Annotated in this window: 52 protein-coding genes and 1 pseudogene; 28 read left to right on the top strand and 25 right to left on the bottom strand. The window is 68.9% G+C overall.

Annotated elements, in window-relative coordinates; genetic code table 11:
- The coding region (locus tag C3E87_RS13110; RefSeq protein ID WP_076063649.1) for a carbohydrate kinase family protein at positions 1 to 879 on the bottom strand (879 nt) is incomplete at its 3' end.
- Between the two features lie 149 nt (positions 880 to 1,028).
- Between C3E87_RS13110 and C3E87_RS13105 the strand changes: the two genes are divergently transcribed.
- The 7 genes from C3E87_RS13105 (at position 1,029) to C3E87_RS13075 (ending at position 8,783) form a co-directional block, all read left to right on the top strand.
- A complete protein-coding gene (locus C3E87_RS13105; protein WP_255362929.1) occupies positions 1,029 to 1,652 on the top strand; it encodes an HAD family phosphatase in 624 nt (207 codons plus the stop codon).
- On the top strand, positions 1,649 to 3,187 hold the full coding sequence (locus C3E87_RS13100; protein ID WP_076063671.1) for a beta-N-acetylhexosaminidase: 1,539 nt from the start codon (positions 1,649 to 1,651) through the stop codon (positions 3,185 to 3,187). The genes C3E87_RS13105 and C3E87_RS13100 overlap by 4 nt, the downstream gene beginning before the upstream one ends.
- Before the next feature lie 10 nt (positions 3,188 to 3,197).
- Positions 3,198 to 4,472 carry a glycoside hydrolase family 125 protein gene (locus tag C3E87_RS13095; protein ID WP_076063646.1) on the top strand — a complete coding sequence of 425 codons (1,275 nt, stop codon included), beginning with the start codon at positions 3,198 to 3,200 and terminating at the stop codon, positions 4,470 to 4,472.
- The gene (locus C3E87_RS13090) at positions 4,459 to 5,169 is read left to right on the top strand and encodes an MgtC/SapB family protein (RefSeq protein WP_076063644.1); all 711 of its coding nucleotides are present in this window, start codon (positions 4,459 to 4,461) and stop codon (positions 5,167 to 5,169) included. Before C3E87_RS13095 ends, C3E87_RS13090 begins: the two co-directional genes overlap by 14 nt.
- A 176-nt stretch (positions 5,170 to 5,345) precedes the next feature.
- Positions 5,346 to 5,753 (top strand): hypothetical protein, encoded by a 408-nt coding sequence (locus C3E87_RS13085; protein ID WP_143571046.1) that lies wholly within the window; start codon positions 5,346 to 5,348, stop codon positions 5,751 to 5,753.
- Positions 5,750 to 7,990: an MMPL family transporter gene (locus tag C3E87_RS13080; RefSeq protein WP_076063639.1), complete on the top strand. Its 2,241-nt coding sequence runs from the start codon at positions 5,750 to 5,752 to the stop codon at positions 7,988 to 7,990. The genes C3E87_RS13085 and C3E87_RS13080 overlap by 4 nt, the downstream gene beginning before the upstream one ends.
- Positions 7,977 to 8,783 (top strand): LmeA family phospholipid-binding protein, encoded by an 807-nt coding sequence (locus tag C3E87_RS13075; protein WP_198928314.1) that lies wholly within the window; start codon positions 7,977 to 7,979, stop codon positions 8,781 to 8,783. The genes C3E87_RS13080 and C3E87_RS13075 overlap by 14 nt, the downstream gene beginning before the upstream one ends.
- A gap of 41 nt (positions 8,784 to 8,824) precedes the next feature.
- Here C3E87_RS13075 and C3E87_RS13070 read toward each other — a convergent pair whose 3' ends face one another.
- Positions 8,825 to 9,898, bottom strand: coding sequence for a LacI family DNA-binding transcriptional regulator (locus C3E87_RS13070; RefSeq protein ID WP_076063637.1), 1,074 nt, complete (start codon positions 9,896 to 9,898; stop codon positions 8,825 to 8,827).
- 187 nt (positions 9,899 to 10,085) lie between these two features.
- Here C3E87_RS13070 and C3E87_RS13065 point away from each other — a divergent pair, with 187 nt between their 5' ends.
- From C3E87_RS13065 to C3E87_RS13045, 5 genes are all read left to right on the top strand, one after another.
- Complete coding sequence (locus tag C3E87_RS13065) at positions 10,086 to 11,720, top strand: beta-xylosidase (RefSeq protein WP_083665664.1); 1,635 nt, start codon at positions 10,086 to 10,088, stop codon at positions 11,718 to 11,720.
- A gap of 31 nt (positions 11,721 to 11,751) precedes the next feature.
- Complete coding sequence (locus C3E87_RS13060) at positions 11,752 to 13,071, top strand: ABC transporter substrate-binding protein (RefSeq protein ID WP_076063634.1); 1,320 nt, start codon at positions 11,752 to 11,754, stop codon at positions 13,069 to 13,071.
- A gap of 123 nt (positions 13,072 to 13,194) precedes the next feature.
- Positions 13,195 to 14,304: a carbohydrate ABC transporter permease gene (locus C3E87_RS13055; RefSeq protein WP_083665663.1), complete on the top strand. Its 1,110-nt coding sequence runs from the start codon at positions 13,195 to 13,197 to the stop codon at positions 14,302 to 14,304.
- A complete protein-coding gene (locus C3E87_RS13050; RefSeq protein WP_076063630.1) occupies positions 14,301 to 15,230 on the top strand; it encodes a carbohydrate ABC transporter permease in 930 nt (309 codons plus the stop codon). Before C3E87_RS13055 ends, C3E87_RS13050 begins: the two co-directional genes overlap by 4 nt.
- A 120-nt stretch (positions 15,231 to 15,350) precedes the next feature.
- On the top strand, positions 15,351 to 17,036 hold the full coding sequence (locus tag C3E87_RS13045) for an Ig-like domain-containing protein (RefSeq protein ID WP_083665662.1): 1,686 nt from the start codon (positions 15,351 to 15,353) through the stop codon (positions 17,034 to 17,036).
- A 108-nt stretch (positions 17,037 to 17,144) separates the two neighbouring features.
- Here C3E87_RS13045 and C3E87_RS13040 read toward each other — a convergent pair whose 3' ends face one another.
- Entirely contained in the window at positions 17,145 to 17,660 is a 516-nt protein-coding gene (locus tag C3E87_RS13040) for a 4'-phosphopantetheinyl transferase superfamily protein (protein WP_076063625.1), read from the bottom strand.
- 61 nt (positions 17,661 to 17,721) lie between these two features.
- Here C3E87_RS13040 and C3E87_RS13035 point away from each other — a divergent pair, with 61 nt between their 5' ends.
- Genes C3E87_RS13035 through C3E87_RS13020 form a run of 4 tightly spaced genes read left to right on the top strand, consistent with a single transcriptional unit; the run spans position 17,722 to position 23,954 of the window.
- The gene (locus C3E87_RS13035; protein ID WP_083665661.1) at positions 17,722 to 20,334 is read left to right on the top strand and encodes an AMP-binding protein; all 2,613 of its coding nucleotides are present in this window, start codon (positions 17,722 to 17,724) and stop codon (positions 20,332 to 20,334) included.
- Positions 20,331 to 21,368: an extracellular solute-binding protein gene (locus C3E87_RS13030; protein ID WP_076063623.1), complete on the top strand. Its 1,038-nt coding sequence runs from the start codon at positions 20,331 to 20,333 to the stop codon at positions 21,366 to 21,368. Before C3E87_RS13035 ends, C3E87_RS13030 begins: the two co-directional genes overlap by 4 nt.
- Positions 21,352 to 22,887, top strand: coding sequence for an iron ABC transporter permease (locus C3E87_RS13025; RefSeq protein WP_076063620.1), 1,536 nt, complete (start codon positions 21,352 to 21,354; stop codon positions 22,885 to 22,887). The genes C3E87_RS13030 and C3E87_RS13025 overlap by 17 nt, the downstream gene beginning before the upstream one ends.
- Positions 22,884 to 23,954 carry an ABC transporter ATP-binding protein gene (locus tag C3E87_RS13020; RefSeq protein ID WP_076063617.1) on the top strand — a complete coding sequence of 357 codons (1,071 nt, stop codon included), beginning with the start codon at positions 22,884 to 22,886 and terminating at the stop codon, positions 23,952 to 23,954. The genes C3E87_RS13025 and C3E87_RS13020 overlap by 4 nt, the downstream gene beginning before the upstream one ends.
- Before the next feature lie 13 nt (positions 23,955 to 23,967).
- On the opposite strand, the gene C3E87_RS13015 is transcribed toward C3E87_RS13020, so the two are convergent.
- The 6 genes from C3E87_RS13015 to C3E87_RS15000 all read right to left on the bottom strand — a co-directional run bounded on the left by C3E87_RS13015 (position 23,968) and on the right by C3E87_RS15000 (position 28,956).
- Positions 23,968 to 24,954, bottom strand: coding sequence for an aldo/keto reductase (locus C3E87_RS13015; protein WP_076063615.1), 987 nt, complete (start codon positions 24,952 to 24,954; stop codon positions 23,968 to 23,970).
- A 69-nt stretch (positions 24,955 to 25,023) separates the two neighbouring features.
- The gene (locus C3E87_RS13010; protein ID WP_076063613.1) at positions 25,024 to 26,268 is read right to left on the bottom strand and encodes a hypothetical protein; all 1,245 of its coding nucleotides are present in this window, start codon (positions 26,266 to 26,268) and stop codon (positions 25,024 to 25,026) included.
- On the bottom strand, positions 26,265 to 27,239 hold the full coding sequence (locus C3E87_RS13005; protein ID WP_076063610.1) for an aldo/keto reductase: 975 nt from the start codon (positions 27,237 to 27,239) through the stop codon (positions 26,265 to 26,267). The genes C3E87_RS13010 and C3E87_RS13005 overlap by 4 nt, the downstream gene beginning before the upstream one ends.
- A 75-nt stretch (positions 27,240 to 27,314) precedes the next feature.
- Positions 27,315 to 27,941, bottom strand: coding sequence for a GNAT family N-acetyltransferase (locus C3E87_RS13000; protein ID WP_076063608.1), 627 nt, complete (start codon positions 27,939 to 27,941; stop codon positions 27,315 to 27,317).
- A gap of 24 nt (positions 27,942 to 27,965) precedes the next feature.
- Positions 27,966 to 28,745 (bottom strand): GNAT family N-acetyltransferase, encoded by a 780-nt coding sequence (locus tag C3E87_RS12995; RefSeq protein WP_076063606.1) that lies wholly within the window; start codon positions 28,743 to 28,745, stop codon positions 27,966 to 27,968.
- A gap of 73 nt (positions 28,746 to 28,818) precedes the next feature.
- The gene (locus C3E87_RS15000) at positions 28,819 to 28,956 is read right to left on the bottom strand and encodes an excalibur calcium-binding domain-containing protein (protein ID WP_083665660.1); all 138 of its coding nucleotides are present in this window, start codon (positions 28,954 to 28,956) and stop codon (positions 28,819 to 28,821) included.
- A gap of 57 nt (positions 28,957 to 29,013) precedes the next feature.
- Here C3E87_RS15000 and C3E87_RS12990 point away from each other — a divergent pair, with 57 nt between their 5' ends.
- The gene (locus C3E87_RS12990) at positions 29,014 to 30,270 is read left to right on the top strand and encodes an Nramp family divalent metal transporter (RefSeq protein ID WP_076063604.1); all 1,257 of its coding nucleotides are present in this window, start codon (positions 29,014 to 29,016) and stop codon (positions 30,268 to 30,270) included.
- 1 nt (position 30,271) lies between these two features.
- Here C3E87_RS12990 and C3E87_RS12985 read toward each other — a convergent pair whose 3' ends face one another.
- Entirely contained in the window at positions 30,272 to 30,943 is a 672-nt protein-coding gene (locus C3E87_RS12985) for a metal-dependent transcriptional regulator (protein WP_076063601.1), read from the bottom strand.
- Between the two features lie 261 nt (positions 30,944 to 31,204).
- Here C3E87_RS12985 and C3E87_RS12980 point away from each other — a divergent pair, with 261 nt between their 5' ends.
- Positions 31,205 to 32,119, top strand: a complete 915-nt coding sequence (locus C3E87_RS12980) for a MurR/RpiR family transcriptional regulator (RefSeq protein WP_083665659.1) — start codon at positions 31,205 to 31,207, stop codon at positions 32,117 to 32,119.
- Positions 32,120 to 32,126: 7 nt separating this feature from the next.
- On the opposite strand, the gene C3E87_RS12975 is transcribed toward C3E87_RS12980, so the two are convergent.
- Positions 32,127 to 32,438 carry a hypothetical protein gene (locus tag C3E87_RS12975; protein ID WP_076063597.1) on the bottom strand — a complete coding sequence of 104 codons (312 nt, stop codon included), beginning with the start codon at positions 32,436 to 32,438 and terminating at the stop codon, positions 32,127 to 32,129.
- Positions 32,439 to 32,593: 155 nt separating this feature from the next.
- On the opposite strand from C3E87_RS12975, the gene lgt reads away from it, so the two are divergent.
- Positions 32,594 to 33,556 carry a prolipoprotein diacylglyceryl transferase gene (lgt, locus tag C3E87_RS12970; protein ID WP_233120812.1) on the top strand — a complete coding sequence of 321 codons (963 nt, stop codon included), beginning with the start codon at positions 32,594 to 32,596 and terminating at the stop codon, positions 33,554 to 33,556.
- A 124-nt stretch (positions 33,557 to 33,680) separates the two neighbouring features.
- Positions 33,681 to 34,064 (top strand): thiol-disulfide oxidoreductase DCC family protein, encoded by a 384-nt coding sequence (locus C3E87_RS12965; RefSeq protein WP_158069089.1) that lies wholly within the window; start codon positions 33,681 to 33,683, stop codon positions 34,062 to 34,064.
- On the opposite strand, the gene C3E87_RS12960 is transcribed toward C3E87_RS12965, so the two are convergent.
- From C3E87_RS12960 to C3E87_RS12945, 4 genes are all read right to left on the bottom strand, one after another.
- A complete protein-coding gene (locus C3E87_RS12960) occupies positions 34,061 to 35,260 on the bottom strand; it encodes an ROK family transcriptional regulator (protein ID WP_158069088.1) in 1,200 nt (399 codons plus the stop codon). The two genes, C3E87_RS12965 and C3E87_RS12960, sit on opposite strands and share 4 nt — an antisense overlap.
- Positions 35,261 to 35,343: 83 nt before the next feature.
- The gene (locus C3E87_RS12955; RefSeq protein ID WP_076063595.1) at positions 35,344 to 35,541 is read right to left on the bottom strand and encodes a hypothetical protein; all 198 of its coding nucleotides are present in this window, start codon (positions 35,539 to 35,541) and stop codon (positions 35,344 to 35,346) included.
- 50 nt (positions 35,542 to 35,591) lie between these two features.
- Positions 35,592 to 35,933, bottom strand: coding sequence for an MGMT family protein (locus C3E87_RS12950; protein ID WP_076063592.1), 342 nt, complete (start codon positions 35,931 to 35,933; stop codon positions 35,592 to 35,594).
- Positions 35,934 to 35,986: 53 nt separating this feature from the next.
- A complete protein-coding gene (locus tag C3E87_RS12945) occupies positions 35,987 to 36,727 on the bottom strand; it encodes a Sir2 family NAD-dependent protein deacetylase (RefSeq protein WP_076063590.1) in 741 nt (246 codons plus the stop codon).
- 112 nt (positions 36,728 to 36,839) lie between these two features.
- On the opposite strand from C3E87_RS12945, the gene C3E87_RS12940 reads away from it, so the two are divergent.
- From C3E87_RS12940 to C3E87_RS12925, 4 genes are all read left to right on the top strand, one after another.
- Positions 36,840 to 37,130 carry a FeoA family protein gene (locus C3E87_RS12940; protein WP_083665666.1) on the top strand — a complete coding sequence of 97 codons (291 nt, stop codon included), beginning with the start codon at positions 36,840 to 36,842 and terminating at the stop codon, positions 37,128 to 37,130.
- Between the two features lie 71 nt (positions 37,131 to 37,201).
- Complete coding sequence (locus C3E87_RS12935) at positions 37,202 to 39,076, top strand: ferrous iron transporter B (protein WP_233120811.1); 1,875 nt, start codon at positions 37,202 to 37,204, stop codon at positions 39,074 to 39,076.
- On the top strand, positions 39,073 to 39,636 hold the full coding sequence (locus C3E87_RS12930) for a NifU family protein (protein WP_076063585.1): 564 nt from the start codon (positions 39,073 to 39,075) through the stop codon (positions 39,634 to 39,636). Before C3E87_RS12935 ends, C3E87_RS12930 begins: the two co-directional genes overlap by 4 nt.
- A gap of 37 nt (positions 39,637 to 39,673) precedes the next feature.
- Positions 39,674 to 41,035: a TIGR01777 family oxidoreductase gene (locus C3E87_RS12925; protein WP_076063584.1), complete on the top strand. Its 1,362-nt coding sequence runs from the start codon at positions 39,674 to 39,676 to the stop codon at positions 41,033 to 41,035.
- Between the two features lie 9 nt (positions 41,036 to 41,044).
- On the opposite strand, the gene C3E87_RS12920 is transcribed toward C3E87_RS12925, so the two are convergent.
- Both C3E87_RS12920 and C3E87_RS12915 read right to left on the bottom strand, forming a co-directional pair.
- Entirely contained in the window at positions 41,045 to 41,872 is an 828-nt protein-coding gene (locus C3E87_RS12920) for a rhomboid family intramembrane serine protease (protein WP_076063581.1), read from the bottom strand.
- 21 nt (positions 41,873 to 41,893) lie between these two features.
- Complete coding sequence (locus C3E87_RS12915) at positions 41,894 to 42,085, bottom strand: DUF6767 domain-containing protein (RefSeq protein ID WP_076063579.1); 192 nt, start codon at positions 42,083 to 42,085, stop codon at positions 41,894 to 41,896.
- 37 nt (positions 42,086 to 42,122) lie between these two features.
- On the opposite strand from C3E87_RS12915, the gene C3E87_RS12910 reads away from it, so the two are divergent.
- From C3E87_RS12910 to C3E87_RS12895, 4 genes are all read left to right on the top strand, one after another.
- Positions 42,123 to 43,337, top strand: coding sequence for a YibE/F family protein (locus C3E87_RS12910; protein ID WP_076063577.1), 1,215 nt, complete (start codon positions 42,123 to 42,125; stop codon positions 43,335 to 43,337).
- 117 nt (positions 43,338 to 43,454) lie between these two features.
- Entirely contained in the window at positions 43,455 to 44,531 is a 1,077-nt protein-coding gene (locus C3E87_RS12905) for a M23 family metallopeptidase (protein WP_143571045.1), read from the top strand.
- An 83-nt stretch (positions 44,532 to 44,614) separates the two neighbouring features.
- Complete coding sequence (locus tag C3E87_RS12900; protein ID WP_143571044.1) at positions 44,615 to 46,474, top strand: N,N-dimethylformamidase beta subunit family domain-containing protein; 1,860 nt, start codon at positions 44,615 to 44,617, stop codon at positions 46,472 to 46,474.
- A 48-nt stretch (positions 46,475 to 46,522) separates the two neighbouring features.
- Positions 46,523 to 47,548 carry a beta-propeller fold lactonase family protein gene (locus C3E87_RS12895; RefSeq protein WP_076063571.1) on the top strand — a complete coding sequence of 342 codons (1,026 nt, stop codon included), beginning with the start codon at positions 46,523 to 46,525 and terminating at the stop codon, positions 47,546 to 47,548.
- 60 nt (positions 47,549 to 47,608) lie between these two features.
- Here the strand turns inward: C3E87_RS12895 and C3E87_RS12890 are convergent, their stop codons facing one another.
- The 8 genes and pseudogenes from C3E87_RS12890 to C3E87_RS14995 all read right to left on the bottom strand — a co-directional run.
- A complete protein-coding gene (locus C3E87_RS12890) occupies positions 47,609 to 47,869 on the bottom strand; it encodes a hypothetical protein (protein ID WP_076063569.1) in 261 nt (86 codons plus the stop codon).
- A 341-nt stretch (positions 47,870 to 48,210) separates the two neighbouring features.
- Positions 48,211 to 48,456 carry a CopG family transcriptional regulator gene (locus tag C3E87_RS12885; protein ID WP_143571043.1) on the bottom strand — a complete coding sequence of 82 codons (246 nt, stop codon included), beginning with the start codon at positions 48,454 to 48,456 and terminating at the stop codon, positions 48,211 to 48,213.
- On the bottom strand, positions 48,440 to 48,763 hold the full coding sequence (locus tag C3E87_RS12880; protein WP_083665654.1) for a hypothetical protein: 324 nt from the start codon (positions 48,761 to 48,763) through the stop codon (positions 48,440 to 48,442). Before C3E87_RS12880 ends, C3E87_RS12885 begins: the two co-directional genes overlap by 17 nt.
- Before the next feature lie 58 nt (positions 48,764 to 48,821).
- Positions 48,822 to 49,742: a tyrosine-type recombinase/integrase gene (locus C3E87_RS12875; RefSeq protein ID WP_076063567.1), complete on the bottom strand. Its 921-nt coding sequence runs from the start codon at positions 49,740 to 49,742 to the stop codon at positions 48,822 to 48,824.
- 99 nt (positions 49,743 to 49,841) lie between these two features.
- The gene (locus tag C3E87_RS12870) at positions 49,842 to 50,093 is read right to left on the bottom strand and encodes a Txe/YoeB family addiction module toxin (protein ID WP_076063565.1); all 252 of its coding nucleotides are present in this window, start codon (positions 50,091 to 50,093) and stop codon (positions 49,842 to 49,844) included.
- Entirely contained in the window at positions 50,090 to 50,332 is a 243-nt protein-coding gene (locus tag C3E87_RS12865) for a type II toxin-antitoxin system Phd/YefM family antitoxin (RefSeq protein WP_076063562.1), read from the bottom strand. Before C3E87_RS12865 ends, C3E87_RS12870 begins: the two co-directional genes overlap by 4 nt.
- 182 nt (positions 50,333 to 50,514) lie before the next feature.
- Positions 50,515 to 50,862: a type II toxin-antitoxin system HicB family antitoxin gene (locus C3E87_RS12860; RefSeq protein WP_076063651.1), complete on the bottom strand. Its 348-nt coding sequence runs from the start codon at positions 50,860 to 50,862 to the stop codon at positions 50,515 to 50,517.
- Positions 50,862 to 51,005 (bottom strand): annotated as a pseudogene (locus tag C3E87_RS14995) (toxin-antitoxin system, toxin protein, HicA family); the annotation flags it as partial. The pseudogene C3E87_RS14995 and the gene C3E87_RS12860, both read right to left, overlap by 1 nt.
- Positions 51,006 to 51,338: the final 333 nt, after the last annotated feature.

Below are 51,338 nucleotides of genomic sequence, written 5' to 3'. Positions count from 1 at the left end.
GGGCGGGGTCGCGGCCCCCTCCGGGGAGGCGAGCACCGAACTGGTGATGAAGGCCGCGAGGTTCAGGTGGTCCTCCAGGTCGGCGCCGGGGAGGGTGTGCGCGAAGGCGAGGGCGGCCAACGTGGTGTCGCCGGCTCCGATGGTGCTGAGCGGGGTCACCGCGAACGCCGGCACGGATGCCTCGGCGCCGGTGCGGGCATCGACGGCCACCATGCCCGCCGCGCCCCGGGTGACCACCACGAGCGGCACGCGCCGGGAGAGGTGGCGCGCTGCCGCCATGGGGTCGGTCAGCCCGGTGAAGGCGGTGGCTTCCATGTCGTTGAGCATCCACACGTCGGTGCCGGCCAGGCCGCTGAGTTCGTCGTCGCCCCATTGCCCGGTGGCATCGAAGCCGCGGGAGGCGAACACCGTGGAGCCGGCGGCGCGGGACCGCTGCAGCCACGGGGCGGCGGGGTCGCGGAGGTCGACGATGATGGCCGGCACCCGGAAGGTCTCCGCCTCCAGATGAGCGGCCACGTCGGCGGGGGGCGCGTCCTCGACGGTGAGCATGGCCCGATCGTGGGGCAGCGACATGGCGACGGTCACAGGCAGCCGCCATCCGTCGTGCCGGGCCGTCAGGCTCGTGTCGATGCCGGCGGCCTGCGCGTCGCTGAGCAGCCGCACGCTGGCGTCGTCTGAGCCGGCGGCGGTCGCGAGTGCGGTCTTCATACCGAGCGCCGCGCCCACGCGGGCCATGGTGGCGATGCCGCCCCACATCTCGTGCAGGCCCTCCGCGTAGCGCTCCTCGCCCGGGGCGGGCAGGGTCTGGACGCCGGTGAAGATGAGGTCGCGGTACGACAGGCCGACGGTGAGCAGGTCGACGGTGGGAGAGGCCAGCATGGCAGGGAATCTACCCTTCGGTCGCCCGAATTGAGCAAACTCGCTCGAAATGTTCAAACATAATCATCTCTGGCTATGCTGGGGGATCCACGACTCCTGGAGGACCATTGAGCGCCACGACGACCACCGGAAAACGGCTGCCCCAACGCGTGGCTGCTGTCCTGTTCGACATGGACAACACACTGGTGGCTTCGGAGGACGCCTGGTTCGCCGCGACCCGGAAACTCTGGGAGGAGGTGGGCGGCGATGCCACGGGCAAGGGGGTCCTGGGCGGCACGGTGAGCGATGTCGTCGACGACTTCCTGCGCGAGTACCCCGACGCCGATCGAACCGAACTGTCGGAGCGGATGACGAATTTGATCATGGCCAACCTCGCGGGTGGCGTGCGCCCGACGCCCGGGGCCCTCGCGCTGATCGAGCGTCTGAGCGCGACGATGCCGATCACCATCGCGTCGAACTCGCCCACCGCCATCGTCGAACACGTGGTCTCGGCGCTCGGGTGGGGTGACCTGTTCACCGCGGCGCTGGGCACCGAGGACGTCGAGCGGCCCAAACCCGCCCCGGACCTCTACCTGGCGGCGGCCGCCCGTTGCGGCGTGTCGATCGAGGACTGCGTGGTGTTCGAGGACTCGCCCATGGGTGCCACGGCCGCGCGCGCCTCGGGCGCCTTCGTCGTCACCATCGGCCCCGAGACCCGGCACCTCGGCGACGTGAATGTGCCGGACCTCACCGACCCCAGGATCACGGCGTGGGAACCGGAGGTCCGCTCATGATCCTGCTGCCTACTCCCCGCCACCTGGCCGCGCACGACGGTGCCCTGCAACTCCCGGATCCGCTGCCCGTGCGGGGCGGCGGACCGGGTGCTCGCCTGCTCGCCGAGCGCCTCGGCACGGCGGCCGGCGTCTCCGTCATCACGGGCGACGGCATCGGCGTCGACTTCCACCGCGACGGGGAACTCGCCCCCGAGGCGTACCGCCTCGTCGTCACCTCCGACGGGGTGACGATCCATTCCGGCGATGACGCCGGCGAGGGGTGGGCGGTGCAGACCCTGCTGCAGCTGCTCCCACCCCAGGTGCACGGGCCCGGCCCCATGGAGCCTGGCGACCTCGTGGTGCCCTGCCTGGAGGTGGCGGACGAACCCGCCTTCGCGTGGCGCGGTTCGATGATCGACGTGGCGCGGCACTTCCTCCCGTTCGACGGGCTGCTCAAGCATCTGGAGGTGATGGCCGCCCACAAGCTGAACGTCCTCCACCTGCACCTCGCCGACGATCAGGGCTGGCGGGTGCCTGTGGCGAAGTATCCGCGCCTGACGGAGGAGGGCGCGTGGCGCCCCGGCACGTTGCCCGGACACCAACCGCCCCCGGACGCCGACGACCGCGACGACTTCCCCCAGCACGATGGTCGCCCGCACGGGGGCCACTACTCCGTGGAGGAGATCGGCCGCCTGGTGGCCAGGGCCGCCGAACTCGGCATCACCATCGTGCCGGAGATCGACATGCCGGGGCACATGGAGGCGGCCATCGCCGCCTATCCGGCCCTGGGCGCCTGCGACCACGTGAGCCACCCGCGGACATGCTTCGGAGTGTCGCACCACGTGCTGGCGCTGACCGAGGAGTCGGTGCGCTTCTGCTTCGACGTGTTGGACGCCGTGATGGAGTTGTTCCCGGGCTCGCCCATCCACATCGGTGGGGACGAGTGCCCCTCCGAGGAGTGGTTCACGCACCCCGCCTCCCTGTCGTTGATGGCCGAGCAGGGCATCACGACCGGGGCCGAGGCGCAGGCGTGGTTCGAGCGCCGGATCTGTGGGCACGTGCTGGCTGCCGGACGGCGGCCGGTGGCGTGGGACGAAGTGCTGGAGCTCGGCGCGCCCGAGGGAGTCACCGTCATGGTGTGGCGAGACCGGCAGGCGATCGCCGAGGCCGCCGCCCGAGGCTTCGACGTCATCGCCGCACCCAGTCAGTACACGTACCTGGACTACGGGCAGTACGAGGGCCCGGACCAGCCGCTGACCATCGCAGGACCCACCACGTTGGGGGACGTGGCGGGCTTCGCCGGGGAACTCCGGCTCGACGGACCCTCCCAGCGGCATCTGCTCGGCGGCCAGTTCCAACTGTGGACGGAGTACGTGCGCACCTGGGGTCGGGCCGAGAACCTGCTGTGGCCGCGTGGCAGCGCCCTGGCCCAACAGCTCTGGGCCGGCACCGCCGGGGATTCCGGGAGCCTCGAGGGTCTGGGTCGGCATCTCCAGCGGCTGACCGCCATGGAAGTCAACTGGTGCCGCGAACCCACCGTCACCACCTCACCCTGAACGGAAGATCATGCGTCCCATCACCAACCCACCAGGCGACCTCCTCGTCGCGGAGATCCGCGACTGGGCCAGCCGCATCGAGGGCTCCCTCGGCGCCGTTGCGGCGGAGCGCTTCCAGGCGATGATGCTCGACACCTGGGGCACCACCATGACGTGTGGCCCCCAAGGCGTCTTCGTGATCACCGGCGACATCCCCGCCATGTGGCTGCGCGACTCCTCGGCCCAGGTGCTGCCGTTCCTGCGCCTGGCGCACGTCCCGGAGGTGGCGGCCGTCCTGCGGGGGGTCGTCGCCCGTCAGTGGGCGTGCATCGCGCTCGACCCCTACGCCAACGCTTTCAACGACGGGCCGACGGGCGCGCACTTCGACGCCGAGGACCTGGAGCTCGACCCGGGGGTGTGGGAGCGCAAGTACGAGATCGACTCGCTCGCCTTCGCCGTCGACCTCGCCGCCCGCCTCTGGCGGGCCACCGGGGACGCGCGTCACCTGGACGAGGCCGTCGGCGCCGGGTGCCGGGCCATCGTCGCGCAGTGGCGCACCGAACAGCGGCACTTCGAGGAATCCACCTACCGCCACGTCCGCGACTCTGAGCCCGGCGACACCCTGGGGCCGGACGGGCGTGGCACGCCGGTCGCCTGGACCGGCATGACCTGGAGCGGGTTCCGCCCCTCTGACGATGCCTGCACCTTCGGCTACAACGTGCCCGCCCAGTTGATGGCCCTGAGGGCGTTGCGGCAGATCCGCGAGTTCGCGCGCCAGTGGGGCGACGGCCAACTGGACATCGATGCCGCCTCGCTCGCGGCTGAGATCGCCGGGGGAGTGGAGCAGCATGGCTGTGTCGACGGGCGCTTCGCCTACGAGGTCGACGGGCGGGGCGGGCAGCTGTTCATGGACGACGCCAACATGCCGTCGCTGCTGTCGCTGCCGTTGACCTCGGACGTCGCACGCGACGATGCCCGTTACCAGGCGACTCGGGCCTGGGTGCTCAGCGAAAGCAACCCGTTCTACTACTCGGGACGGCACGCGGCGGGCATCGGCAGTCCCCACACCCCCCCGCGCCACGTGTGGCACATCGCCCTGGCAGTTCAGGGCCTCACCGGAACTCCGGACGAGGCCCGGGCCTGCCTCGAGACCATCCTCGCGACCGACGGCGGCACGGGATGGACGCACGAGGGATTCGACGTCGACGACCCGAACCGGTTCACCCGTCCCTGGTTCAGCTGGTCGAATTCGATGGCCTGTGAGTTGATGATGACGCTCGTGGGCGGCAGCAATGTTGCCGCTTGAGGCGCTCTTCGACTGGGCGCAGGTGCCGCACCAGATGGGCCTGGTCGGGCTCGCCTTCGTGCTCTGCACCCTGATCGGGTGGGAACGGCAGTTCTTCCACAAGGCCGCCGGCATCCGCACCCACGCGCTGGTGGGCCTCGGCAGTTCCGTGTTCACCCTCATCTCGGTGGAGGGGTTCGTCTACATGGCGGAGTACCAGGTGACGCGCGACCCCTCCCGCATCGCGGCCCAGATCGTCTCCGGTGTCGGCTTTCTGGGCGCCGGCGTCATCTTCGTGAACCGCGACGTGGTGCGGGGTCTCACCACCGCGGCGTCGATCTGGCTGGCCGCTGCCATCGGGATGGCGTGCGGCGCCGGGCTGCTGCCGCTGGCCGCGTTCGCCACCCTGTTGCATTTCGTGGCCGTGCTCGTCGTGGCGCCCCTGGGGCGGCTTTTGCCCCGCTCGGGGGAACGCTCGATCATGGAACTGACCTACGAGGACGGGCGCGGGGTGATGCGCAGTGTGCTGGCCGAGGTGGCGGCGCTCGGCTGCGAGACCACCCTGGTGTCCACGCGGGGCAAGGAATCCGGAGGTCGCCGCCTCATCACCGCGCAGATGAGGTTCCGGGCCGGCCCCCCGCTGCGCGACGTGATGGCGCAACTCGCCGAGGTGCCCGGTGTGGTCGACATCGAGATGTACAACCCGCGCGATGGGTAGTGATGGCATGTCGCCACATCCTTCGCAAAAGCCTCATGCAACGCGCGTCTGACCCGTACCATCGCAGTACTGTGACGCCCCAAGGGCCGATGACGATCACACCACCAGGAGGATCGATGACAGTTGGCGAGCACCGGAGCGCGTCGCGCCGGAGTGGCAATCCATTGAGCGGTTGGGTGATGCTCCTGATCGGGCTCCTGGCAGGGATCGCGCTGGCCGCAGCCGCCGGCGTCGTCCTCCTGGGGATCGGTTGGGCCACCCCACTGGAGGCACAGTCCGTGATCAGCGCAAGCCCCACCCCGTCGGCATCTCCCACCGCGGATGCCTCCACCGGGTCGGGCGACGTCTCTGAGGCGTGCGTGCGGGCGGCCGAGTACAACGTCGAGGTCGACCAGGCCGTCGAAGACCTCGCCAAGGGCGCCGAGTCACAGGACGCCCGCGCCCTGCAGGAGGCCCTCGACCGTCTCCAGGACGCGCGCGACGTGGCCGACGGGGCGTCAGAGGAATGCCTTGAGCAGGCCGGGAAGTCGCCGCAGGCCAGCGAGTCCGGCTCTCCGTCGCCCAGCCCCAGCGAGACCCCATGAGCCAGGCACCTGCGCCGCTCGAGACGGAGCCCCACCGCGGCTTCATGGCCGCTGTCTGGTACGGCTACGCGCGCGTGATCGTCGCCCTGCGCTGGGTGATCGTCATCGGCTGGGTGGCGGCGGCTGCCGCGGCGACACTGCTCCTTCCACCGATGCAGGGCACCGCCAACGACATCGAGGCGCTCGGCGCTGACGACGACAGCTTCGCGGCCGAGCAGCGGTCCCTGGAGTTGTTCGAGTTCCCCCTTCTCGCGCGGGCGGCGATCGTGCAGCGCAACCCGGAGGGCCTGCCCCCCGTGGTCCAGGCCGAGGCCGTCATGCGTGGCATCGCCATCAACCAGGGCAAGTACGACACCCCGCTGCTGGGCGCGATCCCGGTCCCCAACGCCGAGGGAGCCTTCCCCGGTGCCGCCGAGAAGAACACGACAGTCCTCACCTACGTCTTCGCTGACCCCACGCTGAACTTCTTCGAGCAGACCCGGATCGTCGAGGACTTCGCGGCCGAGCAGCTGACGGACCCATCCGACGGGTATGTGGGCGTCACCGGTTCCATTCCGGCGCGCGCGGCACAGGGCCTCGTCCTGAACTCCTACGTCCACATCGTCGAGGCGGTGACCGTCCTCGCGGTGTTGACGATCGTGGCGCTGACGTTCGGCTCGCTGGCCGCGCCCGCCCTGACGCTGGTCTCTGTGGGTGCCGCGGTGTTCGTCACGCTCGGCGTCTCGGGCTGGGCTGCGACCATGATGGACGTGTCGATCCCGGCAGACCTGCGGCCGCTGATCGTCGCGCTGCTCCTCGGCATCGTCACCGACTACTGCATCTTCTACCTCTCCGGCCTGCGCAGCAGGCTGCGGGAGGGCCACGGCCGCCTCGAGGCGGCCCGCCTGGCCACCGCTTCGGTCACGCCCATCGTCGCTGTGGCCGGCATCACTGTCGCGGCGGGAACAGCCTCGCTCCTCGTCGCCCAGTCCCCCCTCTTCCGGGGGTTCGGGCCCGCGCTCGCGCTCACCGTGCTGACCGGGCTCGTGGTGGCCGTCACCCTCGTGCCCGCCCTGCTCGCCATCCTCGGTCGCGGCGCGTTCTGGCCGCGAACTCTGGCGGCCACACCCACGAAAACGCGCGATCGGCCCTCGCTCCTCACCCGGGCAGTCGCGCGCCGCGGCTCCGCGTTCGTCCTGGTGCTGGTGTGCGTGGCCGGCCTGGGTGCCGCCGCCTACCAGGCGCGCAACCTCGACCTCGGCCTCGGATTCGTCCAATCCCTGCCGGAGACCACCAGCGCGCAGCAGGCAGCAGACGCGGCCGGCAAGGGATTCGCCCCGGGCATCGTGTCCCCGACCGAGATCGTGGTCGAGTCACCGGGGGTGGGGGAGAAGCCCGACGAGGTGACCCAGTTCGGTGAGGCCCTCAAGGCCCAACCGGGAGTGGCCGGCGTGATCGGCCCCGGCGACCTCCCGGCCGCCGACGACGTCGGCGCCTTCACCGCGAAGTCGGGTGACGCCGTGCGCTTCCTGGTCATCCTCGACAGCACGCCACTGGAGGCGACGGCGATCGACACGCTGGGGCGCGTGGAAGCCGCCCTTCCGCAGCTCGCCGCTGGTGCGGGCTTGGGCGAGGTCACCACGCACGTCGGCGGCGACACCGCGCTGGCCTCAGGAGTCATCGCGGACACCACCAACGACCTCTTCCGGATCGCCATCGTCGCGCTCGCCGTCAACCTGCTCCTGCTGGTCATCTTCCTGCGTGCCCTGATCGCCCCGCTGTACCTCCTCGCCTCCAGCGTCCTGGCGCTCGGGGCGACGCTGGGCCTGTCAGTGCTGTTCTTCCAGGACTTCCTCGGGCACGACGACCTGACGTTCTACGTCCCCTTCGCCGCGTCGGTACTCCTGCTGTCGCTGGGGTCTGACTACAACATCTTCGCTGTGGGCCACATCTGGCAGGAGGCCCGCAACCGGTCGATGAGGGACGCCCTCCTCGTCGCCACCCCGGAATCGACCCGTGCGATCACCTCCGCGGGCCTCGCGCTCGCCGCCAGCTTCGGGCTCCTCGCGCTCGTCCCGCTGGGGCCCTTCCACGAGCTGGGCTTCCTGCTCGGGGTGGGGATCCTGATCGACGTGTTCATCGTCCGGGCGCTGCTCGTCCCGTCACTGATCACGCTGGTGGGGACCTTCAGCAGTTGGCCGTCGGACATCCTGCGCGAGAGGCGCCCGCGCGTCAGGAAAGCTCGTGCAGTTTCCTGACGGGCCGACACAGTCGCACGGCAGCCACGCCCACTCGCCCGGCGCGGGTGCCGATGAGCCGTTCGGGGCAGGGAGCCACCTGGTTCCCGCACCGCGACGACGGCTCCGATCACGCGTGCTCGACTGGGTCATCGGCGCCCTCGCCATGCTCGGCATTGTGCTGCTCGCACTCGTGTTGTTCTGGTTGTCGGTGACGCGACCGGTCGACCCCACCGGCGCCCCGCCGAGCGACGACACGTCGACGACGGCCGGACCAACCGGCGAAGTCACTCCGCCCGCGGACCTCGAGGAGAACGAGGTGTGGCTCGGTGACATCTCCCTGAACGCCGGTTCGGTCTTCGCCGCGGGCACACCGCTCCAGGACGTCGTCGGCACCGGCACCGACGTCACATCCGGGCCGGACGGACTCGTCGCGCGTCACCTCGACCTGACGGCAACGGTGCCGTTCCACGTGGTCGCCGCTCAGATCAACCCCAACACGACGGTGAGTGCCGCCGGCGGGGGTGAGGCGCGCGTCGACACCCGGGTGGAGGCCCTGGGGCGAAGCCTCCCCGTGGCGGCCACCGGCACCGTCGATGTCGTGGGCGGCAAGCTGGTGATGGTGCCGACCTCGATCGACCTCGGAGGTCCCCGGTTCATTTCCGAGCTCCTCGGAGAGGCGGTGCGGGAACTGATCACGTTCGAGTACGCCATCGAGGGCCTGCCCGACGGGGTGGTGCTGCGGAGCGTGAAGGTGGTCGACGGCGGCTTCCGCGCCAACCTCACCGGGGACGACGTGCGGCTCGTCCAGTGAGCCGGCCGCAGACCTGACGCCGTGGCGACCTACGCCACGGTTCAGGCCGGTCCCGCCCCGCTGGGCGCTGCGCCCGTGCTTTCGCGCACCGTCAGCGACGTGGCGAGTTCGATGTGCGACGACGCGGGCCGATGACCCTCCGCCATGGCGAGCACAGTCTCGACCGCGACGCGTCCCATGCCGCCGAGGTGCTGGTGGACCGTGGTGAGCGGCGGTGTGGTCCACGCCGCCTGAGCCGTGTCGTCGAAGCCCATGACGCTGAGCTGTTCGGGAACCTGGATGCCCAGGGAGCGGGCGGTGGCGAGGGCACCCATGGCGAGTTCGTCGTCGGCGGCCATGATGGCGGTGGGCGGATTGGGCGAAGTCAGCAACTCCCGGGCGTGCTGGGCGCCTTGCGCAGGGTCGAACTGCCCAGAGCGCTCGAGGTCGGGATCCACGTCCAGGCCGGCCCTGTCGAGGGCAGCCCGGTAACCGTAGAGCCGGTCGCGTGCCGCGTCTGAGGCTTCAGGGCCGCCGACCCACGCGATCCGCCGGTGGCCCAGGCCGATCAGGTACTCGGTGGCCGCCCGTGCGCCGGCCCAGTTGCTGGAACCGATCCGCAACACCCGGCGGGTGCTCGTGTCCACCGGGTCGACCATGACGAAGGGGATGTTCGCGTCACCGGCCGCGGCGATGAGGGCGCCGGGTTGAGACAGGGTGAGACCGATGATGCCGGCGACGCCTACCGCTCGCTGATCCTCGATCCATTCCCGGGCGACGGCATGTCGGCGCCGTGATTCCAGGGGCGGCGCCATGCGCATCAGGAGATCGGTTCCCCGCTCGGTGGCCCCGTCCAGGACGCCGTTGAGGACGCCCATGATGTACGACGAGGCGGGCAGGTCGAACACCACGACCAACGCCCGGTGGATCGAGGTCACGGCCGGTGCGGTCGTGGACCGGTAACCCAGCGCGGCGACGGCCGTCAGCACGCGTTCGCGCGTGGCCTCCGCTATGTCACCGCGGCCGTTGAGCGCCTTGGAGACCGTCGCCCTCGATACCCCAGCGGCCACAGCCACGTCCGCCAGCGTGGGCCTCCGGCCGCTGCCGTCCCTCGACCCCGTGTGTTCGCTCGACATATGCCGATGGTATCCGAAAAAGTTTCGGAGTGCGTTTGCCAGGCTGACGCCAAGCGACCGAATTTCTGAGAAGTGTGGACAGTGAACCGTTGGCGATATAGGGTTGCGACGAAACAAAAGCAGAAAAAGTTTCGAAATAGTTTCCATCCAGCGGCAGAGGCGCCGCGGATTCACAGAGGAAGTACCAATGCCGGTAGATGCCCCCGCCGCCACCGTCCTGATCGATGGACAGACGCCCCACGTTCGGACCCTTCGCCATATCTGGAATGAGTGCGTCGGAGCCGGGCGCGCCAACGAGGCGTTGCGGGTGGACTGGCAGGCGCACTTCCGTGAGGCGGTTGAGGTACTGGGCGCGCGCTACGTCCGGTTCCACGGCGTCTTCCACGACGACATGTTCGTCTACCGCGCATCGAACGGGGGTGGCTTCGGCCCGCCCACCCCTCTTGCTAAGCCGGTGTACACCTTCGCCTACGTCGACAAGGTCTTCGACGCCATCCTCGACACCGGTGCCCGTCCGTTCGTGGAGTTGGGCTTCATGCCCCGCGAACTCGCGACGCAGACGGAAACCCTGTTCTGGTGGAAGGCGCACTGCAGCCCGCCGAAGGACATGAGTGCCTGGGTGGAACTGGTCACCACGACCGTCAACCACTGGATCGAGCGCTACGGCATCGACGAGGTGCGCACCTGGCCGTTCGAGGTGTGGAACGAGCCGAACCTCGTGCCGCACTTCTGGACGGGTACGAAGACCGAGTACTTCCAGCTGTACGAGGCCACCGTCCGGGCGATCAAGGGGATCGACGCCCGGCTCAAGGTGGGGGGGCCGTCGTCGTCGGTGTTCGTCCCCGATGCCCGCTACGACGGCGAGTACCACGACAAGTCCGTCGAGGCCGCCACCGCGCAGGCCCCGGACCCGGATGTGTTGCCGTGGAAGCCCGTGTGGATCAATGAACTCATCGAGTACTGCGCTGAGCGGGGCCTGCCGATCGACTTCATCTCCACCCACCTGTACCCCACGGACTACGCGTTCGACACCCAGGGCGTGGGCCGCTCGATCAGCCGCAACCGGGACGCGACCCGCGACGACCTCTTCATGCTCCGCGACCTCATCGCCGCCAGCCCCTATCCGGAGGCGGAGGTGCACATCACCGAATGGTCGACGTCGCCGTCCAGCCGGGATTTCATGCACGACACTCTTTTCGCGGCGACCTACATCACACGTGCGTTCCTGCAGTCCCACGAGCTGGCCGAATCCATCTCCTACTGGACCTTCACCGATGTTTTCGAGGAGGGGGGCGGGGGCATCGGGCCCTTCCACGGTGGCTTCGGTTTCGTCAATGAACAGGGCATCCACAAGCCGACGTTCCATGCCATGCGGATGCTGAACCGATTGGGTTCCGAGTTGCTGCTGCAGACCGAGCACGGCGTCATCACCCAGACCGACGGAGGCGTCGCGGCGGTCTTCTTCAACTACCCGGACTCCATGGGTGCGAAGTCGGTGGGCGGTGCGAACAGCTACTCAGAAGCCCGTCGACACTGCGGGGAGGGTCCCGACCGTCGAATCTCCCACACCGTCTCCGGGCTCACCCCCGGAAGCGAATACGCGCTGGAGATCCTCGCGTGGGAGTACGGCAACGCCCCCGAGGCGTGGCACCACATGGGGGAACCCCTCAACCTCTCGCGCCAGGACGTCGCCCACCTGAAGACGGTCGCGGACGACGTGGACCGTCGCAGCCTGAAGGCCGACGCCGACGGTGTCCTGGCCATCGACATAGAACTCCCGGCCTGGGCGGTCGCCTCGATCGCCCCTGCCGGAACGCACTGATTCCATCCCTCACACAGACGAAAGGAACGAAATGATGCGGATCAAGAAGAAGCTCATCGGAGCAGTGACGCTCTCAGCCGTCGCTGCCCTCATGCTCACCAGTTGCGGGGGAGGTGGGAACGACGGCGGATCCGCCGGTGAGGCGAACGATGCCAACAAGCCGGAGGAAATCACGGTGGCGGCGTGGATGGACTTCCCGCAGGAACTCCTCGACTCCTTCGAGGAGGAGAACGGCATCAAGGTTGTCGTCAACTCCTTCCCCGACGGCGCGTCGGCGCAGGAAGTGCTGCGCAACGGCCTGTCCGCCGACGGTGCAGGACTCTCCGACGTCCACCTCATCGAACTCGACTGGTGGACCGAGATGATGTCGGTCCCCGAGGACTGGGTGGAACTGCCCGAGATCCCCGACCGCTGGGTGGACTGGAAGGTCAAGCAGGGCTCGGTCGACGGCAAGATCACCGGCTACGGCACGGACATCGGCCCGCTGGCGATCGCGTTCAACCAGAACATGACCGAAGCCGCCGGCGTGGCCACTGATCCCGAGTCGTTCGGCGAGTTCATCGGCGGAGACAGCGCCACCTGGGAGTCGTACCTCGACGCGGGCCGCGAATACGTCGCCACCAACGACAACTACTTCATCGACTCGCTGACCAACGCCTTCCAGGCGGCGATCAACCTGCTGCCGGCCGCCTTCGAGGACCCGGAATCCGGCAAGCCGTACAACCTCGCGGACAACGAGGAGGTCAAGGACCTCTTCATGATGTTCGCCGAAGCGGCCCAGGATGACATCTCCGCGGGCATCGCCATCGGTCACAACGACTGGGGCGCAGGCTTCCAGAACGAGCAGTGGGCCACCGTCGTCACCCCGGCCTGGATGGCCGGCATCATCGCCGAGAACGCCGATGGCATCGAAGGTTGGCGCATCGCCAGCTCGTTCCCCGACGGTGGGGGCAACTGGGGCGGGTCGTTCTTCGCCGTCCCCGCCACGGGCGAGAACACCGAGTGGGGCGTGAAACTGGCCGATTACCTGACCTCGGCTGATGCCGCCGTCGCATGGTTCAACACGACGGGCCAGTTCCCCTCGCAGCTCGAAGCGATGTCCAGCCCGGAGATCGCCGAGGCGGAGAACCCCTTCTTCGGCGGCCAGCGCATCGGCCAGGTCTACGGCGGGCTTGCCGAGAAGGCCGGCGACGCAGCCGCAGGTGGTTTCCGTGGCGAGAACTTCGCCGGTATCCAGACCCTGGTCACCGACGGGATCCGACTCGTCGAATCCAGTGACACTACGCCCGAGCAGGCCTGGGAGTCCGTGGTGAAGAACTTCGACGCGCTGGGCTTCGACACGGCCGGCTGATCGACCGCAACGCGGCCCTGCGGACTCAGGTCCGAGGGCCGTGCGATCGGGCCGGGACTCCGCGCGAGCTCCGGCCCGGCTGGCGGCACCTTGGACCATCACTTGTTTGAAAGGCCCTCAACAATGGCATCCACTCCTGCTTCAGCGCGGGTCATCAGACGCGTGGGGTGGGGACAGCAACTTTCCCGCTGGGACTTCAAGGTTGCGCCCTACCTCTACGTTTCCCCCTTTTTCATCCTCTTTGCGATCTTCGGGGTGTTCCCGCTCTTCTTCAACATCGTCGTCGCCCTCCACGACTGGCATCGTCGCGCCGGTATGGGTGATTTCGTCGGCATCGACAACTTCACGTGGGTGCTGCAGCAACCCCTGTTCTGGCGGTCGCTGGAGAACACGTTCTCCATCTTCCTGTGGGGCGGGATCCCGCAACTGGTGCTCGCCCTGCTCATCGCGGTGGTCCTCGATCAGAACCTGCGCGCCCGGACCTTCTGGCGCATGAGCGTGCTCGTGCCCTTCGTCGTGATGCCGGTCGCCACGGCGATGATCTTCGGACAGGTTTTCGGGCAGTTCGGCCTCCTCGTGCCCAACCTGCAGGACCTGGGGCTGTTCACTGACCTGAACTCCCCGTTCTTCCAGGACCGGCTGCTGTCGCACATCGCCATCGGCTCGATGGTGGTCTTCCGCTGGACCGGCTACAACGCCCTCATCTTCCTGGCCGCCATGCAGGCGGTGCCGCGCGAATTGTACGAGGCGGCAACGGTCGACGGCGCGAGCCGCTTCCGCCAGTTCTTCTCCGTCACCATCCCCGGCATCCGTCCCACGATGATCTTCGTCATCCTCACCATGACCATCGGCGGCCTCCAGATCTTCGACGAAGCCCGCATGTTCGATGGTTCCGGTACCGGCGGCGGCCAGGGTGGTGCCGACAACCAGTGGACCACCATCGTGCTCTACCTCTTCAACCTGGGTTTCGGCGACTGGCAGGACCGGCTGGGTCAGGCGGCGGCCGTCGGCTGGATCTTCGCCTTCATCATCGCCATCGTCTCCCTCATCAACTTCCTCTTCACCCGTTCCATCTCCTCATCGAAGGCGACGGTCGGTCGCGCGTCGAGGGCCCAGCACAAGGCAGTGGTGGCCCGGCTCCGCGCCGAAGCGGCCGCGTCGCAGGGCAATGCCCTGGGGATGGGCGTGGTTGCACCCGCCGAAATCGACACCATGGAACGAGGGGACCGATGAGCACGGCCTTCATTGAGAACACCGCGGGGCGCGGCGCCGCCAGGTACGCCCGCAAGCGTGCCGCGAAGGGCCGGCCCGTCCCGGCGCACACCTCGTCCGGCCGTGGCCCGGGCTGGATCACCTACGGGCTGCTGACGATCGTGCTCGTCGTGTCCGTCTTCCCGCTGTACGCCTCCGCGATGTACGGCTCGTCGACCACCCAGGAGATCTCGCGGGCAGTCGGCAAGCTCCCGAAGTGGCTGCCCACCCTCACGCTCCTGGACAACTTCGGCGAGGTCTTCAGCGCTTCCCAGTTCAGCTTCTGGATGGCCTTCGCCAACTCCGTACTCGTCGCGGTGTCGGTGACGTTGTCGACGGTGTTCTTCTCGACGCTCGCCGGGTTCGCCTTCTCGAAGCTGACGTTCCGGGGCCGGCAGGCGCTCTACGTCACCGTGATCGCCACCTTGGCGATCCCCTCCCAGATCGGCACCGTGCCCATGTTCATCATGATGAACGAGTTCGGGTGGATCGACTCGCTCATCGCACTGACGGTCCCCGTTCTGGTCAGCGCATTCGGCGTGTTCTGGATGACGCAGTATCTGCAGGAGGCGCTGCCGTTCGAACTCGTCGAGGCGGCTCGTGTCGACGGCGCGTCGATGTTCCGCACGTTCTGGTCGATCGCCATGCCCGCCGCGCGTCCGGCGGCGGCGACGCTGGGGTTGTTCACGTTCGTGGGCTCCTGGAACAGCTTCTTCTGGCCTGCCATCGTGATGCGCTCGAAGCTCACGATGCCGCTCGTCATCCCGCAGCTGCGTGGTGCGTTCACGACGGACACAGGTCTGGTCATGTCCGGCGTGTTCCTGGTCGCTGCACCGCTGCTCATCGTCTTTGCCCTGGCCGGCAGACACCTGGTCTCGGGCGTCATGGCCGGTGCCGTCAAGGGCTGACCGGCCCGCCGAGAACCTGGGACCCATCCATCCGAGTGAGGTGATCTATCGATATCTCGTGAAGAGTGCTCGTCCAATTGGTTACCGAAAAACACATCATTGAGAAGGAGTTGCTTGAACATGTCAAAGAAAAGACTGGGCATGTTGTCCCTGATTGGTGCATTACTGTTCGTCAACCTGTCCGTACTTTCCGCCGCGGGAGAAGAGGGCTCTGCCCTGCCCTTCATCCTCAGGAATGAGAACTTCGCTTTCGAGGAGCGCGTCGCTGCTGTCATCATCGACGCCGGCAAGCCGGTGGACGGTTCCTCGTTGTCCGCCGATGACTTCGATGTCCATGTGGTCTCCACCCGGAAGGTGGACCCGGAGGTTGTCATCTACGACGGCCCCCGCGAGGTGGCGGGCGTCTACACCAGCCAGGTCAACGACTGGGGCCAGCCGTCCGATTCCGGACAGTACATCGTGCTGGATTTCCCCCACGTCGGATGGGGTGACGGTGGAACCACGATCGACAACGGGTACACGCTCGACGCGTCGTACACGGTCACGTACCAGGGTGAAGCCATCGCCTACGTGGACGGAGCCACGCTCGTCCCCGAGGCGTTCGAGCAGGTCGGTGTCGTCAGCCCGGTGCTGGACCTGTACCAGTACGCCACCAGCGACGACGGGCTGGACTACGCCTACTTCCTCAACGAGGAAGCGGAAGGCCCCCTTCCGCTGGTCGTCTACTTCCACGGTGGTGGGCAGGGAAATGACAATTACACGCCTGCCAGATTCAGTAACGGTGGAACGGTGTGGGCCAATCCCGAGAACCGGACGGAGTTTCCCGCCCATGTTCTCGTGCCCCGCACCGCCGGCTTCGGTGGCACCGACGTCGCAGCCGTCAAGGAAGTCATCGATGAGTGGATCGCCGAGGGGAAGGTGGATCCGAACCGCATCTACATGACCGGGTATTCCATGGGTTCCTCCTCCACTTGGGCGTTCGTGCGGGCCTACCCCGAGTACGTCGCGGCTGCGGTGTACGGCGCAGGTACCGGACCCGGCACCCCGGAATTCGCCGACGCGGTGTCCCACATGCCGCTCTGGGAGTGGGTGGACATGGCTGACTTCGCCTACAACGGCGTGATCAACCGCTTCAACGCCGTCGGACACCTCCTGACGGACTACGAGCTGACGATCCTGCCCGAGGTGACCCTCCACGAGTACCCCTACAACGGCTGGACGTTCAGTGGGCACTCCTCATGGTTGGTCGCCTACAACGAATTCACGCACGAGGACCGCGGCACCGTGTTCGACTGGTTCTTCGGCATCAGCAGGATCCGGGGCATCGAGGCGGTGACGGTCGACACGGTCTCCGGCGTCGCGCCGGTGCTGCCTGCGACGGTGACGGTGGACGTCAACTACAACGCCACCGGTGTCGTCGCGGAGGAGCGTTCCGTCGTCTGGGACGCCATCGACCCCTCCAGCTACGGCAACGACGGGCCCGGTGTCTTCACAGTCGAAGGGACCATCGACGGCGTCGTCGAGAAGGCCGTCGCCACCGTGAGCGTCGAGTACAGGAACCGCATCGCGGACCTGAAGGACCTGGTGGCCGACGCCGATCTCAACAAGGGCAATGCCCATGCCCTGACGGTGAAGCTCGACAACGCTGCGAAGTTCATCGCCCAGGGAGACGCGGAGCAGGCCGGCGAGATGTTGACCGCCTTCATCAATCAGGTCGATGCACTCACCAACAACAAGTTGACCGAAGCCCAGGCCGCTGAACTGATCCATGCGGCAGGGGAGACGATGCGGAACATCCAGGAGTAGCTCCCCTGGAATCGAGGGGTTGGCGGCAGGTCACCGGTGACCTGCCGCCAACCCTTCTCGTTTGCGCCCCACCCGCGGCGGGCTCCGCGGCGGGCTCCGCGGCGGTGCTCACGGCCAGGGCCGGTGCTGGACGACCTGCGCCTCGTCCGCCGCGACCGCAAGGGCAGCCGTGTAGCCGGCGAGCGGGGGATCGAGCCGCAGCACGACGCCCGCCCCCTCGGGAAGGCCCGCCTTGAACCGCGCCTCCGCCACCACCCAGTCCCACGTCTTCCCGGCAGCCGCTGTGCGCTGCACGTCGACGCCGACAGCAGCCTGGTAGCTGGCGGCGACCGCGACGAGGAGCCCCGAGTGGCTGACGGAGAGGTAGGGTCCCATGCCGTCGGCGGCTCTCGGCCGCCCATGGGGACCGCCGCAGGTCTCACACGTCCTGTCGAGCTCCACGGTTGCCCCCGGCGGCAGGCCGCGCGTGGTCCGCAGCGCCTCCTGGAGCAGCAGTGCACCCAGCAGGCGCCGGCCCCTGTCCGCGGGCTCGTCCAGTTCCTCGAGGCGGGCGCGCTCGGCGTCCGGGAGGGCCGCTGCCCGACCCACGTCCGCAGAGCGGAGGTCGTCCCACCAGATGTCCACCGCAGCCAATTTCGATAGCCTCGTCTTGTCAATTAGATTTTGCTGAGGTTACCCTAACCCCGTGCAAGAAGCGTGGACGCTGACCAAGGGTCGGGGCCTGAGCCCTCTCCCGGCGATCGAGCGCGTCTCCGGCACGGCCCCGGCGCTCATCGCCGGCGACGGGGAAGTCGTCGACCACGCGACGCTGCGTCGGCGGGTGGATGAACTCGCGGCGCGCCTCCGGACCGGCGACCGGCGTCTCGCCCACGTCCACCTGCGCCCCACCGTCGACGACATCGTCGGCTACCTGGCCCTGCTCGAGGCCAACCATGTGGTGCTGCTCCTGCCCGAGGGCCACGCCGCAGAGGCCGTGCGCCGGGCCTGGCCGGCCGACCTGCACTTGGCTGACGGCGACATCGAGTTCCTCCACGAGGATCCGGAGCCGCGGCACCTCCTCCACCCGGATCTCGCGCTGCTGCTGAGCACCTCCGGCAGCACCGGTTCCCCCAAGCTCGTGCGGCTCTCGCACGCCAACCTCACCTCCAACGCCCACGCCATCGCGGCGGCGCTCGGCCTCACGGCGCACGACCGCGGTGCGACGAGCCTCCCGCTGCACTACTGCTTCGGGCTGTCCGTCCTGCACAGCCACCTCGCCGTCGGGGCGTCGGTCGCCCTGACCCGCGGCTCCGTGCTCGACGACGACTTCTGGGCGGCCGTCGACGCCGGCGTCTCTACGCTGGCCGTCGTCCCCCACATGGTGGAACTCATGGAGACCACCGCGGTCCTCGAGCGCCCGCACCCGTCGCTCCGGCTCATCACGCAGGCCGGCGGCCGCATGGGGGAGGACCGGGTGCGACGCACCGCACAGCTGGGGGCGCGCCACGGCTGGGGGGTCGCCGTCATGTACGGCCAGAGCGAGGCCACCGCGCGCATCGCCATCCAGTCGCCTGACGCCACGGCGAAATCGCCGGGCACCGTGGGCCGGCCTGTCCCCGGCACCGAGGTGCGGCTCGACCGTGCGGTCCCCGAATCTGACGGCGCCAGCGGCGAGATCGTCGTGACCGGGCCGGGCGTGATGCTCGGCTACGCGCAACACCCCGACGACCTCGCCCTCGGCCGCATGGTCACCGAGCTGCGGACGGGCGACCTCGGCGTGCTCGACGGCGGCCTGCTGCGCATCGTCGGGCGGCGCTCCGGGTTCGTGAAGGTGCTGGGGCTGCGCATCGACCTGGCCCGCGTCGAGGCCACCCTCGAGCACGACGGCCTGGTGGTGTGCGTCACCGGGGACGACACCGGCCTGCGTGTCGCCGTCGAACCCGTGCCCGGGGAGGTCGCGGGCGACACGGCCAGCCGGGTCCGTCGCCTCGCCGGCCACGCCGCCGGCGTCGGGGTGGGCCACATTCGGGTGGGCGTCCTCCCGCTGGCCCGCCTGACCAACGGCAAGGTGGACCGCGCCGGCTGCGACGCCCTCGTCCGGGCCACCGACCCGGAGGAGTGCGCGGATTCGCGGCAGCGGATCGACGCCCCCGGTGTCGCCGTCCGTGTCGCCGGGGTGTTGCGCGACGTGCTGGGCCTGCCCGACGTCGACCTGGACCGGTCCTTCGTCGCGCTGGGGGGCGACTCCCTCACCCACGTGCAGGCCTCTGCCCGGCTCAGTTCGCTGCTCGGCGACCTGCCCGCGGACTGGCACCACCGCCCCGTGCGCAGCCTCGTCGACTCCGCCGCCCCGGACGACGTCCGGCCCGCGCCGGACCGTCGCTGGCAGCGCGTCGAGATGTCGGTGGTCCTCAGGGCCGTGGCGGCCATCATCATCTGCGGCTCGCACGCCGAGCTGTTCCGGCTCCTCGGCGGTGCCCACACCCTCATGGCCGTCGCCGGTTACAGCACCGCGATGTTCGGCCTGTCGGCAGCCGGGGCCGTCGCCCGCTGGCGCGCCGGCGCCAGGCTGGTCATCGGCGTGGCAGTGCCCACCGTCGTCACCGCCCTCATCGGCATGGCCTACGGCCGCTACGGCTGGGGCAACGTCTTCCTGGTGAACTGGGCCACCGGCAACATCTCCACCGGCGGCCGCAACGAGTTGTGGTTCGTCGACGTCCTGGTGTTGGCGGTGCTGGTGGTGACCGCACTGCTGTCGTGGCCGGCCATCGCCCGGCGCTGGACCGACGACCCGTGGCGGGTGGCGATGGGGCTTCTCCTCGTCGGGCTGGTGGCGCGCTTCATCATCCTCAGCTTCGAGCACGACGGCCCGATGCGTGGCGTGCTGCCCACCGTCTTCTGGCTGTTCGCCGCCGGGATGGCGCTGGCCGTCGCCCGCACCCGCCGGCGCACGGAACTGACGCTGGCGATGGCGCTCCTGGGCACCCTCGGCTACTTCCCGGACGACACCGCGCGCAACCTGGTGATCGCGGGCGGCATCATCGCCCTGGCCCTGGTGCGCAGCGTCCCGCTGCCCCGGCTGGTCGTCCCCGTCGTCACGGTGCTGGCCGCCGCCAGCCTGCACATCTACCTCATCCAGTTCCACGTCCTGACCTTGGTCTCGCGGACCCTCACCGACCACGGGTTGGTGCGCACCGTCGCCGCCCTCGTCGTGGGCGTGCTGATCTGGCGCGTCACCGCCACGCCCATTGCCCGCCTCCAAGACCTCCTCGTCCCCCTCCGCCGTACTTCCCCCACCCCCGAGAGGACCACCTCGTGACCCCCCATCTCAGCCGACGCCTCCTCCTCACCGCGTTCGCCCTCACCCCGATCGCAGTTGCAGCGTGCAGCCGCGACGACGGCGGTGAGGAGTTCGTCGCAGACCCCGAGGCGCTCCTCATCTACTCCTCGCAGCACGAAAACGTGACGGCCGCGTGGGCCGAGGCCTTCACGGCGGCCACCGGGGTGAAGACGCAGGTGCGTCGAGGCTCCGATTCGTCCATGGGCCACCAGATCGTGCAGGAGGGGGACCGCAGCCCCGCCGACGTGTTCCTCACGGAGAACTCCCCGGCCATGACGGTGGTGCAGCGCGCCGGTCTCCTCGCGCCCGTCGTCGCCACCACGCTGGAGCAGGTGCCGAGCACCATGGCGCCGTCCAGCACCGACTGGATCGCGATCGCCGCCCGCTCGACGGTGCTGTGCTGGAACACCTCCGAGATCAGCGAGGCGGAGCTGCCGAAATCTATGATGGACCTGGCGGATCCCGTCTGGGACGGCCGCTGGGGCTGCGCGCCCGGCGGGGCCGACTTCCAGGCCATCGTCGCGGGCATGCTCGCCGACCGCGGCGAGGAGGAGACCGCCGCCTGGCTCGTCGCCCTGCAGAGGGGTGCCAACGCCTACCAGAACAACATCGCCACGATGAAGGCCGTCAACGCGGGCGAGGTGCCGGTGGGCGTGATGTACCACTACTACTGGTACCGCGACCAGGCCGGCAACAAGGAGGGCTCGGGCAACACCCAGCTGCACTACTTCGGCAACCAGGACCCGGGCGCCTTCGTCTCCCTGTCGGCCGGCGGCGTGCTCGCCAGCAGCGACAAGGCCGAGCAGGCCCAACAGTTCCTGGCCTACATCACCTCGCCCGAGGGCCAGAAGGTGCTCGTCGACTCCAAGTCGATGGAGTACGCGGTGGGCGTGGGCGTCGCCTCGGACCCTGCGCTCCCGCCGCTGGAGAGCCTGGACAATCCGCCCGTGGACCCGTTCACGTTGAACTCGGATGAGGTCACCAAGCTGATGACTGATGCCGGCATCCTCTAGCCGCCCCTGGCTCCAGGTGGCCGCCGCCCTCGTCGCGGCGGTCGTCCTGCTTCCCATCGTCGTGACGGTGGCCAGTGGGTTCGGGGTGGGCTGGTCGGAGGCGACCGCCTACCTCTTCCGGCCGCGGATCGGGATGCTGCTGACCAACACGGCCGCTCTCATGGCCATCACCCTGCCGCTCGCGGTCGTGATCGGCACCGGGGCGGCCTGGCTGGTGGAGCGCACCGACCTCCCCGGCGCCGGCGTCTGGCGCGCCCTGATGCTGGCGCCCCTCGCCGTGCCCGCCTTCGTGGCCAGCTACGCCTGGATCTCCTGGCAGCCGGCCCTCGTCGGCCTGGGCGGTGCCGCGCTGGTCACGACGCTGGCGTACTTCCCGTTCGTCTTCCTGCCGGTGGCCGCGCTGCTGCGGGCGCTCGACGAGGGAGAGGAGGAGGCTGCGCGCTCCCTCGGGTTGGGCCCCTTCGCGGCCTTCCGCCGGGCCGTCCTCCCTCGCCTCCGCCCCGCCCTGAGCGGCGGGGCCCTGCTGGTGGCCCTCCACCTCCTCGCCGAATACGGCGTGCTGGCCATGATGCGTTACCAGACCTTCACCACGGCGATCCTGCAGCAGTACGCCGTCGGCTTCAGCGACGCCCAGGGCTCGCTCCTGGCCTCCGTCCTCCTCCTGCTCTGCCTCGGCCTCCTGACGCTCGAGGTCGTCGGCCGCGGGTCGCGTCGCGTCGCCAGGATCGGGGCGGGTAGCATGCGGCCGCCGTCGCGGGTGCCGCTGGGCAGGTGGACGTGGCCGGCGCTCGCCGGGCTCACGCTCCTGACCGCACTCTCCACGGCGGTACCGGTCGTGCTGGTGCTGCGGTGGCTCTTCACCGGAACCAGCCAGTCCGGGGCCGTGGCCGACGACCTCCTCCGCGTCACCGCGTCGACGCTGGGGCTGGCCGTCCTGGGTGGCCTCACGGCCGTGGTGGTGGCTCTCCCCGGAGCGCTGCTCCTCAGCAGGGGCGGCGGCTGGGTCGCCACACTCCTCGAGCGCGCCACCTTCGTCGGTAGCGCGCTGCCCGGCGTCGTCGTGGCGCTGGCGCTCGTCGGTCTCGCCGTGACCTGGGCGCCCGGGCTCTACCAGACCGTGGCCCTGGTGGTGGTGGCCTACGCGGTGCTCTTCCTGCCCCGCGCGATGGTCTCCCTCCGCTCCGGGCTGGCGGCGGCCCCACCGGAACTGGCGGAGGCCGCGCGCTCGCTGGGCCAGGGCGGGGCGGGCGTTTTCCGGCGGGTGGTGCTGCCCCTGGCGGCACCGTCGGTGTTGGCCGGTTTCGTGCTGGTGGCGTTGGCGATCTCCACCGAACTCACCGCGACGCTGCTCCTCGCCCCCACCGGCGCCGACACGCTGGCGCTGTCGTTCTGGGCGGCCAGCGACGAACTCGACTATGCGGCCGCCGCGCCGTACGCGGCGGTGATGATCGTGCTGTCGGTGCCGCTGACGGTCGTGCTGCGGCGCCAGATCACCCACGACAGAAGGGCCACGAAATGAGCGAGGTGCTCGTGCGCGAACTGCGCGCCGGCTACGGGGCCAGCGAGATCCTCCACGGGGTGAGCCTGCGCGTCAAGGAAGGCGCGACCACCGCGATCCTCGGCGACTCCGGCTCCGGCAAGACGACGCTGCTGCGCGCCATCGCCGGCTTCCTCCGGCCGACGGCGGGGGAGATCTCAGTCGGTGGCCGCGTCGTCGCCGGACCGCGCACCTGGGTGGCACCCGAGCGACGCGGCGTCGGCTACGTCCGTCAGGAGGGGGCGCTGTTCCCGCACCTCAGCGTGGCGGGAAACGTCGCCTTCGGCCTGCCCCGTGCCGGCCTCCGGGGCCGCGAGCGGGCCAACCGGGAGCGGGTCGCCGAACTCCTGGAGCTCGTGGAACTGCCGCCGGAAATCGCCGGCCGTTACCCCGCGCAGCTTTCGGGTGGACAGCAGCAACGCGTCGCGTTGGCCAGGGCGCTGGCGCCGCAGCCCAGCGTCGTGCTGCTCGACGAGCCGTTCTCCTCCCTCGACACCACCCTGCGGCACGCGACGCGGGAAGCGACCGCGCGCGCCCTCCGTGCCGCCGGCGCCACGGTCATCCTCGTCACCCATGACCAGGGGGAGGCGCTGTCCTTCGCAGACGAGGTGGCGGTGCTCCGCGGGGGCCATGTGCTCCAGGTGGCAGCCCCCCGCATCGTCTACGGCGAGCCGATCGACCCCCAGGTGGCGTCATTCATGGGCGACGCCGTCATGGTGCGCGGTGAGGGCGTCGGCCCAGAGGTGCGTTCAGGCCTGGGAATGCTCTCGGTGGTCGGGTTCGTGCCGCGCGGACCCGTCGACGTGCTGCTGCGGCCGGAACAGATCCGGCTCACGCCCCCCGAGCAGGGAGCGGTCACCGGCGTCGTCACCACCGTGCGCTTCTTCGGCCACGACGCGGTCGTCGACCTCGATGTCGCTGGCGACGTGCAGGGCTGGGCCGGCGGGCCCATGTCGGTCCGGGCGCGCGTGCACGGGAACGAGACCCCGGTGCTGGGTGCGCGCGTTGGCCTGCGGGTGGTCGGGCCGGTGCGGGTGTTCAAGCACTGAGGCGTGCACGCCGTCACCAGCGGTCGTGGACGTGGCTCCTGATGTACTCGTCGTAGATCCGTTCGCAGGCGTCGAGCTGTTCCCGGGTCAGGGGCAGCAGGGAGCCGGCGGCGGCATTGGCCTTCGCCTGGTCCGGCCGGCTGGCGCCGGGAATCACGACGGAGACGCCGGGCTGGTCGATGATCCAGCGGAGCGCGAACTGGGCCGGGGTGACGCCCTGCGGCACGAGCGACACGAACTCGCGGGCGGCCGCGACCCCGACGTCGTAGGGCACGCCGCTGAACGTCTCGCCCTGGTCGAAGGATTCGCCGTGCCGGTTGTACGTCCGGTGGTCCTGCGGCGCGAAGGTGGTGGATTCGGTGAACCTGCCGGTCAGCAGGCCGCTGGCGAGCGGGACCCTGGCGATGATGCCGACGCCGGCCTCCATCGCCGCGGGCAGGACCTTCTCCAGTGGCTTGCGGCGGAAGACGTTGAGGATGATCTGGATGCTCGCCACGCCTGGGCGGGTGAGGGCCGTCATCGCCTCGTCGACCGTTTCGACGGACACGCCGTAATTGCGGATCCGCCCCTCCTCGACCATCTCGTCGAGCACGTCGAAGACCCGGTCGTCGGAATAGACGGGCGTCGGGGGGCAGTGCAGCTGCACAAGGTCGATGGTGTCCAGCCCGAGGAGTGCCCGGGAGCGGTCGTTCCAGGCGCGCAGGTTCTCTCGGGTGAACGACTCGGGTACGTGCGGATCGGCGCGGCGGCCGAACTTCGTCGCGACCATGATCGAGTCGTCGGTGCGCTCCTTCAGGAACCGGCCGACGAGTTCCTCGCTGTGGCCGTCGCCGTAGACGTCGGCGGTATCGAAGAAGGTGACGCCCTCGTCGGCCGCCGTGTGGAGGACGGCCATGGCCGCGTCGTCGCCGACGTCGCCCCAGTCGCCACCGAACTGCCAGCACCCCTGGCCGACGACACCGATGTCGCGGCCGGTCTTACCCAATGTTGACTTCTGCATGCCTCCACCTTGGCACAGCCGCCGACGGGGCGCCGACGTGGCCGCCCTTCGCTGACCGCGGAGACCTCCTCAGCCGGCCCAGACGTCCTCGACGTAGCGGCCGCTGATCATCAACTCGTGCAGCCACGCCTCGGCGTCCTCCTCGGACCCGTCGGTGTGGTCCCGGAACAGCTGCCGGAAGCCGGCGCGCACGTCGGGGGCCATGTATCGGCCGTCGCCGCAGACCCGCACGTGCGCGCCCTGCTCGAGCAGCCGCCACACCTCGTCGCCCTCGCGCGCGATCCGGTGCTGGACGTACCGCACGCCGTCCTCGGCCGCGCGGGAGAAGACGGGACGCAGGCTGATCACACCGGCCGCGTCAGCCGCCTCCAACTCCTCGCGGTGGAGGAAATCGACGTCCGGGTGCCGGCAGCCGAAGTAACACAGCAGGGTGCCGCCCGGGGCATGCCGGCGATCCGCGATGGCGGCGCGGAACGGGGCCAGCCCGGTGCCGGCGCTGATCAGGATGACGGGGACCGACGGGTCGTCGGGCAGCCGGAAGGCCTCCTGGCAGGAGACCGTCCTGGCGTGGAGCACGTCGCCGGCCTCCACGCCCCAGAGGAAGGCGGAGGCCACCCCGGTGTAGGTGCCGAGGCCCGCGCGATGCGGTTCGTCCAGGAAGGAGACCAGCAGTTCAGCCTCGTGCGGCCGGTCCAGGGGAGAGCTGGAGATCGAGTAGCTGCGGAGCCGGATGGGGCGCACGAGGTCCAGGTACCCGTCGAGGGTGAGGGCGCATGAGGGGAACTCCTCGAGGAGGTCCAGGACGGTCCGCTCCCGCTCGGTGACCTGCTCGCGGAACTCCTCGCGGCCCAGGGCCGCGAGAGCAGCGAGCCGGTGCCGCTCCCCGTCGTCTGACGCGTGGTCGGCGAGCTTCGCGACGCTGATGGCGCTGGGTGGGAAGCGCAGCTCGACAAATTCGGTGAGGAGTTGGTGCACCGTCAGCGGGACGCCGACGGGGAGCCCCCGTCGCCCCTTCTCCAGCGTGACGGTGTGCGTCAGCTCCAGGCCGAGGCGGGCGGCCACGCGCCTGACCAGGGCCTCGGGGTTGCGGGGGAGGATCGCGAGGTGGTCGCCGGTGCGGTAGGTCATGTCCGGTGGCAGCTGGACCCGCAGGAACCGTTTGGGTTCTCCGAGGGGGTGGCTGGTGTCCACCAGGTCGCGTGCCTCGAGCACCGGCATGGGCGCCACGTGGTAGCGCTGGGCAAGGACCTGGAACACCTCCTCAGACCGCGGGGGGTCCTGCAGCCGGGCGCTCTCCTCTTCCCGACCGGTCACCAGGCGTAGGCCTCCGGTGCCGGTCCGCCGGGGCCGGGGAAGATCTCGTCAAGGCGTGCCAGGGCCGACTCATCCAGGCTGATCTCCAGGGCGTGGAGCGCGCCGTCGAGCTGTTCCATGGTGCGGGGGCCGATGATCGGGCCCGTGACGCCGTCCTGGTGCAGCAGCCACGCGAGGGCCACGTCGGCGGGCTGCTCGCCCAGTTCGCGGCAGAACGACTCCCACGCCTCCAGTTGTTCGCGCATCTCCGCGACGCGCCGCAGCATCTGGTCGTCGGCGCGGCGGCCGGATTCGATCTTCTGCAGGACACCGCCCAGCAGGCCGCCCCCGAGCGGCGACCACGGGATGACGCCCAGACCGTAGTGCCGGGCGGCGGGCAACACCTCGAGCTCGACGGTGCGCGCGGCCAGGTTGTAGAGGGACTGCTCGCTCACCAGGCCCAGGCTGTGGCGCGCCTTCGCGGCCTCGACCGCGGCCGCGATGTGCCAGCCGGCGAAGTTCGAGGACCCGACGTAGACGATGTCGCCCGCTGCCACCAGACGGTCCATGGACTGCCAGATCTCCTCCCAGGACGTGGCGCGGTCCACGTGGTGCATCTGGTAGAGGTCGATGTGGTCCGTCTGCAGGCGCTGGAGCGACGCGATCGCCGAACGCCGGACGTTCACCGCCGAGAGCTTGGAGAAGTTGGGCCGGTCCTCGTCCAGGGTGGAGCCGTAGCACTTGGTGGCGAGGATCACCTCGTCGCGGCGGCCGGACTTCTTGAACCAGCGCCCGACGATCTCCTCGGTGCGTCCGCGGTGACCCTTGCCGCCGTAGCCGTTGGCGGTGTCGAAGAAGTTGATGCCTGCGTCGAGAGCGCGGTCCATGATGGCGTGCGCGTCCTCCTCGGACGTGTGAGGCCCGAAGTTCATGGTGCCGAGGACGAGACGTGAGACCTGGAGACCGGAGCGGCCGAGGTGCGTGGTGTGCATGGGTGATTCCCTTCAGCGATCGTGCTGACTGCGACTCTAGCCCTGTCATCCCTTGACCCCGATCTGGGCCGCGAGCTAGGCGCTCAGTCGCTTCTCCAACCCGGCCTTCACCGCCGGCCACTCGTCGCGGAGGATGGAATAGACGACGGTGTCGCGGAAGGTGCCGTCGGCGCGCACCTTGTGTCGCCTCAGCACTCCCTCCTTCGTCGCGCCCAGCTTCTCGATGGCCGCCTGGCTGCGGAGGTTGAGGGCGTCGGTCTGGAGCCGCACCCGGCCGAACCCCAGGTTCTCGAACGCCTCCCTGAGGAGCAGGTACTTCGTCTCCGCGTTGACCAGGGAGCCCCACCAGCGGCGGCCGTAGACCGTCCAGCCGAGATGCACCGCCTCATTCTCCGGCTCGGCCTCTCCCAGTGACGAGGCGCCGACGAGCGTTCCCGCCGGGCCGAGGTCGCCGTCGACCGTGAGGCGCACCACCCATGTCACGCGGGACGCATGTGCGGCGGGTGTCGCGGCCCATGCGGACCAGACCCGCCGGAGGGCCTCGGCGTAGCTCCTGGGCGGCGGGTACATGACGAAACCATGCTCGTGCAGGCGCGGATCAAGCACGAGTTCGGCCAACTCGTCTGCGTCTGAGGCGCGGAACGGCTCCAAGCGGACGAGCCGGCCGCTCAACGTTTTGGGCTCAGGGGGTGTCGCGACCATGGAAAAACGCTACACCGGACGCCATCAGGATTGGAGCCCCAATGACTCATGGGCCTGCTGGAGCACGGTGAGCTGGGCGGTGAGGTTGACCAGCGCATTGCGCACTTCGTCGGTTTTCGCTGCGGCCGGGAGGGCCGGGAGGTCGCTGGTGCCGTGGGCGTCGAGGACGGGGGTCCAGCCGCCGAGGCGGGCCTCAAGGCCTGCCTTCACGTGCGGCCAGTCCTCGGTGATGATCGAGTAGAAGACCGAATCCCTGGAGCTGCCATCGGCGCGCACCTTGTGCCGACGCAGCACGCCCTCACGCACGGCCCCCAGCTTCTCGATCGCGGCCTGGCTACGGACGTTGCGCACGTCGGTTTGGATCTGGACGCGGCTGTAGCCGAGGACCTCGAACGCCTGGCGCAGCAAGAGGTACTTGCCCTCGGGGTTCACCGGAGCACCCCACCAGCGGCGGCCGTAGATGGTGAAGCCGAGGAAGGTCGCCTGGTTGCCGGTGTCGAACGGACCCAGGGAGGTGGTGCCCACGAGGGTTCCCGGCGTGCCCAGCCCGCCGTCGCCGGTCAGCCGGACGGCGTAGCTGAGGCGGTCTGCGCTGCCCGAGCGGGTGCGGTTGGCCCACCACGTCCAGACCCGCTCGACCGCTTCATCGTGGGTCGACGGGGTGGGATACATGATGTATCCGTTGGTGTAGAGGGCCGGGTCGAGCAGGAGGGTGGCCAGCTCGTCGGCGTCGGATTCTGTGAACGGCTCAAGCCGGACGAACCGCCCGGTCAATGGCTCTGGAGAGGGCGGCAGCGCGACCATGAGAGAAGAGTAGGGCCGTCCCTCGGCAGGGGTGCAAATCGACGCGTGTCGAGGCTAGGGTTTCGCAGGGTGACTACGGGTTTAGCAGTCGCCTCTCGCAGGCTACCCCGTCGCCGTCACGGTCCATTGCCGTGCGATATCCGGGTACGGCGGCCCTCCGCGGCGCCACGTCGCCGGACCGTTCGGCCGAGCGCGCGGCCGACCCCCACATTCAGCGCATCCATGCCCTAAACTTCGGGTAGGCGAACTTATTCATTCGGGAGAACGCATGAGTGCTGAGGTTGATGAGAAGGTGGGCGCCACCGTCGCGCCGGCGAGGCCGCCCAAGGGCGCGTGGCTGCTCGGCCCGGCGCTCGTCGCGGGAGTGGCCTACCTCGACCCCGGCAACGTCGCCGTCAACATGTCGGCCGGCGCCCAATTCGGGTACCTGCTCGTGTGGGTCCTGGTGGTGGCCAACGTCGCGGCGTGGCTGGTGCAGTACATGTCGGCGAAACTCGGGCTCGCGACAGGCCGCAGCATGGCCGAACTCCTCGGCGAGCGGATGGGCACCCGCAGCGGCAGGCTCCTCTACGGCGCCCAGGCGCAGTTCGTCGCCGTGGCCACCGACATCGCGGAGATCATCGGTGGGGCAGTGGCGCTCTGGATCCTCTTCGACATCTCACTGGTGGCCGGGGCCATCATCACCGGAGCGGTCTCGACGGTGCTCCTCCTCGTCCAGTCGGAACGCGGGGCGAAGGCCTTCGAGTTCAGCATCATCTCTCTGATGGCCATCATCGTGATCGGCTTCTGCTACGGGTTGGTGATCGCGCCTCCCGAGCCTGCGGATGTCGCCGGCGGGCTGTTGCCGAGGTTCGACGGCACGCAGTCGGTCCTGCTGGCCGCCAGCATCATGGGCGCCACCGTCATGCCGCACGCGATCTACGCGCACTCGTCGCTGGCGCGTGACCGGTTCGCCCACACTGAGATCCCCGCACGCCGCCTGATCCGCGCCACCCGCCTCGACGTCACCATCGCGCTGAGCATCGCCGGTTCGGTCAATCTGGTGATGCTCCTGGTGGCCGCGACCGTGCTGCCGGGCGTCCCCGGCACCGACAGCTTGGAAGGCGCGCACCTCGCTATCCAGAACGCGCTGGGGGCCACTGCCGGTTTCATGTTCGCCATCGCGCTCCTGGCCTCAGGGTTGGCCTCGACGGCGGTGGGCTCGTACGCCGGAAGCGACATCCTCGGCGGCCTGTTCCGCACCAGGCTCAGCCTCCTCACCCGTCGGCTACTGACCATGATCCCGGCGGTTCTGGTGCTGGCGGCAGGTGTCGATCCCACGGCGGCGCTGGTGCTGAGCCAGGTGGTGCTGTCCTTCGGGATCCCCTTCGCCGTGGTGCCGCTGGTGTGGCTCACCTCGCGCAGGGAACTCATGGGCGCCTACCGCAATACGCAGGCCCTGACGGCTGCGGGCTGGTTGGTGGCTGGGGCCATCGTCGCGCTCAACGTGGCCCTGCTGGCGATGCAGATCGGGCTGGTCGGTTGACCTATGGCTTGACCCAGACGGAATCCGTCGCGGCCCGGCCGAGAGTCAGCGTCTCTTCGGCGCTGTCGACGATGATCTCGATGCCGCCCGAATACGGGAGGCCCGGCTTGGCTTCCAACACGGAGCCCACCCCAATGCCGTGCTCGGCGAAGAACTGCAGCAGGGCGGGGTCGTCGTCGGAGATCCGCTCCACCCGGGCGGGGCGACCGGTGCCGAGGTCGGTGAGGGTCACGGCGTCCAGTTGGAGGATGCTGCCGTCGGCGTTGGGGATGGGGTCTCCGTGCGGGTCACGGTCCGGGTGGCCGAGGTGCTCCGCGATGCGCTGCACCATGAAATCCGAGACCGCGTGCTCGAGGTGATCTGCCTCCTCGTGCACCTGGTCCCACCGGTAGTCGAGCACTTCGACGAGGAACGTCTCTATGAGGCGGTGTCGCCTGACCATGGCCACGGCATGCATGCGACCCTCGTCGGTCAGCGACATCGACCCGTAGGGAGTGTGCTCGACCAGCCCGAGTTCGCCGAGCCGACGCACCGCGTCGGAGGCCGTGGACATCCGCACGCCGACGCGAGCCGCTACGGCAGACGTGGTGACGGGGTCATCAGACCATTCGCCCAGGCTCCAGATGGCCTTGAGGTAGTTCTGATTGCTCGTCGAGAGAGTCGACACGGACATGCTGCGATGTTAACAAACTTGTATCTTCGCCCTGACGAACTTCAGTTTGGCATACCAGGAGCGTCTAAGTAAGGAGGCTCATCTTTCTCAGCGGGCCCGCGAGTCGTCACAAGAAGTTTCTTATCCGGGTGCCAGCCTTGCAGGTGGTGATGACTAGGTAATTGGCCTGAACGGAGGCCTCCCAGGGGCCGCGGGGGCCGTTGCAGAGCGTTGAAATGTGGTGGGCGGGCGGTAAATCCTGTCAGGCGCGCCCAGCTCGGTATGTACTTGACATATGCCCTTGAGGGTTACTATTGCGCCATGCCTTCCCCCGACGTGAACTCCCCTTCTGGGCTGGTGGCACGGATTGAGACAATGTTGCCCAATCTGCGCCCCGCCGAACGACGTGTCGCTGAGGCGGTGCTGACGAATCCGGCCGCTGTGGCGCGGGAGTCGATCTCCGCCCTCGCCGAACGCTGTGGTGTGTCCGCACCCACCGTCGTCCGCTTCTCCAAGCGCGTGGGCCTGGCCGGTTACCCCCAGCTCCGTGTCGGTCTGGCGATGGCTGCCGGCGCTGAGGCCGGCCGCACCGGCCGGCCCATGACCGCAGGCATCGTCGGCGAGGACGATTCCTTGTCCGATATTGCTTCGAAGGTGGCCCACGCCCACGCCAACTCAATCGAAGAGACGCTCTCCGCGCTGGACCTCAACGCGCTCAAGGCGGCCGTCCGCACTCTTTCCAGCGCCGAGAAGATCGACGTCGTGGGTATCGCCGGGAGCGGGCTGATCGGGGCTGACCTGGTGCACAAGCTGCAGCGATTCGGCTACAACGCCTGGGTGCAGCCAGACAGGCACGCGGCGGTGACCGCCCTGGCATTGCGTGGCCGCGGCGACGTCGTGGTGGGCATCTCGCACACCGGCCACACCGCAGACGTGGTGGAGCCGCTCCGGATGGCTTCTTCTCGGGGCGTGAAGGTGGTTGCGATCACCAGCGACGACCAGTCTCCGTTGGGTCTGCTCGCCGACACCGTGCTCACGTACCGATCCAAGGAGCCGGCCTTCCGCCTGGGTGCGATGGCCAGCCGGATCGCTCAGCTGAGTGTCATCGACTTCCTGCTGGGTGGCATCGCGATGCGTCAGGCTCAGCCCGTGCGCTCCGCGCTCGACAGCACCTTCAAGGCCGTCGGCGCCCTCTGAGCCCCGATCAGGCCGCTCGCGGTGCGCCGCTCCTGGCGCGTTCGTAGGACACGAGGGCTGCCGCGGACAACTCCGCCGGTGACGGGCGGGGAGACTTCACGCCGATGCCAGGGCCGCTGACGGTCCACGTACCGCCGCGGGTGCATTCGCTCTTCGCGACGACGACGGCGCCCCTGGGCGTCAGGAACGACAACCGTGGCCGGTCATCGTCGACGGCGATCTGGCCGTCCAGCTCAGGACGCATCGCGATGAGATGCGATGTGACGGAGAAGATCAGCAGCAGGTCTGAGATGCCGGTATCGGTGATCAATTCGTTCATGTGAACTACTCTGCCGCTCGCCTCCGACATTTCTCGCGCGCACGGGGGCGGAGGTTCCCCCGGTGCGCGGACCGCCCCGTGTGGGCACGCCATCCCGGCCTCGGGGCCGATCCCACTAGGCGGACTGATCTTGGCCGGTATGGGAAGCTTGGGGCGTGAACCCACTCGTGCTGACGTTCCCGGATTTCGATCCCGTGGCCCTCAACGTCTTCGGCCTCAAGATCCATTGGTACGCGATCATGTATCTGCTGGCGTTCGGCATGGCGTACGGGTTGATGCGGCGTCGTCTGGCGCACGAGCCCTACCGCTCCATCACGAAGCCCCAGCCGTGGTCGTCGGCCGACATCGAGGACATCCTCCTCGCGTCGATCATCGGTGTCATCGTGGGCGGCCGGCTGGGCTACTCCCTCTTCTACACCAATGGCTACCACCTGCAGAACCCGCTGGAGATCATCCGGGTCTGGGACGGCGGCATGAGCTTCCACGGCGGCGCGATCGGCGTCGTCCTGGGGTTGGCCTGGTACGCGTGGCGCAAGAAGCGACCCTTCCTCCAGGTGGGCGACTTCCTCGCGCCGTCGGTGCCCATCGGCCTCGCGGCGGGGCGTTTCGGCAACTTCATCAACGGTGAACTCTGGGGCCGGCCGGCACCCGAATCGCTGCCCTGGGCCATGATCTTCCCCACGGGCGGAGACGTGCCCAGGCACCCGTCGATGCTCTACCAGATGCTCCTCGAAGGCGTCCTCCTCTTCATCCTGCTGTGGTTCTACGCCCGCAGGCCGCGCTTCCGCGGCCAAGTCACGGCCGCCTTCCTCGCCGGTTATGGCCTCTTCCGCTTCATCGCCGAGTTCTGGCGCGAGCCGGATGCGCAGCTGGGCCTCCTCGGGCTCGGTCTGAGCATGGGCCAGTGGCTCTCCCTGCCGATGATCCTCATCGGCGTGGGCCTGTGGCTGTGGGCGCACAATCGCGCCATCGACGACCGTGAAGAGCCTGTGGACAACCCGGGGGACAACTCCGCCGGCGAGGAGGCGCCCGATGAGGCGTCCGAAGGCGCGAGGAAGGCCGACGACACGCTCAGTGACGTGCGCGAGGACCCCGAGGGCAGCCCTCGGGACAACTGACGCGGGGCTTATCCACAGACCCCTCGCCACGTACAGTGGATACCCTCCCGAGCTCGTACTCAAACAGGGCAGGACAAGCATGGATGAGCACCGGAACGAGTCAACACAGCCTGGGGATAACTCCGTGGACAACCCTCGGCCGACGCAGCCACTGGTCCTGTACGACGAGGACTGCGGCTTCTGTACCACATCGGCCCTCGCAACGCAGACGCCGTGGTTCCGCGCGCAGGTCACTGTGACCGCTTTTCAGCGCGTGGACCTGGCTGTCCACAACCTCACTGTGGATAAGTGTGCGGAGAGTCTTCACGTCGTGGATACCGACGGCAGCGCGCACGTGGGCAGCGACGCGGTCGCCGTCGTGTTTCGCGAGTCGAGGTTTCCCTGGCCGCTGGTGGGGCGCGCACTGCGCCTCCCAGGTGTCCGCTGGCTGGCGCAGAAGGTGTACGCGATCGTGGCGCGCAACCGCTACCGGTTGCCCGGCGGCACGGCTGCGTGCCGGCTGGATTAGCGCTCCAGGAGCGGGTCCACCCAGGCCGCGGGGCCGCTGACCACCGGGCCGAGTGCGGCCAGACCCGCGCCCATCGCGGCGCGACGGGGCGTGTGGTCCACCAGTTCCAGCTCGATGCCCGAGTGCGGTGCCCACAGCACGCGCGTGGTGAGCTCACGCTGGAGCGGCTCGCGGAGCCACTCGCTGACGCTGGCGAGATGTCCGCCCAACCGCACGGTGCTGAGGTCGAGCAGGTTCAGGGCCGCGCCGATGGCGATGCCCAAGGCCGACGCGAGCGTGTCGATGGCCGCCTGCGCCTTGGCGTCACCGGCCTCCAGCGCGGCCACCACGCCGTCGATGTCCGGCTGCCCGGCCAGGCTGGACACAGCATGGGCGCCGGCCACCGTCTCGAGGCACCCGCGGGCGCCGCAGCCGCAGAGTGCGCCGTCGGGATCCACGCAGATGTGGCCGAGCTCGCTGGCCCAGCCGTGCCGGCCGCTCATCAATTGACCATCGAGCGAGATGGACGCGCCGATGCCCACTTCTCCGGTGACGTAGAGGAACGACGACCCCGGGTTCTCCCGCAGCACGGTGAGCGCCGAGCAGTCCACGTCGTTGCGCACGGTGAGCCCCAGCCTGGTGCCCGCGAGCTCCACGTCCCAGTGGAGAGCGGGCTCGACACCTTCCCACGCCAGGTTGGGGGCGCGCAGCACGCGTTGGCCCTCCCTGTCGACGAGGCCCGGGATGGCCAGGAGCGCACCGGAGACCCGGGCGCCTTCCGGCACGTCCTTGAGGGTCTCCCTGGCGATGTCGGAGAGCCGGGCCATGCCTTCCTCGACGCTGAACGATTCCACGTCGATGTCGATGTAGCGCTCAGCGCGCACCTCACCGGTCAGGTCCACGAGGGTGGCGACCATGCGCTCGACGTTGACCTCCAGGCCGAGGGCGAAGACAGTGCCGGGGCGGATCATCAAAGGGACGGCCGGGCGACCCCGTGCTCCACCGACGGCCTCGCCCTCCTTGACGAGTTCGCCGATGATGAGGTCGTCAACCAGCCTGGACACCGTGGAGCGCGTCATCCCCAACCGGCCGGCGATGTCGGCGCGGGAGACGGCTCCGCTGTTCGCCAGCACTTCGCCCAGCACGAGCGCGAGGTTGCCCGTGCGGACGGATGCCTGCGTCATCCCCGCGGTGACTGGTGTCTCAGAGTTGAACATCGCCCCTCCTGGCAGGCCGGTACTGATCAGACCTTCGTCCATTCTCCCCGACAACTCGGTGAAAGGCCGCACGCGGGGGTGAGCTATGAGCGATCTTCGGGCGACGCATCGTCGGCATCCTGCCGTGGATCATCGACGGGGGGCCGGCGTCGCAGGATGCGCGCGAGCTCCACGATGATGAAGAAGATCACCAGAACCGCCGCCGCGCCCAGCAGGATGAGCGGCCAGAGAGGCACCGCTCCCTCGGTCTCAAGGAGCTGGACGTCCAGCGGAATCAGCATGCGCCCATCATCCCACGCGCGCTCCGCGCCCGGACGGGACGGTGAGGGGATCAGACGATGAGTTCGGCCGCCGCGTCTGCGTAGGCGCAGGCCAACTGCATCAGGTCTGCCCGGTGCCGGTCGATGCGGCAGCGGTGGGGCTCGCTGCTGATCCCCTCACGGGCCCACTGTTTGCGCGCCAGAGGCATCAGGTGGACGGGGAGTTCGCCGTCGCGGTTGGTGACCCGCCACCAGCTCACCTCGCCGCCGCGGGTGGCCATGATGGTGCCGACCCTGCGGGCGGAGGTGCCGACGAGTTCCGCGATGTCGCCGTACGACACGACGGACCCCCTCGGCACCTGTTCGACGGCTCGCAGAACCAGTTCGACGGTGACCTCCGCCTGCTGCGCCATCTCGGGCCCCCTTCGGGTCAGAGTGATTGAGCAACCCTAATACGCGTCGGGGTTCAGGGCTCGGTGGTCAGCAGATCGGGCAGGACGTCGTCGAGCCGGCCCCGGACGACCTGGTGTGCGAGGTCGTCCATGGGGGTCTCGGAGGCGTTGACGATCACGCCGTACGCGCCGTGGGAGATGGCGGTGGGGAACAGCCCAGCCACGGGGTAGACGCCGAGCGACGTGCCCACGGCGACGATCGCGTCGCAGTCTTCGACCGCCTGCAGCGAAGCCTCCATGACGTCGGGCTCCAGGACCTCCTCGAAGAGGATGACGGTGGCGCGGGTGATGCCGCCGCACTCCGGGCAGCGTGGATCCGGGTCGCCGGCGTTGACGCGGGCGACCATCTCCTCCATCGGGCCGGTCTTCCCGCACATCTCGCAGCGCCAGGTGCGCATGCTGCCGTGGACCTCGTGCACCAGTTCGGGGCTGGAGCCGGCCAGCTGGTGGAGGCCGTCGGTGTTCTGCGTGATGATCGCCCGCAAGCGCCCCTGCTTCTCCAGGTCGACGATGGCGTGGTGCGCCTTCGTGGGCCGGGCGTTCCAAGCCTCGGGCATGGCGCGGCGGCGCCACGCGGCCTTCCGGACGTCCTCGTCGCTGAGGTACCAGGAGAGGGTGGACACCAGTTCGGCGTAGGGGTCCCGGGTCCAGAGGCCCTCGGGGCCGCGGAAGTCCGGGATGCCGGCGGCGGTGGACAGCCCTGCGCCGGAGAGGATGACGATGCGGTTGGCATCGGAGAGACGTGACACGGCCATGTCCCCAGTCTGCACGACAGCCTGTGGGGCGGTGTCGCTTCCGCTGTGGGCGCCAGGCCGCTAGCCGACCCCCCACCGGGCAATTAGGTAAGGCGGTGCTAACTTAATGCGCATGAGTCTCGTGGAACTGTTCGCCGCTCGGCGATGCACCACAGCGCGGGCGTTCGCCGCCAAGTCGACGTGCACCCTCGACTCCATACCGCTGGGCGAGGTGCGCACCGTCGTCGGCTTCGATGACGACGACGTGGTGGTGCGCCGCCTGTTCGACCTGGGCTTTACGCCGGGTGAGAGTGTCGTGCGGCTGCGCCAGGCGCCGCTGGGCGGCCCGCTGATGTTCCGGGTGGGCGGGGTGGAGATCGTGTTGCGTAGGGCGCAGGCGAGCCGCATCCTGGTCGCGGCGTGAGCCACGCCCACCATCACGGAGGCCCTTCGGCCACGCCGCAGCCTTCGGCGACCGGGGAGGTGCTCCCGCGGGTGGCGCTGGTCGGGAGCCCCAACGCCGGCAAGACCACGCTCTTCAACGGTCTCACGGGCCTGCGCGCCAAGACGGGCAACTACCCCGGCGTCACCGTCGCGAGGTACGAAGGGCTGATCGAGACCACCGACGGTCCGGTCGTCGTCGAAGACCTCCCCGGCACCTACTCGCTCGATCCCATCAGCCCTGACGAGGAGATCGTCGCCGCCGTCCTGGAGGAGGCGGGCACGCTGGCCGGGCTGCTCGTCGTCGTCGACGCGACGAACCTGAGGCGGGGGCTCGGTTTCGTCGCCCAGGTGCAGCAGGCCGGCCTGCCCACCACGATCGTGCTCACGTTCGTCGACGAGTTGCTGCGCCGCGGCGGCAAGGTCGACCCCGAGGCCCTGTCCCGGGCCCTCGGGCTCACGGTGCTGCCCGTGGTGGCTGGTGAGCGACGCGGGGTTGAGGCTCTCCGCCAGATCCTCGCCGCGCCCCCCCAGTGGCCCGCGCCGATGCTGGTGCCTCCCACGGAACCCGAGGCCGTCGTCGGCTGGACGCAGTCCGTCCTCACCGCGGCGCACTTCGCCGCGCCGGATCCGGATTCGCGCACCGCCAGGTTCGACCGCGTGCTGCTGCACCCCCTCTGGGGCAGCCTCATCTTCTTCCTCACCATGTTCGTGTTCTTCCAGACCATCTTCGTGGTGGCCGCCCCCCTGCAGGGCTGGATCGAGGCGGCGTTCGCGTGGCTCGGCGACTGGGCGCGCGGCGCCATCCCGGTGGGCTGGTTGGCCTCCTTCACCGCCGACGCGCTGCTGGCCGGTGTGGGCGGCGTGCTGGTGTTCCTGCCGCAGATCGCTCTGCTCTTCATCCTCATCTCGTTGCTCGAGGGTTCCGGCTACCTGTCGCGCGCCGCCTACCTGATGGACCGCGTGATGTCCACGGCGGGCCTGGAGGGCCGCGCGTTCGTCGCGCTCCTCTCGTCGCTGGCCTGCGCCATCCCGGGCATCATGGCCACGCGCACGCTGCCGTCGGCCAAGGACCGGCTGGCCACCATGATGGCCGCTCCGCTGATGACCTGCTCCGCCCGGCTGCCCGTCTATGTGCTGCTGATCGGGATGCTCGTGCCGCCCGAGCTGGGCTGGGGCCCGGTGCGGGCACAGGGCGCCATCATGTTCGGCCTCTACGTGCTGGGGGCCGCGTCGGCCATGACGTCGGCATGGTTCTGGAAGCGGGTCGTCGGGCGCTCTGGCGTGGGGCTGCCGTTCTACATGGAGATGCCGTCCTACCGGCTGCCGAAGCTCAAGACGGTGCTGATCTCGGTGTGGGATGCCTGCAAGGCGTTCCTGCGGAAGGTCACGTCGATCATCCTGGTCACGACGGTGGTCCTCTGGGCGCTGTTGAGCCTGCCGATGCGCTCGGCTGACGACCTGGTGGCGGCAGGGGTGGACCCCGCCGACGAGGTGGCCGTGACCGCCTACACGCTGGATCATTCGGTGGCCGCCGGGCTCGGCCGCGCGGTGCAGCCGGTGTTCGAGCCGCTGGGCTTCGACTGGCGCGTGAACGTGGGCGTGATCTCGTCGCTGGCCGCGCGCGAGGTCTTCGTCGCGACGCTCGGCCAGGTGGCGTCCGCCTCGGATCCCGAGAACCCGGCCAGAGCGTTGGCGGAAATGCGGCACCAGGACGGGCCGCGCGAGGGCGAGGAGGTCTTCACCCCTCCCACCATCGCCGCGCTGCTGGTGTTCTTCGTCTACGCGCTGCAGTGCATGTCCACGCTGGCCGTGATGCGTCGCGAGACCGGCACCTGGCGGTGGCCGCTCATCGCCTTCGGCTACCTGGGCCTCACCGCCTGGCTCATGGCCTTCCTGGCCCATCAGATCGTGGGAGTACTCACATGACGCGCGCCATCCATCCCCAGTCGATCCCGGGGGAACCGCGTGCTGTGCGCTGGGTCACCGACGCCGACCTCCCCGTCGGACAGGTCCTGCACGCGCCCGGCACCCTCGGCCCGCTGCTGGAGTACGACGTCCTGACCAAGGTGATGGTGGAACGACGCGGGGTCTGGACGTGGTTGGCCGAGGACCGCACCTGGACCGAGCACGGCCCGCGGATCCGCGACGCGGTGGCGGCCGCCGTCGACCTCGAGGGCTGGGAGGTCACCGAGGGCTCCGGGGAACTGCTGGGAATGCTGGCGCGCGAGGTGCTGGAGGGTGAGCTGGCCGGCTACGTGTCTAGTCACGGCGGCCACATCACAGTCGCCGATGCGACGGCCACGACGCTGGAACTCAACTTCGGCGGCGCCTGCGAGGACTGCCCCGCGGCCGCGTCGACGCTGCATGACCGGGTGGAGGCATCGGTGCGGGAACGCTACCCGCTCCTCACGGCGGTGAAGCGAAGCGGCGGGCCCCATCACGGCAGCGGGTGGCTCGGCCTCCCGGTGCCCGGTCGGGGCCGATAGCCCCTGAAACTCCCGCGTGCCTGACAGGATGGCCCGTATGAAGGTCTACGAGCACGTCACCGACGTCGCGCACCCGCGCGACCTCGTCCGCCGGATGCTGTACGCCCCCGGTGGGCTGGTGCGCTTCCTCCCCGGGGGCGGCCTGACCGTCCTCGAGGGCAACCCGGACGACTACCGCGTGGGCAACCAGTTCACCGTGAGCGTCCACCTGCCCTACCGGCCCTATCCGAAGCCCAAGGCCACCTACCGCTACATGGCGCTGAGCGACGACGTGCAGGTCGTCGACATGGTGGACAGCGCCATCTTCAACAGTTGGCGCCACGAGTCGTTCCTCAGCGACCTGCCAGACGGCGGCACCAGGATGTTCGACCGCATCACGTTCGACGCCCCGCAACTGAAGTTCGACACCGACGTGGAACACGACCGCGACTTCCGGTTCAGGGCGCGCCAGATGAAGGGCGACCTCATGCTCCACCGGCTCCTCGCCGGGCAGAGCCGCCGGATCCTCGTCGCGGGTGCCTCGGGCCTCATCGGCACGCAACTCGTCGCGCTCCTCGCCAACGCCGGGCAGCACGTCGGACGGCTGGTCCGCTCGCCGGACCGGGGCTACGCGCCCGGCACCGCCATCCAGTGGGACCCCGCCGGGCGACACCTGCCCCCCGGCGTCCTTGACGGCGTCGACGCGGTGATCAACCTCGCCGGGCACTCCATCGGTGGCCGGTTCACGGCGAACAACAAGCACAAGATCCTGCAGTCGCGCCTCGACGCGACGCACACGCTGGCCGATGCCGTCGCCCAGCATCCTTCTACCGCGCTGATCCAGGCGTCGGGCATCGGCATCTACGGCGCGCGACGCCCGGGCGAACTTCTCACGGAGGAGTCGGCGCCCGGCGACGGGTTCCTCGCCGACGTCGTGCGTCAATGGGAGGGGGCCGCCCGCGCCGCGTCGGACGCGGGCGCCCGCACCGCCTTCATGCGCACCGGTATCGCGCTGAGCCAGGGCGGAGGGGCCCTGTTGCCGCAGTTGCCGCTGTTCTTCCTGGGGCTGGGCGGGCCGGTGTCGCCGAAGGGGGGCATGAACAGCTGGATCGGGATCGACGACGTGGCCCGCGCCTACGCGTACGCCGTGGTGGCGCCGTCGGTGCAGGGAGCGGTCAACATGGTGGGGCCGGCTCCCGTCACCAACGGGGAGTTCGCCGAGACGCTCGCCCGGGTGATCGGGAAACGGTCCTGGCTGCCGGTGCCGTCGGTGGGGCCCAAGGTCCTCCTGGGGTCCGAGGGCTACGACCAGCTGATCAACACGGACCAGCGGGTCTCCTCGGCCAAGCTCCAGGCCGCGGGTTTCCGGTTCTCTGAGCCCACCGTCGAGGAGGCGCTGAAGCACACGCTCTGGCGGTGACAGGCGGGGCTACCCGGCGAGTTGGAGCCCCCGGAAGAGGCTGACGGCCACGAAGGCGACCGCCAACGCGGCGAGCAGCGGCCACTGCCACTTCCGCGCCGACTTGGGCAGAAACAGGACGACGGCGGTGGCCACCACGCCGCCCACCAGGCCGCCCAGGTGCCCCTGCCATGACACGTTGGCCCACAGGAACGACACCGCCACGTTGATGCCGATCCACGTGAGGATGCCGCGCACGTCGCCCTTGTGCTTGATGGCGAGCAGCAGCACGGCGCCGAGAAGCCCGTAGATCGCGCCCGACGCGCCCAGCGTGGAGCCCAGCGGGTTGGAGAACAGCATCACGCTGGCAGAACCGCCGAGCAAGGAGATGAGGTAGATGGCCAGGAACTTCCAGCGCCCCACGATCTGCTCGACGTTGGGGCCCAGCAGGTACAGCACCAGCATGTTGAAGCCGAAGTGCCACAACTCCACGTGCGCGAAACCTGAGGTGAGCAGTTGCCACCATTCGCCGTAGTACGCGGCGATGGCGGGGGTGAGGGCCACGTAGCCCATCGGCTCACCGTCGTAGCCGCCTGTCAGCAGCAGCAGGATCCAGATGGCGGCGTTGATGCCGACCAGGACCATCGAGGTCGTCTTGGGGTTGGAGGTCCGCTTGCCCCCGTACGGGAGGGCGTGTTGCCGTGTCTGCTGCATCCCCTGCTGCACGCATTCGGGGCACTGGAAGCCCACTGAGCCCGGCACCATGCACTGGGGGCAGATGGGGCGGCCGCAGCGCTGGCACGAGATGCGGGTGGGTTCGTTCGGGTGCCGATAGCAGACGGGCGCGGCCATTTCCATGGGACGAGCGTACCCGTGCGCCTACTGGTGCTGTTTCCGGCGGCTCTCAGCCCAGGCCTCGCGTGATTCCGGGTCGTCCATGATGAGATAGACGAGGCCGCAGTCGTGCGGTCCGGTCACGTTGATCTGGCAGAGGGTGCACGGATCCCCGGGGCGCAGCGGGCACTTCGCGTCCGGGCGCCGCTTCCGCCTGGTTTCCGCGTTCGTCGACACGTTTTCGAGTGTACGTCCGCCGTGTACGTTGGCCCGCATGGGTCACTCGCACGGCGAACACGCACCAGTAGAAGTGGGTCAGCGCGCCCGGGCTCTCCTCGTCGGCTTCCTCGCCGTCGTGGGCATCCTCGCCGTGGCGGGCATGATCTGGCTGTGGCCCAGCGGCGCCGAGCTCGACGGCGCCCTCACCATCGTCGACGAGGTGCCCGGCGTCACGTATGAGGACGCCACCATCACGGAGGTCGCCGAGGGGTGCGAATCGGCCGATGTCGGCCCCGTCGAGGGGCCCGCCTGCCTGACCGCCCGGGTCGTCGTCGACAGCGGGGCCGACGAGGGGGCGGAGGTCGCCGTCGAACTGTCCGGGCCCCAGGTGCACGCAGGCTTGAGGGCGGGCGACTCCATCGAGGTCGCCCGCATCCCCACCGAGGACGGCTTCCACTACGCGTTCAGCGGTGTGAACCGGCTCCCGGTGATCGGGATCATGCTGGCGCTGTTCGTGGCTGCGGTGGTCGCCGTCGCCCGGTGGCGGGGGCTGATGGCGCTGGTGGCGCTGGGCATCGCCGCCTACGTGCTGCTGGGGTTCATGCTTCCGGCCGTCATCGTGGGCAAATCCGGCATGGCCGTGGCGCTGGCCGGGTCGACGGTGATCATGTTCATCGTGCTCTACGTGGCGCACGGGGTCTCGGTGCGCACCTCGGCCGCGCTGGCCGGGACGCTTCTCGGGCTCGCGGTCACCACTGGGTTGGGCGCGGTGGCCGTCGTGGCGGCCCGGCTGTCCGGCTTCTCCGACGAGAACGAGTACGACCTCGCCCAACTCGCGCCCGCCATCAACTTCCAGGACCTGCTGATGGTGGGCATCATCGTGGGCGGGCTCGGCGTGCTCAACGACGTGACGATCACCCAGGCCTCGGCCGTCTGGGAGCTGCGCGGCGCAGCGCCGCAGTGGTCGCGGACCCGCGTGTTCGCGGCGGGGATGCGGATCGGCCGCGACCACATCGCCTCCACCATCTACACCATCGTCTTCGCCTACGCCGGCGCCGCCCTGACCGTGCTGCTCCTCCTGTACTTCACCTCCCGGGCGCCGCTGGACCTGCTCGGCGTCGAGATGTTCGCCGGGGAGGCCGTCCGCACCCTCGGCTCGGCCATCGGCCTGGTGTTGAGCGTGCCCCTGACCACCGGTATCGCCGCCCTCACCGTCGGCCCGGCGAAGGGGGAGGTCCCGGCCGCAGGCAAACCTATAGCAGAAAGCTGAGCAATTCTCAGGAAGGATTTGGGAAACTCTCAGGAAAATCGTACAGTTCTCAGGGATCACCGCGTGGGTGGTCTCCTCATCCTGAGAAACCCTGAGAATTTGCTGAAGGATATCTGCGTGCGAAAGTCTTTTGTCGGAGCCCTGGTAGTGGCGCTCCTGGCTGGCGTGTTCAGCGTCGCCACCGCTCCGAGGGCTGAGGCCGCAGCCACCCTTCCGGATTTCCCCATGCTGCTGCCCGTGGGTTGGGGCCTCACCGTCCAGGGTGGCGGCACCCACACCTTCGCCTCCGGCGTGCGTAGTTCCGTGGATCTCGGCGCTGCCGGCAATGCGTCGGTCGACGTGGTCGCCGCCGCCGATGGCGTGATCACCACCGTCAAGGCCAACTGCGAGGTCATCATCACCCACGAGGGCGGCTGGCAGACGAAGTACTACCACCTACGCGCCATCCCGGCCGGCCTCGCGGCCGGTCAGCAGGTGGCGGCCGGCACCAAGCTGGGTATGACCGGCATGCCGGGCTCCGAGACCTGTGGGCGCGGCACCTTCCGCCATGTGCACTTCACCCTGATGAAGGCCGGCCAAGAGATGCCCATCGACGGCCTGCAGCTGGGTGGCTACGCCATCCACGGCAGCGGCGGCGCCTACTGCGGCTACTGGACGCGCAACTCCGACGGTGCCGTCGTCGCCGACGCGCGCCGTTCCTGCTACGCCGTGCCCGCCCTGAGCAACACGCTGCTGCCCGCCTCCGCGCTGCACCGCGCCTCGCAGGTCGCCGCATCGCGTGACGTCCAGCGGCCGGTGATCGCCGCGGCGGACACCATCGACGCCGTCGCGCTCTACGTGACCGAGGGTCAGCACACCGTGGGCGGTCGCGCGTGGCGCACCACCTGCGAGCCGTATTCGCAGACAGAGCGGTGTCGCACCGAGATCTGGGCCTCCATCGTCGAGAACGTGGCGGGCTACGAACTGCACACGGAGGGTTGGGTGTTCAACAACCTCACGTACAAGCCCGCGAAGCGGGAACTCTGGGTAGGCAATGACCTGGGCACGCCCGGCAGCTGGAGCGACGCGCAGGGCCGGCAGTGGCGCACCGAGTGCGACACCGCCGCGACGGGTCGCGGCGCCTGCCGCACCTACGTGAGGTCGTCCGCCGGCGGCGCCGAGGTCTTCAACAACCTGGTGCGCTTCAGCGACTGACCCCCGGCCCGGTCGCGTCACACTCTTCCCGGAATCCCTGCCCCGTCCGCACCGGGGGGCAGGGATTCTCCTATCGTGTGGATGTGGCCCTCCGGCGTTCTTCAGCACTGCTCCTCGCCATCGCCCTGGTGTGGAGCGGTCTCACGCCCACCGTGGCGACGGCCGACGAGGGCCTCCACAACTGGCGGGTCCCCCTGACCCAGCAGGCGACCGACGCGGAACTCAGGGGTTTCGTCGGCGCCGAGAGCCTCCTCCCCGGCCAGCCCATGGAGCTGAGGGTGCACAGCCCGTCCCAGGCCGTGGCCGTTGACGTGTACCGCATCGGCGACTACAGCGGCCGCGGCGGGCTCAGGGTGGCGCAACTGACGGCCCAGCCCGGCGTCGCGCAGCAGCCGTGCACGCTCGAAGACGGCAACATGGTGGACTGCTCCGGGTGGAAGGTCACGCACACCCTCGACACCACCGGCTGGCTGCCGGGCATGTACTACGTCAACCTGCGCCACGCGTCGGGGAGGTCGAAGACGGTGCCGGTGATCCTGCGCTCGCGGTCGCACCGCGGCACGGTGACGGTGATGTCGGCGACGGCGACCCACCAGGCGTACAACCCGATGGGCAACTTCAACCTGTACCAGGGCTACCAGGACGGGCGCTCGGCCTTCGAGTACCGGGCGCACCGCGTCTCGTTCATGCGGCCCCAGGCGTTCGAGGGGAACCGCACGCTCAAGGTGCAGGAGTACGAGGTGGGGTTCATCCAGCAGCTCGAGTCGCTGGGTGTGCCGCTGTCCTACACCACCAATTTCGCCCTGCAGCAGGGCCCGGCGCAGTACGCCGGTTCGCCGGCCATGGTGTTCCTCGGCCACGACGAGTATTGGAGCCTGGAGATGCGGCGCGCCGCCGAGGCGTTGCGCGACTCGGGCACGAACCTGCTCTTCCTCGGCGCCAACACCGCGTACTGGCGCATCCGCTGGAACGCCGACGGAACGATCGTGACCAGCTACAAGGACGCGAGCCTCGACCCGGTGCAGGGCCCGACGACCACGGACCTGTGGCGCCGGAGCCCCTGGGCGGATCCCGAGGCTTCACTGCTGGGTTCGCAGTACGCCTGCGCGTCGCAGTTCCGGGAGACGGCGCCCCTGGTGGTGACCGATCCAACCTTCTGGGGGTTCGCGGGCCTCGGCGCGACCGCGGGCGCCCAGTACCCCGGGCTCGTCGGTCATGAGATCGACCGGTTGGCGAAGCAGTCGCCTGAGTCCACCGTCGTGGTGGCCCACAGCCCGTTGCGGTGCACCAACGACGACAACGCGTTCTCCGACATCACCTACTACTCGGCGCCGTCCGGGGCCGGGGTGGTGAACCTCGGGTCGTTCGCGTTCGCGTGGGCGGTGTCGCCGTGGATGGAATCGGCACCGGCGACGTCGCAGGCGTTCGCGCGCGGCCTCGTGCGCAACCTGGTGACGGAAGCGGCGAAGGGGCCGCTCGGGCTGCGCCATCCGAGCGTCGAGCCGGCTCCCGATTTCGTGAAGAACCCGCAACTGCTCTACGTGACGCCCGGCGAGCACCTGGTCAACGGGCGGCGCTGGCGCACCTCGTGCGAGCCGTACTCGGTGACCGAGCGCTGCCGCACGGAGATCTGGGGCACGGTGGTCAGCCAGGCTGGCGGCCGGTTCGTGCAGAGCACCGGCTGGCTGTTCAACAACCTCACCTACAAGCCCACGCCGCGTTCGGTCTGGGCCGGGAACCCCCTGGCCGCAACTGGCGAATGGACGAGCAACGGCCGGCGGTGGCGCACCGAATGCGACACGGCCGCCACGGGCCGGGGCGGCTGCCGCAGCTACCTGGTGGCCTCGGTGGTCGCCTACTCGGTGGGCCCCGACGGGACGGGCAGCTACGCCTGGCGCAATCAGTGGACGTTCAACTCGAAGGTGTCGTTCACGCCCACGTGACGTGGCCAACACCTCCCGGGTGCCCGGCCCTGTGCCTAAGCTTGCGCCATGAGCAATGACGCGATGGTCCTGGTCGGAAACTCCAAGGGCGGCACACTCACCACCCTGCGGATCAGCGACGAGCAACTGATCCGGGTGAGCGACGTCGCCGTCGGCGCGGGGTGCAGTACGTTCGCCGTCGACCATGCCCGAGGCCTGCTGTACGTCGCCACTTCGGAGCCGGCGCCTGCGATCCTGACGCTGCGCATCGATCGGGAGAACGGCCGGCATCAGGAGGTGGCGCGCCGCCCGGTGGAGGATCCGTTGGCCTACCTGGACGTGTCGCCGAAGGGCCACATGCTGCTGGCCGCCTCCTACCACGGCGGCTGGGGCGCGTCGTACCGCATTGTCGACGGCGTGGTGGGCGATCAGTCGGCACGCCTGGAGAGCCGGAACATGCACGCAGCACTCTTCGACCCGAGCGGCCACAATGCCTACTTCGTGTCGCTGGGCGACGACCGCATCGCCCAGTTCGCCACCACCGTCGACGGCGGGCTCTCCGAACTGTCTGAACCGTTCATCCACGCCACGCCCGGGACGGGGCCGCGGCACCTCATCTTCTCGCCGGACAGCAACCACGCGTACCTCCTGACCGAGTTCACCGGTGAGGCCATCCACTTCGAACGCGGCGAATCCGGCCGGCTGACCCGTCGCGAGGAGGTCCCGGCCTTCGACGTGACGCGGGGGCTGCACACGTCGTCGTTCGGGGTGGACCCCATGGCGGGTCACCTGGTGTGGGGCGCGGACCTGGCGCTGGCCGCCGGGGGCCGGTGGCTGCTGTGCACTGAGCGCACGGAGTCGACGGTGGGCGCGATCGCCGTCGAAGCGGACGGCACGCTACGCGGCCCGGCCGTGATCACCGATACGGAGACGCAGCCGCGCGGGCTGACGGTGTCGCCTGAGGGTGAGCATGTCGTCGTGGTGGGGGAGCGCAGCGGGCACGCCTCGCTGTATCGGATCTACGACGACGGCCACCTGGTGCTGCAGAGCCAGAGCGAGACGGGCGAGGGCCCCAACTGGGTCCGCTTCCTGTGACGGTTGTCCACAGGGTTACCCACACCCGGGGATAAATCACACGGCTGTGTTTCCATCATGTCAGGATGTTGGAGCGCCGTCCTCCGCGCGAGGTTCAGGGGTCTCGCCGTTGGCGACCTCGTCGATCCAGTCGTTCGCCTCGTCCGACAGGTATAGCCCGGCTGGACCGCTCTGGCCTACCCACCATGCGTCGGTGCTGACGATGCCGCCTGCCTCAGTGATTTCTTCGACAAGGTCGGTCGGGACCTGGTCACCGTTGTTTTCCATCAAATAGTCACGGGACTGCTGACGAAGCTTCGGCCACCATGCTTCGATACTCATGCGCGACATCATCCATCACTGCGATGTGATGCGCCAGACGCGGCAGAACCGGACGTCCGGCGAGCGCCGGGACAAGGCTCGTGAGGATGGGACCGATGAGGCCCCCTTCCGCGGATACAGCGGAAGGGGGCCTGGACGTAGCGCGAGGGTCTAGTGGTGAGCTGACGCCTTCATGGATCCACGCTCAGCGAGGTTGATGTGGAAGTCGAAGGCGGTGGCCAGGTCGTGCGGGGTAACGGTTGCCACCGCCGCATGGAACGAAAGACCTAGGCTGGGCTGAAGGGCCAGCGCGAAGCCACGACCGCTCGCTAAGGCATAAGGCGCGGCAGATCCGGATGGCTTCAGGCGGTCTTGTCCTGGTTGAGTCGGTCGAGGATCCAGGAACGCACCAGGGTCGACGGTGGGAGGTGCTGGGCGTCGGCGGCCTGCTGCACCCGGGCCTGCTCGTCTTCGCTGAGCCGGATCGAGTACACCTTCGTCCGGTTCGGGCGGGACGGTCGCGCACCCTCTGGATAGTCGCCCTCGAGGGTTCTCTCGGACTCATCTCGCAGGCGAGCCGCCAGCGCAGGGTCAATTGTCTTTGCCATGTCTAGTCCCCTCTCGATAGAACCTCAGATCGGCACCCGTTGCCGGCCACGCATTGATCCCGTGCAGATCCCCATCAGCGTCTCGGAACGCGATGACGACCAGCACTCTGCCAGCAGCCGTGGAGAAGCCGATGAAGCGAGAAGCACCCATCCGTGACTTCGGGTCCGGCTCGAACGCCGCGAGGTCCGGATCATCCATCACCTCATGCGCCCAGCTCGGTTCGACGCCACCCCCGCCGGGGTAACGGTCGCCGCGACTCCGGATGTACGCCACGGACTCGTCGTCCCAGTTGAGTTCCTCTCCCACGTCACCCAGTATACCTTCCGCGTCGGACAATGTAGTACGAAACCGGGTTCGTAGCATGTCAGGTGCCGGAGGCCATGTAGGCGGCGAGGATGTAGTTAGGGTGCCGGTCGAGGTTCTTACGTGCCCGGTCGTAGCGCATCGTCGTCCTCGGATCGGCGTGTCGGGCAGCGATCTGGACGTCACGCAGGTCCACGCCGGCTTCCAGCATCGTGGTGACGAACGTGTGCCGCATCATGTGTGGATGCATCCACGGCAGGCGGACACCAGCAGTGTCGGCGAGGCGCTTCAGCCGGCGGGTGGCCGCGTGCCGTTCCATCCTCACCCCCCGAAGATTGCGCAGAACCGGGCCCTCAGCCCGGCCTGCCACGGCTCGCTCGATCGCGCGCTGGACCGAAGGCGGCAAGGGTGTCAGGACGACTTTGCCGCCTTTACCGTGGACCTTCAGCACGCGATGGCCATGCTCCTCTCCCAGGTCCTCGATGTTGGCGCCGCATGCTTCGAAGATCCGCAACCCCAGCAACCCCAGCATCGTGACCAGCGCGAAGTCGTTGACATTCGCAGACGACCTCGCCGCGGTCAACAAGGCTTCGAACTGGAGATGGGACAAGCCCAGGGTCGGGGACTCAGCCGACACGTTCGGGCGCCGCACATAGTCCGCCGGTGAGGCAGCGATCACTTGGTCAATGACGCAGGTGCGGTAGAAGCCCGCCATCACAGAGACACGACGGCTCACGGTCGAGGGCTGGAAGTGACGGACTTCTTGCATCCAGCGCACGTACAACTCGGCCTGGGCGCGGCTCGCCTGCAGGGGGTCGACACCCCGTTCTCGGCACCACACCAGGAAGCTACGCAGGTCAGACTCGGTGTGGACGCGGCTCTGCCCACGGTAGCGGGCGAGGTAGGCGGCGACTGCCCTCACCAGAGGATCGGTCGCAGCATCGAGGAGGACAGGGAACAAGATGGGCTCAAGACTGGTCATACATGATGCTGCGCTCACCCCGACCACAACGCCAGAGGCATCATCTTCGAACTGGCTGCGGCATGAGCGTCCGTCGGTGAAGTTCTACTCGTAGTGCGTCTACATCCTCAGGATATGGACGACGTGTCGCTCAGGGAGCACCTCATAGACAAGTCGGTGCTGGATATTGATGCGTCTCGAGTAGCAGCCCACGAGGTCGCCGACCAACTTCTCGTACTTAGGTGGAGTGGTGAACGGATCCTGAGCCAGGACCTCCAGCAGGTGCTGCGCCTTCGTCTTCAGCCCCGAGGAGGCCAGCTTCTTGGCGTCCTTCTGGGCCTGGCGCGAATACACCAGAGTCCAGGGACTCACCAGTCCAGCTCAGTCGAGCCCGCATCGACACCCTCCGCGCGGGCACGACGGATCGACTCAGCCAACCCAGGCACCGACTCCAGGAACAGCGTCTCCTGAATGGCCAGCCAGTCCTCCTCACCGACAAGCACAGCATTGCCACGCTGCCCGGTGATGGTCAACGGCTCGGACTCCTCGTTGACCTGATCGATCAACCGGTACAGATTCGCTCGGGCAGACGTTGCGCTCACAGCAGTCATGGAAACCACCTCCGCCCCAAGCGTACGTCATGACGTACGCTCAACCAAGGATGGCCAGAAGCGGGGAAGCTCGACCGAGTGACGTGGTCGGTCGCGGGCAGTGCCACCTTCAAGCCGATGGCGTCGATCTTCACCCTCCAGACCACACCAGGAGCGGCAGTTGCGGATGTCGCGGAGGTGGCTCAGCTCGCCTCAGAGAGACGCCGGACGAGATACTGGTTGAGGCTGAGGTGCTCCTCAGCCGCTTGGATCGCGAGCCTACGGTGCAGACCCTCCCCGACCCGGAGATTGAACTTGCCCGAGTAGTTCCGCTTCGCCAGAGGTTCGGGGATGACTTCACCCTCCGCTGCGAGATCGGACACGGTCTCGGCAACCAGATCAACCAAGCCCTGCAGGGCGGCCAATTGAGAGTCAGCGAGCCATGACAGCGAGGGGAACTCCGCACAACTGGCGACGAACTCGTGATCTTCGACCGACCACGTCACGCGGTAGGTGTAAAGGGACGCGTCCACAGTTGGGGTCTGAGACATCACTTTGCCTCCTTCTTGTCGATAGCAGCCATCACCTGTCGCACCTGATACGACTTGCCCTGACCGTTGCTGTTCTGGATGTTTACTCGCGGGTCGCCAGGCCAGGGGGTTTGAACACCGCGTGATCCACCGGTTCTACGGGGCGGACCGAAGTAGTGTTCACAGACCTTATGGAGGTCGTCATAGCGCAGTTCTGTGGATTCTTTCGCATTGCTGCTACGAGCTTTTCCACGGTCGCCACACCTCTATGGTACCGCGGGCAGTACCACGGTCAAGCACTGCGCGGTCAGACGGCACCTTTCAGCCCGCGCTATGTACGAGATGCCCAGACACGTCCGGCGTGCGGCAGAGAGTCGGATGTCGGCCAGTCACGGCGCGAGGAGTCCGAGGGGGAGCACAGCGATGCCGTCGGGACGCCGGTAGGCGTTTGGCCCGGTGTTGATCACGATTGCGTCTAGCAGCTTGTCGCCCATGCG

The sequence above is a fragment of the Tessaracoccus sp. ZS01 genome, from assembly GCF_022342445.1.
Taxonomy (GTDB): domain Bacteria; phylum Actinomycetota; class Actinomycetes; order Propionibacteriales; family Propionibacteriaceae; genus Arachnia.
The sequence above is the reverse complement of the archived record's forward strand: the minus strand, read 5'-3'. Positions and strand labels throughout refer to the sequence as shown.

What these genes read in the sequence shown, in the direction of transcription:
- C3E87_RS13100 (WP_076063671.1), top strand. Translation starts at nt 1,649, where the DNA reads ATGATCCTGCTGCCTACTCCCCGCCACCTGGCCGCGCACGACGGTGCC.
- C3E87_RS13095 (WP_076063646.1), top strand. Translation starts at nt 3,198, where the DNA reads ATGCGTCCCATCACCAACCCACCAGGCGACCTCCTCGTCGCGGAGATC.
- C3E87_RS13090 (WP_076063644.1), top strand. Translation starts at nt 4,459, where the DNA reads ATGTTGCCGCTTGAGGCGCTCTTCGACTGGGCGCAGGTGCCGCACCAG.
- C3E87_RS13080 (WP_076063639.1), top strand. Translation starts at nt 5,750, where the DNA reads ATGAGCCAGGCACCTGCGCCGCTCGAGACGGAGCCCCACCGCGGCTTC.
- C3E87_RS13070 (WP_076063637.1), bottom strand. Translation starts at nt 9,898, where the DNA reads ATGTCGAGCGAACACACGGGGTCGAGGGACGGCAGCGGCCGGAGGCCC.
- C3E87_RS13065 (WP_083665664.1), top strand. Translation starts at nt 10,086, where the DNA reads ATGCCGGTAGATGCCCCCGCCGCCACCGTCCTGATCGATGGACAGACG.
- C3E87_RS13060 (WP_076063634.1), top strand. Translation starts at nt 11,752, where the DNA reads ATGATGCGGATCAAGAAGAAGCTCATCGGAGCAGTGACGCTCTCAGCC.
- C3E87_RS13055 (WP_083665663.1), top strand. Translation starts at nt 13,195, where the DNA reads ATGGCATCCACTCCTGCTTCAGCGCGGGTCATCAGACGCGTGGGGTGG.
- C3E87_RS13050 (WP_076063630.1), top strand. Translation starts at nt 14,301, where the DNA reads ATGAGCACGGCCTTCATTGAGAACACCGCGGGGCGCGGCGCCGCCAGG.
- C3E87_RS13045 (WP_083665662.1), top strand. Translation starts at nt 15,351, where the DNA reads ATGTCAAAGAAAAGACTGGGCATGTTGTCCCTGATTGGTGCATTACTG.
- C3E87_RS13025 (WP_076063620.1), top strand. Translation starts at nt 21,352, where the DNA reads ATGCCGGCATCCTCTAGCCGCCCCTGGCTCCAGGTGGCCGCCGCCCTC.
- C3E87_RS13020 (WP_076063617.1), top strand. Translation starts at nt 22,884, where the DNA reads ATGAGCGAGGTGCTCGTGCGCGAACTGCGCGCCGGCTACGGGGCCAGC.
- C3E87_RS13015 (WP_076063615.1), bottom strand. Translation starts at nt 24,954, where the DNA reads ATGCAGAAGTCAACATTGGGTAAGACCGGCCGCGACATCGGTGTCGTC.
- C3E87_RS13005 (WP_076063610.1), bottom strand. Translation starts at nt 27,239, where the DNA reads ATGCACACCACGCACCTCGGCCGCTCCGGTCTCCAGGTCTCACGTCTC.
- C3E87_RS13000 (WP_076063608.1), bottom strand. Translation starts at nt 27,941, where the DNA reads ATGGTCGCGACACCCCCTGAGCCCAAAACGTTGAGCGGCCGGCTCGTC.
- C3E87_RS12995 (WP_076063606.1), bottom strand. Translation starts at nt 28,745, where the DNA reads ATGGTCGCGCTGCCGCCCTCTCCAGAGCCATTGACCGGGCGGTTCGTC.
- C3E87_RS15000 (WP_083665660.1), bottom strand. Translation starts at nt 28,956, where the DNA reads ATGTGGGGGTCGGCCGCGCGCTCGGCCGAACGGTCCGGCGACGTGGCG.
- C3E87_RS12990 (WP_076063604.1), top strand. Translation starts at nt 29,014, where the DNA reads ATGAGTGCTGAGGTTGATGAGAAGGTGGGCGCCACCGTCGCGCCGGCG.
- C3E87_RS12985 (WP_076063601.1), bottom strand. Translation starts at nt 30,943, where the DNA reads ATGTCCGTGTCGACTCTCTCGACGAGCAATCAGAACTACCTCAAGGCC.
- C3E87_RS12980 (WP_083665659.1), top strand. Translation starts at nt 31,205, where the DNA reads ATGTACTTGACATATGCCCTTGAGGGTTACTATTGCGCCATGCCTTCC.
- C3E87_RS12975 (WP_076063597.1), bottom strand. Translation starts at nt 32,438, where the DNA reads ATGAACGAATTGATCACCGATACCGGCATCTCAGACCTGCTGCTGATC.
- C3E87_RS12960 (WP_158069088.1), bottom strand. Translation starts at nt 35,260, where the DNA reads ATGTTCAACTCTGAGACACCAGTCACCGCGGGGATGACGCAGGCATCC.
- C3E87_RS12955 (WP_076063595.1), bottom strand. Translation starts at nt 35,541, where the DNA reads ATGCTGATTCCGCTGGACGTCCAGCTCCTTGAGACCGAGGGAGCGGTG.
- C3E87_RS12950 (WP_076063592.1), bottom strand. Translation starts at nt 35,933, where the DNA reads ATGGCGCAGCAGGCGGAGGTCACCGTCGAACTGGTTCTGCGAGCCGTC.
- C3E87_RS12945 (WP_076063590.1), bottom strand. Translation starts at nt 36,727, where the DNA reads ATGGCCGTGTCACGTCTCTCCGATGCCAACCGCATCGTCATCCTCTCC.
- C3E87_RS12940 (WP_083665666.1), top strand. Translation starts at nt 36,840, where the DNA reads ATGAGTCTCGTGGAACTGTTCGCCGCTCGGCGATGCACCACAGCGCGG.
- C3E87_RS12930 (WP_076063585.1), top strand. Translation starts at nt 39,073, where the DNA reads ATGACGCGCGCCATCCATCCCCAGTCGATCCCGGGGGAACCGCGTGCT.
- C3E87_RS12925 (WP_076063584.1), top strand. Translation starts at nt 39,674, where the DNA reads ATGAAGGTCTACGAGCACGTCACCGACGTCGCGCACCCGCGCGACCTC.
- C3E87_RS12920 (WP_076063581.1), bottom strand. Translation starts at nt 41,872, where the DNA reads ATGGAAATGGCCGCGCCCGTCTGCTATCGGCACCCGAACGAACCCACC.
- C3E87_RS12910 (WP_076063577.1), top strand. Translation starts at nt 42,123, where the DNA reads ATGGGTCACTCGCACGGCGAACACGCACCAGTAGAAGTGGGTCAGCGC.
- C3E87_RS12895 (WP_076063571.1), top strand. Translation starts at nt 46,523, where the DNA reads ATGAGCAATGACGCGATGGTCCTGGTCGGAAACTCCAAGGGCGGCACA.
- C3E87_RS12890 (WP_076063569.1), bottom strand. Translation starts at nt 47,869, where the DNA reads ATGAGTATCGAAGCATGGTGGCCGAAGCTTCGTCAGCAGTCCCGTGAC.
- C3E87_RS12885 (WP_143571043.1), bottom strand. Translation starts at nt 48,456, where the DNA reads ATGGCAAAGACAATTGACCCTGCGCTGGCGGCTCGCCTGCGAGATGAG.
- C3E87_RS12875 (WP_076063567.1), bottom strand. Translation starts at nt 49,742, where the DNA reads ATGACCAGTCTTGAGCCCATCTTGTTCCCTGTCCTCCTCGATGCTGCG.
- C3E87_RS12865 (WP_076063562.1), bottom strand. Translation starts at nt 50,332, where the DNA reads ATGACTGCTGTGAGCGCAACGTCTGCCCGAGCGAATCTGTACCGGTTG.
- C3E87_RS12860 (WP_076063651.1), bottom strand. Translation starts at nt 50,862, where the DNA reads ATGTCTCAGACCCCAACTGTGGACGCGTCCCTTTACACCTACCGCGTG.